Source organism: Janthinobacterium sp. GW822-FHT07A03, from assembly GCF_058798815.1.
Genome location: NZ_JBXAKW010000005.1, coordinates 169,602 through 225,388, shown reverse-complemented (window position 1 = coordinate 225,388; position 55,787 = coordinate 169,602). Strand labels below are relative to the sequence as shown.

Genomic DNA, 55,787 nt, shown 5'->3' with positions numbered 1-55,787 from the left:
TTACCGCGATGCCACCGGGGCCATCAAGCGCCAGGCGGCCGGCTTTCGCATCTACGGCCTGAATGCCGCCGGCGTGGCGGTGGCCGAATTGAACTCCGGCAATGCCGACATCGAATGGTCCGTCACCCTGGCCAACACCAAGGCGGCGTGGTACCAGTTCCAGATCGCGCTCGATATTCCGGAAGCAAATGTCACCCAGCCCTCGTTCCTGCGCAACATGGCCATCACCGACCGCGCGCAATTGTCCATCACGCCGGGCGAGCGCAAGATCAGCGGCAGCGAACAGCCGGCCGTCGCCTTCGACGGCGGCCGTTTCATGGGCACGCCCGTCTACCTGGGCGAGTTGCGCACGGATGCCATGGGACGGCTGATCGTGCTGGGCGGCCATGGCAAGTCGGCGTCGTGGAATGGCGCGCGCGCCATCACCTTCGCCAACAACGAAGGCTGGTACGACGACACGGCCGACGGCCCCGTCTGCGCCACGGTGCACTACCAGGGCCAGGCCTTGCCCGTCGACATGGCCTGGGTGGTCGTCGCGCCGCCCGACTATGCACCGCAGCAAAAGTCCGTGCGTACCATGTGGGACTTGATGCGCGACTTGTTTGTTTCCACAGGAAAACTGGCAGCGCCAGCCGTTCCCTCGTTCCAGGACGATATCCGCCCCATTTTCGAGCGCCTGTCCAACCTGCAATGGGTGAATGCGGGCTTCGCGGCCGCCTTCGGCTGGGACGGCAGCACGCCGTTCAGCCGCGACGAATGGATGGCGCGCCTGGCCAGCCCGTCCGAAAGCCGCAAGGAGTGGCGCAACGTCATCTACAACCAGTTCCGCCAGTTCGAGCGCGACGCCTGGGCGCCATCGCCGTGGCCGTGGCTGTATGGCGATGCGATGGCCATCCCGCCGGCAGACACGCCGCGCCAGAACTGCGCACTGAGCAACTTGCAATTGCGCTTCCTCAAGCAATGGGCCGCCGGCGAGTTCACGGCCGACTACGCGCCCGGCAAGACGCCGCCGCAAAGCCTGGCCGAGGTGGACGTGGCCCTGCAACCGGACACCCTGCTGCGCGCGGCCATGGAATTTTGCCTGGCAGACGCCTTCCACCCCGGCTGCGAAATGACCTGGCCCATGCGCCAGGCCAGCATGTACAGCGCGCCGTTCCGCCTGGCGCACCGGCCGCCGGGCTGGGTCGAGCCCGACTATGGCGCCGTCTTGACACCGGACAATATCAGCAGCCCCTGCTCGGCACAGATCGCGGGCGGCGTGACGCGCTGGATGGCCGTGCCCTGGCAAACGGACACGGCCAGCTGCCGCTCCGGCTACCAGTCCGACTACGATCCCTACGTGCCCACGTTCTGGCCCGCGCGCGTGCCGAACCAGGTGATGAGCAAGCTGGCCTACGATACGGTGATGAACCGCGAAGTTCCCGTCGACGACCGCCTGGCCGCTTTCGCCCGGCGTGCCGCGTGGATACGTCCGCTGGGCAACATCAGCTATGAAGAGCAGATCAACAACATGATCGCCGACCTGGCGCAAGTGGGCGTGGTCGAGGTGCGCCCCGGCCCCACGGACGTGAACGGCTTCCCCGCGTTCCTGCAGGTGGAAAACCTGCCGCCGCCCACGGCCGGCAAGCACCTGCTGCGCGCGGCGGCGGCCATACCGGACGAGTTCGTCGACGTCGACCTGGAAGGCACGGAAAAAGCGCGCCATCTGCAGCGCCACCGCTTGTGACCCGGCTGCAGGCCGACGTGCTGGTCGTCGGCGCCGGTCCGGCCGGCGCCACGGCCGCCCTGAACCTGGCGGGGCGGCACCGGGTCTTGCTGGTGGACCGGCTGGCCGCGCCGCTGGCGCGCATCGGCGAATCGCTGCCGCCGGCCGCCGCGCGCCTGCTGCGGGACATGGGCCTGCTTGACGCCTTCCTGCGCCAGGGCCACGCGCCCTACCACGGCAACCGCGCCTGGTGGAACGGCGCCTGGACGGAGCACCACTTCCTCAGCGACCCCGATGGCCACGGCTGGCACCTGGCGCGCGGCACCTTCGACCTGTGGCTGCGCGACGAGGCGCGCCGGCGCGGCGCCGCCTTGCTGGCCTCGGCCAAGGTCGCCGGCATCACGCCTGACGATGGCGGCTGGCGCGTGCGGCTGCAGACGCAGCACGGCCCTTGCGACGCGGCGGCGCGCATCGTCATCGACGCGACGGGACGGGGCGCCCGGCTGGCCCGCAGAATCGGGGCGCGGCGCCAGCGCGGCGATCGTTTAATATCAGTCTGGCAATATGGGCGCGACCTGGCGCCGTCACAGCGTGGCTTTGCCCACATCGAGGCTTGCGAAGACGGCTGGTGGTACAGCGCGCCCCTGCCAGGCCAGCGCCGCGTGCTGGCCCTGCATACGGATGCGGACTTGCTGGACAAGACAGGATTGCGCGATGCCGGCTGGCTGGAAGCGGCGGCGCGCCGGTTGCCGGCCACGCGGGAATTGCTGGAGCAGCAAGGCTATGCGGCCGATACGCCTGCCATGGCCACGCCCGCCCATACGGCCAGCCTGGACGCCGGTGCCGGTCCAGGCTGGTTCGCCGTCGGCGACGCTGCCCTGAGCTTCGATCCGCTGTCGTCGCAAGGCATCTTCAACGCCCTGTACACGGGCCTGGCCGCGGCCGAGGCCGCAGACCGCACGCTGCGGGGAGAACCGCAAGCCTGCCAACACTACAATGGGGAGCTGGCGGCCATCGGCGCGGCGTACGAACGCCACCTGGCGTACTGCTACGGCCAGGAAACGCGCTGGCCGTCGGCGCCGTTCTGGCGCCGGCGCGCGCCTTAGCTGGCGCTGAAGTCGAAACTCCACAGGCCCTGCTTGCGGTTCAGAGTGACGTCCACATCCTTGACCGTCTCCGGCATCACGTACTGCGTCATGTCGGAGAAGTTCTGCGCGATATAGGTTTGGCCCGCCAGCGGCGGCGAAGCCACCATGAAATAGAAGTTGGGCAGGTGCTCGAAGCTGGCCGTCATGTTCGTATCGACCTGCGGCATGGTCACGACCGGCCTGTCGTTGACATACCAGTTGCTGTCGAACTGGATGTAGGGATTGGTCTGGTTGATCACGCCGCACTGCTGAGGCGTCAGTCTGGTTTGCGCCAGGGACGCGGAGCCAGGCTGCAACAACGGCGGCGTCAGGCCGGCCGGGCTGACGGCCGCCAGCAGCTGCCCCGGCTGCACTGGCTTGCGCCCGGAGAAGATTTTATTATCGTTGACGTCCAGGCTGGTCACGTCGGTCGATATCTGCGGCGTGTAGTCGAACGATTCGGTAGTGCCGGGGGCGCCGGCCAGCACTTGCCAGGCGTGGATCTGGTAATTGCGCTGCGGGTTCTGCGGTTTCAAGAAGACCAGCACGCTCTTGCCCTGCAGCTCATCCGCCGACACGTTGTAGTTGACCTTGAATTGAGTAGTCATCGCTTGCCCTTTGCTCTGGATCTGCCCGGACTCAGGAAAGACAGCGCCGGGGGGACGAGTCCGTGATCTCCCCCCGGCGCCGGTCATTCAGTACAGCGGCACTTGCCTTGCCGATGCGGCAGGACGCTTACTGCGCCAGGTAGCGCTCCGAACGGGGGCCGTACAGCAAGCCGTTCGGCACGCCGGCCGACAGCATGCGCGCATTCGCCGTGCCAGCCAGCGGATGGCTGGCATCCGTGCTGGTGTTGATGATCTGCTTGACCGCCGCCGTCACCAGCATGCCGACCAGGCCGCCGCCACCGCTGTTATTGCCTTCATTGCTAGACGCGCTGGCCGCGCCCTGCCACAGCAAGGCGCCCGTCTTCAGGTCGACCAGCTTGGCATCGACCGCCACCACCGTCACGCTGTCGATCACGGCGTACGTGGTGCCGTACTTGGAGATCGTCACGTACAGGCCAGCATCGGCGCCAAAGATCTCGTTGAGCTTTTTCGCATCGACAGCGTGGATATCGGCGGCGTTCGTCATGCCGTTCTGCTTGAAGGTTTCGCCCACCACGGCCACCGGCAGCACGTAGTAGCCCGCTTCAGCCAGCGGATAGGTCACTTGCGCGTAGACGCTGTTGCCGGCATTGACTTCCGGCGAGTTGTTCAACGGCGGCAAGACCACGATGGAACGGGGCTTGGCCGCCTTGAAAGCCGTGTAGTCGTAGGCCGCCTGCTTGGTGGCGCAACCGACCATGAAGATGGCGGGACCCAGGCACAGGGCCATTTTCAACATGCGCGACATCATAATTTTTCGCCTTTTTTCATTTTACCCAACAGGAAGTCCATGTACGGCGCCGATTCCGGGAACAGCTTCTTCTCGTCCTCGAACTGCGCGGCGACCTGCTCCGGCTTGCCGGCGATCGAGTACAGCATGCCCAGGTGGGCATGGAAGCCCGGCGGCGCGTGATTGCCCTTCGCAGAGATCACTTGCAAGTCTTTTTCCATGGCGGCAACCTGCTGCTCCGGGCTTTCGCCCTTCAGGTATTCGTACACTTGCGGCTGGTAGCCTTCCCATTGATACAGGGACTTCGATTGCGTGGCGCAACCGGTCAGGGCGGCACAGGCGAGCATGGCCAGCAGGGCTGCGCCCTTGTTCATCATTGTTTTCATGGGAAACCTTATTGTTTGCGCAATGCGCCCGCTTCGACGCCAGCCACCAGGCGCTCGACCGCTTCGCGCATGGCCAGGTCCAGGACTTTGCCGTTAAGGGTGGCGTCATAGCTGGCGGTCCCGCCAAAGCCCAGCACTTCGCGGTTCGACAGGCTGTATTCGCCGGCGCCGCCGGCCGAGTACACGACTTCCGAGGTGGCGATATTGACGACGTTCAAGGTGACCTTGGCATACGCCACTTGCGTCTTGCCGCGGCCCATGATGCCGAACAATTGCTTGTCGCCAACTTCCTTGCGGCCGAATTCGGTCACGTCGCCCGTGACGACGAAGTCCGCGCCCTTGATGTTCTGGCCCTGCTTCTTGAATTCGGCTTCCTGCTTGAGTTCCGCCATGTTATCGCGGTCGAGGACATTGAAGCGGTTGGACGTTTGCAGATGCGCAATCAGAATCGTCTTCGACTGGCTGCCCAGGCGGTCGACGCCATCGGAAAAGATGCCGCGCATGAAGTTCGAGCGGTTGTCGAACTTGCCGACAGCGATCAGCGTGCGTGGACCCACGTAGGGTCGGGCCGCGCTGGCGACTGTGGGAACAGCCAGGGCTTGCGACGACTCGGAAGCGCAGCCAGCCAACGCCGCGCCAATCAGCGCTGCAATCAACAACGCGCCAGGTTTATTCTTGTTCATAGTGCCCTTAAGATATGGAGGATCAGGAGCAACCCGCAAAATTGAATTCTGGCAAGTTAATTTCCTAATTGCAATTATATGAGATTGCATGTCTCACAATTCTCTCCAAAAGTAACGATGACAAAGATTACATTGTTGCCAGCAATGACAGGCGCGGCGCGGCTTGACTTCCCGGGCCCGATTCGCTAACTTAGCAGTAAAAAAGCGTGCAGCCAGCGCCACTGTCCCGCCCAGACCTTGCCCGCCGGCCTGCCCCGCCCGGCGCCCACTCCACGCGTTTTACATAGACGGGTATCCAGGCCATGCCGACACATGATCATTCCCCGTCCCATCCGCTGGCCACGGCGCTGGCGCTGTCGCTGGGCGCCGCCATCGCCCTGGGCCTGTCGCGCTTTTCCTACGGTTTGCTGCTGCCGCCCATGCGCGCCGACCTGGGCTGGTCCTACCTGCTGGCCGGATCGATGAATACCTTCAATGCGCTTGGTTACTTTCTGGGCGCCCTGGCCACGCCGGCCCTGATGCGCCGCCTGGGCGTGTGGCGCCTGCTGATCGCCGGCTGCGTGCTGGCCAGCGTCTTCATGCTGATGTCGGGCCTGGTAAGCGACAAGGCTGCCCTGTTCCTGCAGCGCGTGTGCGCGGGCGTGGCCAGCGCCTTCATTTTCATCGCCGGCGGCGTGCTGGCGGCGCGGCTCGGTTCCATGCACAGCCAGCATGCCGGCTTCTACATCGGCCTGTATTACGGCGGCACGGGTTTCGGCATTGCGCTCTCGGCCCTGCTGGTGCCGGCCGCATTGGCCGCCGCACAGGAGCACGGCGCCGCGCATGCCTGGCAATGGCCATGGCTGGCACTGGGCATCGCCTGCCTGGCCGCCACGGCCATCATGGCCCTGCCGGCGAAGGCGATCGGCGAAGCGCCGCGCACCCTCGACACGCCAAGGCGCTTCGCCTGGCGCGACTTTTCTCCCAGCCTGGCCGGCTATTTCATGTTTGGCGTCGGCTACATCGGCTACATGACCTTCGTCATCGCCCTGCTCAAGCAGCAAGGCATGAGCGCCACCTCGATCACCGTGTTCTATACGGTATTGGGGCTGGCAGTGGTGGCGTCGTCGCGCATCTGGGCGCGCATGCTCGACCGCTACAGGGGCGGCGAATCGCTGGCGATATTAAATGGCGTGCTGGGCGTGGTCACCATCCTGCCCGCACTGACGAGCTTTGTGCCCGTCGTCTTTCTCTCCGGCCTGGTCTTCGGCGCCGTGTTCCTGTCGGTGGTGGCGTCGACCACGGCGCTGGTGCGGCATAACCTGCCGCAGCAATCGTGGACGGCCGGTATCAGCGCCTATACGACGGTGTTCGCGCTGGGCCAGATCGTCGGCCCCATCGTGGTCGGCTGGATCGCCGACGGCCCCGCAGGACTGGAGCGGGGATTGATCGCCTCGGCCATCGCCCTCTTCATCGGCGCGGCGCTGGCAGCGCGCCAAAAGGCGCTGGCGCCGGGCGCGTGAGCGGCTGTCTCGCGCATACCCTGGCCCCGCTTATTGCGGTTTGGCATACCTTGCGACGCCTGTGACATCGAACAGCACACAACGCTGGTTTCCAACGACCCAGGCATCGTGCCCGGGCGGCATATAGAAGACGTCACCCGGTCCATATTCCATCTCGGCGCCATCATTCATCCGTACCACCATCCGCCCCTCGAGGACCATGCCGGTATGAGCTGCCTGGCACGAATCGGTTCCTGCAATCGGTTTGACGTGCAGACTCCAGCGCCAGCCAGGCTCAAATTCGCCGCGGCCCATGGTGTGCTCGCCAAGCGTAAAGACAGCCATCCGGCCCGCTCCGTCCTTGAATGGGCGCACTTCGTCCGGCTTATCCAGGGATTTCTTTTCTAACATTGCACTCATGACCTGCCCCTCCTTTTGAATTTCTGGAAAGCATTAAATTTCCGAATCGGAATAGCCAATGAGATATAAAAATAACATCATTTTCCAATATAGTTCAATAATGGGAATTTACAAGCAGAGCACCTTGCCGCATTTACCTCAAATGAGAAGCCGGACTCATACCATTGAAACTTCCCGGCTTCAACATCAACTCAACCTGCGCCGCCGATTTCAGGTTCACGAAAAATAAACAGGCACCGCGCCGTGACGTTCGGCGCCACATAGTAGACTAAAGGCATAGCCCACCTTCGCGGAAAGAACACGATGAACACCGAAGCACGAAAACTCCCGGCAACGATGGATGCCGAAACACTGGAATTCATCCAGGGCCTGTTCGCCCTGGTACGCGAAGGCGATACGCAACAACTTGGCCCCATGCTTGCCCAGGGCGTGCCGGTTAACTTCCGCAACGAAAAAGGCGACAGCCTGATCATGCTGGCCAGCTACCATGGCCACCTGGAAACGTCGCGCCTGCTGCTCGCAGCGGGCGCCGACGCCAACGTCCCCAACGACCAGGGCCAGACGCCGCTGGCCGGCGTGGCCTATAAAGGCCACCTGGAGATCGCCGCACTGCTGCTCCAGCATGGCGCGAAGGTGGAAGGCGCCAGCCCCGACGGCAAGACACCGTTGATGATGGCCGCCATGTTCAACCGCCTGGCCATCTTGGACCTGCTGTTGCAGCACGGCGCCCGCATCGACGCCGTGGACAGCCGCGGCATGAGCGCCGTCACGCTGGCCAAGAGCATGAATGCGCAGGAGACGCTGGCCAGGCTGGCCAGCCTGGGGCAGACGGCGTAGCCGACGCCGACATCACAGGCCGTTTTGCAAGCGCTACCGACCAAAAAAAACCCTGAAAAATCAGGGGCTTGGCTGTTTCATTGACCCGGCGTTACCTTACGCTGCCGGACGGGAGATCACTCTCACTCGATTGTCAATGAGATGGCTAAGTAAGGACAAAGGGATTCAAGGCGCAACGCCTTGAAGATGGTTTTCCTGGATGGCAGGCCGCCGGTCTGCGTATCGATGCGATGCGACGCTGACCACGACTGGCAGGAGCATCACCAGAGAATCGAGAATTCGGACGATTAATGGTCTTTGGCAAACCCTTCAGAAATCCCGCTCAGAGCGAAGGCTGCAGGGTTTGGTCTTTGAGAGCCCTAGTATGGCCGAGTCTCATTGCAATCCATACGCCAAACCTCTACGACGGCCTGAATCTCCAAACCGGCGAACGTTTAGATATTTATCACGCGGCGATCCGTTGTACGTTTCGCTAAAGCAGTTATCCATCGGCTTTCCCGGTCGGCTGAAATCGATCTTAGTCTTGTGGTCGTAGGTCCATAGACCCTGCATTTTCCCCGACAATTCGTTGCTGTTATCGACAAGCAAGTATTTCGGTGCCGTGCGCTCTGCAACGATACCTTTAAATACCGTCACGATATCCTCACCGCGCAGACAATGTGGCACCCTCGCGCTTTAGCGCGCCCCTCGCCTTTTTTAACGATGTCCTGCAAGATGGCCTTTTCCAGGCTCAGCTTAGCCGCCATTTTCTTCAGCCGAACGTTCTCTTCGTGCAGAATCTTGAGCTCCCGCAAGCCTTCGCATCGCATACCGCCGTACTGCTTCTTCAGCGATAAAAATCTACACGATGCCGCAGCAGCAACGACTACCGGCGTTAGCAATACCAGCAACAGCGTTGGCATGGCTTGCGCACTTGCTGCCAAGATCACGAATTCATGGATGGCACGGCTGGCCGCTTACTGCATTGACATTAACATTGCACATCACTATCATTCAATCATTCAATTGAATGTAGTTTTTAAATATTGAAACCAAAAATCTATCTTTTCTGAGTTACCAATTCATTCTTTCTGAGCAGCAGTAAAACTAATGACTTACCCCTTTATGGCCCTAGCTCCATGGCCAAGAAGGTCACAGAAAGAGAGACTAAACAGATTTTTATCAAGAAGCAGCCAAGGGCCTCGCGTTTCCTTAACCATAAATGCGCATCCCATTGCATTCAAGTGCCTAGTCCTGCCCCGGCTGCCTGGATGATGTTTGAACGTAGGCAGGGAAACGACTGATTGTGTGGTCCGCGTCTTTTTTAAGGACAACACATTCTGAAATCAATCAACTTTAAGAAAGTAGACGCACTATGATCAGTTCATTAAATAACAACAACTTCGACCTTGCGGTGACCCACGTTCCTGGCTTGCATGTCGTTCGCTTTTGGGCCGAATGGTGTGGACCATGTCGCGTGATGGCGCCGGTATATGAGGAAGTGGCACAAGAGCTGCGGGACGACGCCCATTTTGCTGAAGTCAATATCGACAATGCTGACAGGTTGGCAAATATGTTCCGCGTGCAAAGCATTCCAGCAATTTTGCTGTTCAGAGATGGAAAGGTTGTCGATCATATGGTTGGGACCATTGGCAAGCGACACGTTATCGAATTTATTAAGCATAATTTATAAGGAATATGCCCACACGCCACGAACTCTTCATCCTGGGCTCCGGATCGGCCGGATGGACTGCAGCCGTTTATGCTGCCCGGGCAAACTTGAAGCCATGGTCATCGCTGGCTTTGAGCAGGGTGGCCAATTGATGAGACGACTACTGAAGTAGACAACTGGCCTGGTGACAGCCATGGCCTGCTAGGCCCTGATCTGATGGCACGCATGCGGCACATGCCGAACGATTTGATACAAAAGTGGTTTTTGAACATATTCGCCATGCTGAGCTGTCAATGCGCCCATTTAAACTCAACGGCAATACCGGAGAGCACACCTGCGACGCCTTGATTATCGCAACGGGTGCCACTGCAAAATACATAGGCCTTGAGTCAGCGCAGAAGTGCATGGTGCCGGCCTTGCTCAGCAGCGGCGCCGACACAAGCTTCCGTGCCCTCATGGCGGTGGCGGTGATCGGCGGCTTGATGACCTCCCCCCTGCTGAGTCTCGTTTTTTTCCCGTGCTCTTTACCTATGTGGATGACTTGAGGCCATGGCTCGCCCAAAAACTGACATGTCTGACATCGGTGACTGACCAAGATCGCAAGGACGCCGACGAGCACCGCCTTCCAGGGAGCAATGTTACGCAGTAAAACGGCCGCGCGCGAAGCTCCACTCATTTGATGAATCTGAGAGAGCTCAATGCGGCACTTGTTCGCCATTTATTCGCAGTTTAGACAGGAGAAGAGAATGAAGGTATTGATATTAGGTGGTGGCGGCGAAATGGGACGAATTGCCGCTCGCGAAGCGGCAAGCTATGACTTCGTCGAAACAGTGACTGTCGCAGACGTGAACCACAAGGCGGCCCTTGCCGTAGCAAATAGCTTGGGCAGCAAAGGTGCAGCCTTTCAATGTGATGCGACCGCCCCGAGTGAACTGCATCCTCTGCTTGCTGCGCACGACGTGGTTCTCAACACCATAGGCCCCTTCTATCGCTTTGGTGTCCCTATTCTCCATGCCGTTATCACTGCGGGTAAGCACTATGCAGACATTTGCGATGATTGGGAGCCCACACTGGAGATGCTCCAGCTTGATAGCTTAGCCAAAGCGAACAACGTTGTCGCCATCATCGGCATCGGCGCCAGTCCGGGCTTGACCAATTTACTTGCAATGGTTGCAGCGTCCAGCCTCGGCCAGACCGAGGAACTACTCACCGGCTGGTCTATCGTCGACGGAAACGATCAATCATCAACGTCTTCCCGGCGGGTCAAACCGCGGAAACCGAGCGCGGCTTCAGTGCATTGGTTGCAGCAACTCACAGGTACCATCAGACAGCAGGAAAGAGGTCAACTGCGGCAGGTGAAACCGCTGCAGCGGCACATCATTGCCTACCCTGGTTATGGGGAGCTGCCCGTCTGGACTGTCGGCCACCCAGAGGCTGTCACATTGCCTCGTGCGTTTCCATCGCTCACCACTTGCGCAAACGTCATGATCGGCCCAGACCAGGATTTCCGTGATCTGAAAATGATCGCCTCCCTCATTGACAAGGGGATCATGTCTGTTGAATGCGCTGCGCTTGAACTTGATAAAGCTCAAGGCACGGTTCTAAGTAAGGCACAGCGCAATGCAGATCCCTCGCCACCGGAGCTGTTTGCCTGGGCGCGGGGCAGACGCGACGGGCGAGCCATGGTCTCCAGCGCACACCTGAAGGTGGTCATTCCCGATGGCATGGCAGGCGCGACGAGCATCCCCCTCGCCATGACTCTGCCATTGTTCGCCAGCGGCTTTGGCGATCGTCGCGGCGTCTTTACGCCTGAGGATATTATTGATCCGCTAGCCTACTTCGACGGTCTCGCCACCCGTTGTCTCGGCCCTCTAGCTGATGCGGAATCACTGATCGTGCAAGCCTTCTTACCATAATGGCACCCCATTAGTTAGACAACATGGGACGCGTACCTACCGCCAACTAGTATGCAAGCAAAAAAAATACTCGTCCGGTTTTCGGTTGTAGCGCAAAGGGGCAAACAGACATACTGGCGCCACATTCTAAATAGGAGTTATTCATGAACTTTGTCCAGCTACATCAACAAGCCGAACCATTGTTGCTCGCCAACGTATGGGATGCCGCGAGTGCCCATGCGGCGACATCCGCAGGCTATGCCGTCATTGGTACTTCCAGCGCGGCCATCGCCGAGATGTTGGGCTATGCCGACGGCGAGGGTGTGAGTTTTGCTGATCTGAAAAAATTGGTCGCTCGCTTGCAAGCCGTAACTGACTTGCCACTAACCGTTGACGTAGAAGCCGGCTATGGCGAGACAGCAAATGAGGTGGTGGATAATCTACTCAAATTGACGGATATGGGGGTGGTCGGAGTCAATTTGGAAGATAGTGTGGTGCGCGACGGTGTGCGGGAATTGTTGAACGTTGACGCCTTCGTACAGCGTCTTGCTGATATCCGCACGGGGTTGAAGGAGGCCGGTGTGGAATTGTTCCTCAATGTACGCACCGATACCTTCCTACTGGGCATCGCGAATGCACTTACGGAAACAGTCAGCCGCGGCCGGTGTTATGCCGCCAACGGCGCCGATGGCCTGTTTGTACCCGGTGTAACCCACGAGACTGATATCGCGACCATCGTGGCGGGCGTATCTCTGCCGTTGAACGTGATGTGCATGCCGAATTTACCATCGTTTGAAAAGCTCACTACGCTAGGCGTCAAGCGCATCAGCATGGGTAATTTCTTGCATAGTCGCGTACAGCAAACCCTTCTGGAACTGTTTGTCGCCGTGCGCGAAGAGAAATCTTTTCAACGGGTATTCGACTATGCTGGTCACTGATGCCCAACAAATTGATGCCTACTACCATGCACTGCTCGATCGGGCGGCTGATCATGTCGGCATCTTCTACGTCGGAGTGAAGACAACAGGCGTGTTCTGCATCGCCACATGCCGGGCACGCAAACCCAAGCGCGAAAATGTGGTGTTCTACACCAACTTCAAGGAAGCCCTTGATGCCGGTTACAGGCCGTGTAAGGTATGCAAACCGACGGAGAACGCCCACACCGCGCCGCCCGATGTCGCCGAGGCCATTGCCTGGGTGCGCCAACACCCCAAAGACCGCTTGAGCGACTGCCAGCTCCGGCAGCGTGGTCTTAGCCCAGAGCGCATCCGGCGATGGTTCCAAGCACACCATGGTATGAGCTTTCAGTCTTTTCAGCGCTCGTTGAGAATCAATACGGCTCTCGAAGAGTTGAGAGCCGGTCGCCGCGCGACTGATACTGCGCTCGATAGCGGCTACGACTCACTCAGCGGTTTTGCTTACACCTGCAAGAAGCTGACTGGAGGAGCTCCGACGGAAGCGGCCCATGTCATTCTCATTCATCGTTTTACCACGCCCTTGGGGCCAATGTTCGCTTGCGCAACCGCACGTGGCATCTGTCTACTGGAATTCGTCGACCGGCGCATGCTGGAGACCGAGTTCAAGGATCTGCAAAGGCTCTTGCAGGCGCGCATCTTGACCGGCGAAAACCAGCACACCCGCCAGGCCGAGCTCGAAATCAGCGAATACTTTGCGGGTACCCGCCAACAGTTCGCATTAGCGCTCGACACGCCTGGCAGCAACTTCCAGCAGTCGGTGTGGCTAGCATTGCGAGCAATTCCCTATGGCAGCACCGCTAGCTATGACAAGCAGGCAGAGAAACTCGGACAGCCACAACTCGTTCAAGCAATGGCCAGTGCCAATGGTGCCAATCGTGTGGCTATCGTCATTCCCTGCCACCGGGTGATCGGTACAAATGGCGAGCTGACTGGCTACGGCGGAGGTCTTGCGCGCAAGCAGTGGCTGATAGAGCACGAGCGGAGCAATGTGGCGGCCGGGGGTATGCCGAATCGGGATAACACAAATCAGCTTGTACACATTGCCTCCCCAGTTACAGGTACGTAACATCGAACCAATAAACTGACAGGGAGCAGACATGGAATCAACGTCATCAAAACCAACGGCAACATCGTTAGTCAAGCAGAAAATGACGACATCCATGGTTTTACTCATGTCAATCGCTATAGGACTAACAGTCGCCAGCAATTACTATGCGCAGCCTCTGTTGTACAGCATGGGCGAACAATTCTCCCTGTCGGCCGCCGCCGCTGGCAGCATAGTCACTGTGGCGCAATTGAGCTACGCGGCCGGGCTTGTGCTGTTTGTGCCGTTGGGAGATGTGCTGGAACGCCGCAACATGATTGTCGCCATGAGTGTTATGGCAGCGATTGGTTTGATGATCACGGCCTCCGCCAGTAGCATCGCCGTTGTGCTTTTTGGGACGGCTCTTGCAGGATGCATGTCGGTAGCTGCACAGATTCTTATTCCATTTGCATCTACCCTGGCGACGAGGCATGAGCGGGGACGTGTGGTCGGAACACTCATGGCAGGATTGCTTCTTGGAATATTACTGGCCCGCGTGGCGGCAGGCATCGTCGCCGATCTGTATAACTGGAGAGCTATTTACTGGCTGGCCGCCATAATGATGCTGGCTACGTCAGTCATGCTCAGGTTCGTATTGCCAAAGTCTACGAGCGCAACGGATCTCAGCTACAAAGACTTGCTTGTGTCATTGTTTCATCTCTACATAGACGAATCTATATTGCGTTCGCGTGCATTGATAGGTGTGCTCCTGTTCGCATCGTTTGGTGTTTTCTGGACACCATTGGCATTTCTGCTTGCAGGGCCACCGCATGGTTACTCCAATACTGCTATTGGTCTGTTTGGTTTGGCTGGCGCCGCTGGCGCCATGGCTGCCAGACCATTTGGACACCTGGCCGATCGTGGTTTAGGCAATCGTGCGACCATTTCGGGCTTGATGTTGCTGCTGCTTTCATGGCTCCCAATCATGCTCGGCCAACAACATGTAATCGCACTGATTATCGGCGCCGTGCTGCTTGATATGGGCATACAGGGCGTTCATGTCGCCAGCATGAGTGCGGTATATCGCCTGGCTCCCGAGAAAAGAAGCCGTCTGACTGCAGCTATGATGGCAGGCAATTTTGCTGGGGCAGCTAGCGGCTCGCTCATCGGGGCATGGATCTTTCCGATCGCTGCCTGGACCGGCGTCAGTATTGCTGGAGCACTATTTGCGGCCGCAGCGCTGGCGTATGCTGTTGTTGGCACATATTCTCCTTCAACCTGCCAGTTGGATTCCAATTGATGTCACGTTCAACTTTTTCCATGCATCCTTGAGGTATGGCATGCTAAAAAATGGCTGGCACTTGTGCCTTCACCGTTATCCAGATTCAATCAGGCTGGCTATGGTTATGTAGGCATGCGTATTATTCGGAAATGCGAATGAGCCGGAGAATGAATCTTGCAGGATAAGGGAGGTGGCGGCATCGGTAATAATGCGAAGCCGGTCTGGATGGCGCCAGGTCTAGTAGACTCATGGCAATGCAGGAAGTATTGAATTTTTGATGACATGCATGTGCGCGATCTGGGTTGATGAAAACAATATGAAAAGAAACGCAATGTTCGACCAGCTGGATTTACGATTACTGAAAGTATTTATTGCCGTATTTCGCGAACGCCATATCGGACGCGCCGCAGATACTCTTGGCATGACTCAGCCAGCTGTATCGACAGTGCTCGCCCGGTTGCGAAAAACTACTGGTGACCCTCTTTTCATACGCAGTGCGGAAGGGATGCAAGCGACTGAAATGGCCCGGAAGTGGTACCTCCCGGTGGCGGAGGCTATGAAGGCGCTGGAAGCGGCGGTGAGCCTGCCTGCTACGTTTGACCCCACAACTTCACGGCGTACTTTCATTATCTATATGACAGATGTTGGGCAACTTCTTGTGCTGAATCGGCTGATGCAGCGGGTGGCGTTTAACGCTCCCGGCATCCATATCCGTGTCGTTGCACACTGGGAAGGTTCTCTTGCTGACAGATTGCATGATGGAAGTATCGACATGGCGTTTGGCTGGATTCCGCAGCTTAAATCGCGTAAATCCAGTATTTTGTTATTCAAGGATAGATATGTTGGCCTGCACGACACATCGGCGCCAGTCAATGCCAACAGCGAGTTTCTTCAATATGCAGTTGCTGATATACCAAGTTCAGCTCACCATGCTGTCCTTGACCGTTTGCAGGCACAGACTAGGGTGCCAGTCATTACGACTCCCAGTTTTTTCATACTGCCGGAAATACTTGTTGGCAGATCCTACATTGCGGTCGTTCCTGAGCGATTCGCCAAGCTCATCATTGACCAACGCAAGAAGCCACTCAGCATACTCAAACTTCCATTCATGCTCCCGGCTTTGTCTATTCGCCTTCATTGGTCGGCGAGCAGCTGGCATGATGGTGGTATCGACTGGCTACGCCAGCAAATTACGGCATGTCTTGCGGATCCGCCCGCACTCACCGATGATCATTAATTTGCAAATTTGCATTAATGATCTGATGTGACTGTCCGACCTGCGTAAATTCATGCTAGCCATTGTCAGCATTGGCGTATCTGTCCATGGTGATGAGGATGAAAAAAACCTCATCCCCCGACATTCCCACGCTCTCTCGTGCGCAGGAGGACAGCTCGATCCAGGTGTTTCGTCAGTGACTGGACGTGCTTGGGTCGAAAGTAAGCAAGGCTAGCCAAAGGGGCCGATACGAACAGTCCTTCACCTTCACTCGGCTACACCGCATGCGCCAATGCAACGATACCGTTCTCCTGTGCGTACGCTGTCTATCGCTACCGTTTACCAACAATGTTGCCGAACGCGCCATGTAAAAGGCCGGCAAATTCGGGCGCGAAGGCTTTCCGGCTCGTCGTCGAGTGTTTGAGCGCGTCCATAACTGAATCAACCGTTTTTATGCTCTGTTCATTCGTCCGTGGCAAAAAGCGGACAATTATTTGGGACCGCCTCACTTTGCTTTTGACCTCATGGCCTGGCGGGCAACAAGACTACCAGCAGATGCTTTAATAGCTGTCGTCCTGCTTTGCTTCAACTTTGCCGCCGCAGCAACCTTGAGTAAACGCTGGAAGTTGGGGCATTGCGCGTGGCTGGCAGCGGGGCATTTTGCAGCATGGCGCAAACCCTCGCTCATGGCTTGCAGGCGCTTGATAGTCGCGTCGATTTCGTCAGCTTTGGCCACTAGTACATTCCTGTCTACCTGCGGGGCACCAGTGGGAGAAAGCATCGTGCGGATTTCCTCCAGAGAGAGTTGCCCTGCCTGTCCAAGCGCAATCAACGCCAGTTGATTGAGTATGTCCGGTGCAAAGTGTCGCCGCTCCCCCGCGCTGCTGGTTGCTGAGATTAAACCCTTTTTTTCATAAAACCGCAGCGAAGAGGCCGGTATGCCTGTGCGCCGGGCGACTTCTGAAATATCCATGATGCCCCCCTTGACTTGAAGTTGACTTCAACTTTTATCATGCCTGCAAACGACATTTTCGGCAACGGAAAGGAACGAATATCTGTCTACCGCACTGCTCAAGCGGGTGTGGGGATGAACGGAACCGTTACTGGACACGCCGCATGGGGATGGCTTTGTGCCCACATGCCGGAAATCCGCCACGGCGGATTGATGGCAAACCTCGATTCTCAAATCAATCCATCGGAGAACTACAATGCAAGAAAACGTGAGCGTCGTCGCCCCCAGCGCCGGCGAAACCCCATTGCAGCCCCAAAAACGCAACACGGCCATTCCATCTGCCGTCTACCTTCTTGCCCTGAGTTTGTTTGCGATGGGCAGCGCCGAGTTCCTGATGGGAGGTATTCTCCCGATGATTGCGGCGGATCTGCACATTACGCTCCCCACGGCGGGAACCTTGATTTCCGCGTTCGCAGTAGGTGCGCTGATAGGCGGGCCGCCGTTCGCCATCTTGACGCTGCACTGGTCCAAGCGCAACACCTTGTTCGCCAGCCAGGCGGCTTTCATCGCCGCAACGGTGTTGAGCCTCCTTGCGCAAAGCTATTGGCCCATTCTTGCCGCCCGGTTCGTCATGGGCTTGGCGTATGCGTGCTTCTGGGCGGTTGCGGCAGCAAGCGCCGTGCAGCTCTCGCCTCCTGATCGCCGCGCCAAGGCACTCTCCATCGTTGTCAGTGGCTTGACTACCGCGATGGTACTGGGTGGCCCCGCAGGAACGTTCATCAGCGATTTAACCGGCTGGCGCGGCGGCTTCTGGGCCGTCATAGCGGTTACTGCTGTGGCGGCGGTCGCCGGCCTTCTCGCTTTGCCCAATAAGGCGCCTGGCGATGCGGGGGCACCTGACCTCAACACTGAGTTGCGCGCCATGAAGTCCCCGGATCTTTGGTTGGCCTATGCTACGACGGCGGCTACCACTGCCGCCTACATGGGCACGTTCGCTTATCTCGGAGCGCTGATGCTCGAGGTGAGCAGATTGCCCGACCAGTGGCTGCCCGCTGTGCTGACTCTGTTTGGCGTAGGTGCTTTCATCGGGCTGACGATTGGGGGACGTACTGCTGATCGCTATCCGTTCGCCACGCTTGTCGTGGGCATCGCGGGCCTGATCGTCATATCCGCTGCGATGGCGCTGCTGGCGTCCCATATGGTGGCGACCATTGTACTGGTGTTTCTGCTCGGCATTTCGGGCTTCCTATTGAATCCTGCAATTTGGGGCCGGGTCTATGCGATCGCTCCCGATGCGCCGATGCTTGCAGGGGCGACAAACTCATCAGCCTTTCAAGCCGGGTTGACGCTTGCGCCGCTGCTTGCCGGATTGCCTATCAGCTTCGGTCATGGACTGCCAGCTGTTGGTTGGGTAGGAGCCGCAATCGGCGTCACCTCGCTTGGATTCGCTTTTCTCGGCGCGCGATGGAGTCGCGCCTGCGCTAGCAGATAAGGGGGTGCATTTTGTGCATCGTTCCTGCGTAGCTGGCTGCATGGGAAGGTAGCTCTTGGCCTCTATGGTCAGGCCAAGCCTTCTGATTTTTAAGTAACTACGATGTTTAGCCTTTCTGCACGGGGAACCCATGCTTACGGGAAACCCGGGTTATCAAGAAAGCCGTGAGTAACAGCATGAGCAATACCCATGGAAAAATACCGACACCTGATGTTTCCAGCAAAATTCCGCCGATAAGGCCACCGGCTGCGATGGCAATATTCCATACTGTAACCAGAATCGATTGCGCCACATCTGCGCCTGACCCGGCGGCCTCGGCCGAGGCAGTTTGTAACAAGGCAGCGGAGCCGCCAAAAGTTAGGCCCCATGCAGTTACAGCGATATAGATAACCCACGGCTGAGTGCCGGCTAGGCCAAGGGCAAGCGATGCAAGCGCAAAACCCGCCAGGCTGAGTAGTACCAAAGACCGTAGCATACGGTCTATTAACATGGCACTGATCCAGATACCAGCCAGCGATGCCACACCAAAGAGCAGGAGCACCACCTCAATCCGATTGGACAAACCCGCTGGCTCCAGGAAGGGCATCAAGTAAGTGTAGAGAATGCTGTGCGCGAGTATCCAGAACGCCAGTACCGCCAAGACCGGCCGCACGCCGGGAGTGTTGAAAACTTGATATACAGGGGTTTGCTTCTTTGCCGCTTGACCTGGATAGTCTGGCACCTGCAGAGAGATCCAGGCCATCACTCCCAGCGTCAGCAGTGACATGGCTCCAAAGGTAGTGCGCCAGCCTAGGGTAGCGCCCAATAATGTGCCCAGCGGCACGCCCAGCGATAATGCTAACGGTGCACCAATTCCCGCCACGGCCAAGGCACGCCCCTTGAGATGATCTGGCACCAGGCGTCGCGCGTAGCCGGCCAGCATGCCCCAAATCAGGCCGCCTGCCATGCCGGCCAAAAATCGTGCTGACAAGGCGACGACATAGTTGGAGGTCAGTGCCGTGATCATATTAAAAAACAACATTGCCAACAATGCCGCAATCATCAATGGTCGACGTCGCCAGGCCAGCGTTGCTGCCGTCAACGGGATGGCTGCGACTAGCGATCCAATGGCGTAGAGCGTGACGAACTGTCCAGCAAGCGCTTGTGATACCCCCATTCCTTCGCTTAGCTGTGTAAGCATTCCGGCCGGAATGGTTTCAGTTAACAACGCCAGAAAACCTGTCATCGCCAAGGCCAGTAGCGCGATAAATGGCAGCCGATCCGTGCTTTGAGCCGAGGTGGCATTCGTGTTATTCATTTGTATCTTTCCTATGGTCTTCATCAGCAGCCAGGTGGCCCGCCAGTGGATGATCACAGTGTGGACGTCAATCGATAAATGAAAAATAGGCTACAGTTAAAAATACATATGACTTTGAAGTCACAAATAGGAATCAAAAATGGACAATCTTGGATCGCTGAATGTTTTCGTTCATGCAGGAGAAACCCGCAGTTTCACAGCTGCGGGTCAGCAACTTGGCATTTCGGCATCGGCCGTCAGCAAGGCCATTGTTCGTCTTGAAGAGCGACTTGGCGTGCGGCTATTTCACCGTTCCACGCGCACCGTCAGTCTTACGGCGGAAGGTGCGCAATTTCTGGAGCGTTGCCGCCGTATTCTGGGAGAGGTGAAGGAGGCTGAAGCTGAGCTATTACAAAATCGGGATACGCCTCGTGGCAAGTTGCGCATTAGTCTGCCGTCAGTCGGCACACTCTTCATGCCAAAACTGGCCGCCTTCAAGCGGCTTTACCCCGACATTCTGCTAGACATTGATTACTCGGACAGATTGGTAGAAGTGATTGAGGAAGGTTTCGATGCCGTGATTCGTACCGGCGAACCTGGCGACTCTCGGCTGACGGCCCGTCGCATTGGTTCCTGTCGTAAAGTCATGGTTGGCGCGCCTGAGTACTTTCGGGTAGCTGGCTTGCCGCTCACGCCGGAAGACCTGACCAAGCATTCCTGCTTGCTCTATCGATTCCCCAGCACTGGCAAGCTGGACGCCTGGCCATTGCAAGTTGCCGGCGCGTCCAGCTTTAACCTGCACGCCAGTATGGTGACAAACACCCTTGATCCACAGGTCTGCTTCGCTGAAGAGGGTTTGGGTATCGCTTGCGTGCCAGAAATAGCAGTTCGCCGGCAATTGCAAATAGGAAGTTTGACCAGCGTGTTAGATGATTACAATCATGAGAGTATGATTTTTCATGTACTTTGGCCGTCGAGTCCTCATCTATCACCCAAGATTCGAGTGTTTGTGGACTTCGTCGCTCTGCACTTGTTTCCTCTTTGATCGCCCCCTCCCCCTTCCATGGCGGGCGCGGTTGTAATCGCTGTCGGCCTTCGCTGTGGCTGCAGTGAAGATGCGGGTAGTTGCCTGCCTGGGGTGGTGAATCTCAAGCACCATCATGCGCCGGCATAGAAGATGCCGTTGCCCTTTGATTTTATTGGAAAACATTTTCCGTTGCTGACGTTTTTCTTTAGTTCTCTCATGAAGATATGCTTCGTCATGATCCGAAATGAGTAAAAGCCAATCGCTTTCATTTCATCGTTTTTTTGAAAATTGGTTACCAATGGGCTATTCGCCTACGCAGCAGAGATAAAATACAAGCACTGCTGAATTGTCGCTAAATAATCAACCACAGACAACATTATTACTGCCCTCCATTTAAATAATATTAATCATTGAAGACATTGATTCATTTCGGCTTGACAGCGAAAAAAACGTACTTTATATGCAGTCACTTCGGCAAAAGGTAGGCGACACCCAAATGATGGAGCCGTTTCCCTTTCACGGTCAACGCGGGCTGAACGATTGCATCTGGAAATCTTGCGGAAAGATACTGAGGCAGCGCGATGCCTTCCTCTTGCATATTCCACACAATGACAGCTCCTGCTTGTTTAAGGTCCTCGATTTTTACCCAAGGGCTTACACGGAGATCGGCATGAGAGAATATGACAGATGGCCGGTCCTTTGCATAAAATGCGACATTCCCTGCATCCCAAGTATTTCCAATCACATATTTCAATGATCGCTTCGTCGTTATGTACCACCTGTTATTGATTGCACTGCCAAAACTTTCGCCGGGAAAGTTGACGGCCTGCTCATTGCCGGTAATGTCAGTTCCATAAATTTTCTCCACAATAAAGAAAGAAGCAGGAAATATCAGTAGTACAATCCAGGAACGGATAAAGTAACGAAAACGTTTTTGCGTCAAGATGGGCTGAAAAAGAAGAACGATAAAAATCCCCGTAAAAAACCACAGCGGTGCACCCCACATGGCCCTCAATGGGCGCTGTGCTAGCAAAGATAGCAACAAGGAAAAAATTGCCGGTCCTAGAGCTAAAACAGCAATATAGCAAAAATTAAAGTCGTGCCATCGTGCCCTTAGCCAAACACGAGATGAGCGCCATCGCCACAAAAACGATGCCACTACCAGCATGGGTAACAGTGCTAAAAACTGCGCCCCGATGAATGAAAAGTACTCCTTTATAAAAGTAAATGCATGTGTAACTTCAGGCGCTCGGTCCCCGACATACCTTATTGAAATAAAATCACTTTTGATGATCCAGTATAAATGTGGGAGGAATACTAGTGTGGATGTCAGTATAAGAAGCCACGGCCCTTTTGAGTACAGGCGACGACGGGAGGCTGGGTGAATAATAACAAATAACGCGATGGGTACGATGTATGCTCCCATGGAATAGCGCGACAACAAACCTAAACTGGAAACCAATCCCGCAAGAATCCAGTACCCCAGCTTATCATCCTGGATCGCCTTATGTAGTAACCAACCAAACAGGGCGGAAAATGGCATCTGCAATACAATGTCATTCAATTCCAAAACCGGAAGATTGAGATAATAGACGCCTTCCAACAACAATGCACCGATCAGTGCCTGCATTTCAGTCGCAACCCGTCGTCCCAACTGCCACACGGCAAAGAAAACTGTGATAACGCACAGTTGTCCTGCGAGATAGCTTATCCATAGTCCTCTATTGGACAAAGATGTCAGGGTCTGTATGACCCATGGAAATAATGGTGGGTCTTTCTCATAGCCAAGCTGCCATTCTTTTCCCCAAGCTAAACCCTCGGCCATGTCCAGCGCAATATTGCTTTGAAATAATAAAGGCAATATTATCCAGATGACTACATGCGCCAGAACAGCAATTGAGAAAATTTTCTTTAGTGTATATGGGCTGATTTCGTGCGGTGATTCCGACGTGGTGATGGCTTCTAATTTCATATTTTCTATATTGTTCAAGTACTGTCCGGCGCGTCCCAAATGCATCACGCCTCTCTACGACTGTCATGGCTTGCATGTGGGACAAACACGCTGACGAGAAATGCATCTGCGATTGACTGTAGCGATGCTTCATGGAGAATCTATGGAATTCGGATGAATAGTTCTTAAAGCCGCCCTATTGGCGTACAGATATCGCTGCAGCAGATTCAGTACTGCAAAATGATCCAATCGGTGGCCAGGCACTCGTGTTGGTGCAGGATGCAGCGGAGTGAGCAGCCCATACGGTATCGGGCATATGGCTTCGGCAATGATCGTGGCATCTCGCGCGTCGGACCTGGCCACACCAGCATGTAAGTCCGAAATCCGGAGATTGGACAGCCTGGAGGAACAAGGAGCAGAAATGCCTTCTGCTCTGGCAACCGCGACCAGCTTTGCACCAGTCATCGCAGACCAGTCGACGATCAGGAGCAGCTATGCTTGCTCCTTCCGTCCGCAAATCATGATGCGAAGTGTGCAATCGCCTCCATGTGGCCTCCTCACAAAATAGGTTCGGATGGGCACCAATCAAAAGTGGAGGTCTTGATACTGACATGGAGAATACGTTGCGACTCCCCTTTTGAGACCAAACGGAAGGACTCTTGAGCATCAAAGAACCACGCCGCGAATGACATGAGCCAGACGGGCACCGACAATGCCAGAGTATGGTCTGCCTACTGCAGATAAATCTATCGGGCGTTGGTTCGTCTCAAGACAGCGTTACTAAAATTTTACCGTCTTAGATGATCTTATCCAGCCGAAGTGCCATCGCCGACGCCTGTTCGGGACTGGTGATATTCGTGAATCCAAGAATCAAGCCGTGTCTTGGCTTGGCCTCCAGGTACCACCGTGACAGAGGTTCTACGACTATGCCAACGGCCCGGGCACGCTGAGCGAGCTCGATATCATCACCTTGGCGAAGGCCGGCAACGAGATGCATGCCGCCCGCCTGAGGGGTAATCAGCAGCCGTTCGCCGAATTGCTGGCGCAGTGCATCGACCAGCCATTGACGGCGGCGCGCGTAGAGGTTCCGCATTTTGTTTAGATGTCGCGCAAAGTGCCCTTCGTTGAGAAAAGCGGCTACGGTTGCCTGCAGCACGTACGGGCAGTAGTTATGCAGACGATCAGCCAAACGGGCGAACGCATCGACCTGTTCGGCAGGCACAACCAGATAGGCCAAGCGCAGGCCTGGAAACAGCACCTTGCTGAAGGTACCGGTATAGAGCACGCGGCCCTGCTGGTCGAGGCTCTTGAGGGCCGGCAAGGGCTTACCTAGATAACGGTATTCGCTGTCATAATCATCCTCGATGATCCAGCTACCTCGTCGGTTGGCCCAGTCTAGCAGAGCCAGCCGACGTGGCAGCGACAGCGACATACCCAGCGGACTCTGGTGGGTCGGCGTGACCACTGCGAATCGGGCATCCGGAGCACGGGCGATGCCTTGCGCAACGTCCAGGCCCTGCTCATCTACTGGAACCGGCACCAATTGTGCACCGGCTTCCAGTAAAGCATTCCTGGCCATGAAGTAGCCGGGTTCCTCTAGCCAACACGTATCGCCTCGTTGCATCAGCGTGTGATGAATGAGGTCCAGACATGCGCGATAGCCGGCGCACACGAAAACCTGTTCCGGGTGGCAAGTGATACCCCGCGAAATCCCCAGATAGGTCGAAATGGCCGCGCGCAAGGGTGCATGGCCTCGTGCGTCCGGGTAGACGAGCCCCTCGACACCATCCTGCCGTAGCTGACGACCCGCCAGTCTTGTCCAGAGCTTACGGGGAAACGCGTCCAGCGCGGGCAGGCCCATCTGCAGTGCCAGCGGCAGCGTCCCGGAATGGGTGGCTTGGTACACCGTCGAAATAACTGAGCCGCGAAGTATGGACGAGGAAACTGGCGGCAGTTGCGTTGAGACTACTGTCCCGGCTGCCCCGCGCGTAATCAAATAACCTTCACCAATCAGCAACTGGTAGGCCGCTTCCACTGTACCGCGCGCCAAGTTCAGCTCCGCAGCCAATGAGCGAACTGCAGGTACCCGATCTCCCGGCCGCAGGCGGCCATCGGCAATGGAATCACGGAATCGCTGATAAAGTTGGCGATAGATCGGCGCTGGCTGGCTGCGGTCCGGCAGGAAGGGAAAAATCATGGCCTAGTCATTTAAGCATTTTTTGGCCCTGTAGTTTAAGCCATTGCAGCCCTAAGATGAGCTATATCTCTACAACGGACTACAGACATGAATTACACACTCCAACACCTCGAAGACAAGGAGGCCTTTCAGGCCAGTTTCGACCTGATGCGCGGCTTAAGGCCGCATGTCGCCGACCCGGCCGCTTACGTGGCACAACTGGTTCGGCAGAGCGAGCAGGGCTACCGTTTACTGGCGGCGTGGGCCGGCGAGCACATAGTCGGCCTGGCTGGTTATCGTGCGTTGGAAAACCTGCTCTACGGGCGTTTCATTTACGTCGATGATCTAGTGGTCAGCTCTGATCTTCAGCGCACCGGCTTGGGAGCACGGTTGTTGACTGCGGTTCGGGAGAAGGCCGTGCAGCTCCGTTGTGATCATTTCGTGCTGGATACAGGCCTGCATATGCCATTGGCACAACGTTTCTATTTTCGCCAGGGGCTGTTGGCCCGTGGCATGCATTTCACGCAGAGCCTTCGGCCAGAAAGTCTGGCATGAACAATGTCCTGTTGATCAATGCCAGCCCGAATGGGCAGTTTTCCCATGCAAACCAGTTAGCACTGGAACTAGTTTCATCTTTGCAGCACCGGCATCCGCGGCTCGAACTTGTCGAGCGAGACTTGGGCGCGCATCCACTGACACCGCTCGGTATGGACTATGCCCGTGCCCTGACCTCTGATACGCCGTTCGACTCGCCAGAACTTGAGGCCTCCGAAGTTCTGATCGGCGAATTGGAACGCAGCGATATGCTGCTCATTGCCACCCCCATGCACAACTTCACGATCCCTGCCGCGCTCAAGCTCTGGATCGACTATGTCCTGCGAATTCATAGGACATTCAATTCAAGACCCGATGGCAAAGTTGGCCTCCTGAGCGACCGTCCTGTCTACGTGTTGATCGGTTCCGGTGGTTTTCATCAGGGAGAACGGGCACGGCAACCAGATTTTCTCACTACTTACCTGCGCCACGTGCTTAACACCCTTGGCCTGTTTAACCTGCACTTCACCTATCTTCAAGGCTTAGTATTCGGAGAAGAGGCCGTCTGTGCCACGCTCGAACATGCGCGTGTCCGACTGGCACTGGAACCTCGGTTCAACAAACTTGTTTATGCCTGATCCCTTTTTTCTACGCAGGAGTTTCACCATGAGTCAACTTAGATTGCCATTTCGTTCCCTATCGCCTGCAGCCTATCAAGGTCTGCTCGCCTGCAATACGGCGCTGGCCGCGAGCTCGCTAGGTTTGCCGCTGCTTGAATTGATTTATTTGCGCATCTCGCAAATAAATGGCTGTGCTTACTGCCTGGGCGAACATTCGCAGGCCCTGCGCGAATGCAAGATGGCGCAAGAGAAGCTGGATTGCCTCGCAGGATGGCGAATCAGCGAATTATTTAATGACCGCGAGCGTACCGCCCTGGCATGGGCCGAGACGCTTACCTATATTAGCGAAAAGGGCGCGCCAGACGAGCTATATGAGCCTTTGAAAGCACATTTCTCCGATATCGAAATTTCCGATCTGACTTTGGCTGCGGCCTTGATGAATGCATTTAACCGGCTGGCGGTAGGTATGAAGCTCTAATAGGGAGATGATCGTCGGCTGTGTACTGGTTGTAGTGTTGGCACTCGCGAAACCTACGGCATATTGCAGGAATTCAGGCTCCAGATTTCAGTGGCCCATGGGACGAGGCAGTTCCAGAAGTTGCCTGTCTGGAGTAGGCACGAATCCTTTACCTCGATTTCGTGATCGAAGTAAATTACAACGCCGGTTGCTATCGCCGAGTGTACCCGGATGACGGCGTTGAGTACCCTGCCGACTATTTTGGTGCCAAAGAGTAATTGGAATGCATAGAAATCACCACTTGCGCAGTCGTCTTTAAAAGAACTTCCGCGCTTTGGCGCCCGATATCTGGTCGGCATCCAGTGTGAGGACAGGTCCATGAGTAAAACCGTTGAACAAGCTGAAGCCGCGCTGGCTGCAGCAAATACCGCCTACTTGAATGAGTTGGAGCGCGATTGCATTCAAAGAGAAAATTGTAGCACCCAAGAACGTCGTCATGAGTATTATCAGCAGTCGCTGCGCGATGCCATTTACCAGTGCAAACGCGAGCTTGAAGAGGCAAAACACCGCCAACTGGTCAGCACGGAGGTCGACAGCGTCTCGGTCTGATCAGAAACTGCACATTGTGCCGATCAACTGGCTGGCAGTTGGCACCTGCCGAGGGCAACTATGCATCGCGCACAAGAGTTAGTTGATGTTGTACTAGTTGAGTTTGTTAATCTGAATGCTGGTTCGGGAGGGGCCGTTCTGACCTAGACAATTTATCTTCGAGTGGGCAAAAAATTCTCAATTGGTAATGGATGGGGAACAGCGCCACCGACAAGCCGTTGACGATAGTAGTCAAGGCTTCGCGCGACGGCAATTCGCGTCCCCTGCCGTTATGACGGATCTTGTGTTTTTCCTGGCGCGAGGTGCGCAGCGCCTGGATCACGGGACCCAGGTTCCACTGGGCCGTGCCGTCGGCGGGCGCCGCGGGGTATCTCCGAACGGCACGCGAAGTCATTTCGGAGTTCCGCGCCCTGGACGTAACAAGAATTGCACCTGCGGCTCAGAAAAAAAGTCTAAGCGATGCTGCTTCCGGTAATTAGTTCAGGCTGAATCTCCACCCTTAGCCTAGATTCTCCTGATCCATAATTCCTAAAAAAGAAGAACCGATGATCATGCTGTATTGCCAAGCTACTGGGGTGAGATCTCGTAGCAGCCTGATCCACCGACGAGATCGGGTCTGGCCTGTCTATCTCCCCTGCCCTGCTGCGACTTCTACCGCACTCAAGTAAAAGCTGCTTGAGCTTCGTCGGGTTTCTGCAGGAATTCCCCCATGGCTAAACACCCCGCGACGTCGAAGCCAAGGTCGCGAATCGTCGACTCTGACTTGGCACGCCGCCGTGCCAGTGGTTTAGAGCTCGCCGTCACAGCCAGCCTGAACGGATGGCGAAGGATGACACATCCGACCGAGGAGGCAGCAGAACACCCGCTTCGGAGCTCCATTGCGGCACAGTTAGGTTCGACAGCCTAGTCCATCATCTGCTCGAGCACTGGATGATATCTGGGATGTCATACGCTGGCGGTGAACTGGGACTGGCGATCACGGGCGGCCCGACGTGGAACTTGGCGGCACTTGCCGCACTATCATGGCGATGCCAGGCGCCAAACGGAGCTAGCGTGGCAGCGCATAGGCGACGATATAGTCGCCCTTCTGCGTAGTCGCGGAGTTTCCACCTGCACTGATGGCGACGAACTGGCGACCGCTACGCGGTGACAGGTAGGTCATCGGCGTCGCCTCCGCGCCTACCGGTAATTGCGCGCTCCAGCGCTCCGCCCCTGTGCGCACGTCGAAAGCACGCAGCCGGAAATCCTGGCTTGCACCGATGAATACCAGACCTGACGCAGTCGTCAATGGTCCGCCGCGCGTGGGCATGCCGATCGGGATCGGTATGCGGGTGGCGATGCCCAAGGGGCCGGTTTCCTGCGTGGCGCCTAAGGGGACCGACCAGACGATCTGGCGCGTTGTCAGGTCGATCGCTGTGAGCGTGCCGTATGGCGGCGGCTGACAGGGAATGCCCAGCGGCGACAGGAACCGTCGCTGCTCGACGCCCCACGGCGTACCCGCCTGGGGCGCACTGCCCTCGTGCCCCCCATCGGCCTGCACCTTGCGATCATAGTCTTCACGCCGCACCAGCTTGTTGGTCACGGCCACGCGGGTATCGTTGACGATCAGGTAGCCTAGGTTTTCGGCGATGCTGACGGAACCCCAGTTCATGCCGCCCAGCCAGCTTGGATACTGGATGGTCTGGCGTTCGCCAGGCGGCGTGAAGATGCCTTCGTAGCGCGACTGGAGAAACGCCACGCGGCACGCCAGTTGGTCGACCAAGGTCAGTCCCCACATGCGCGCTTCGCTGAGCGGCTCGGTGCCGATGGACGGCATGCCCACCGAAAACGGCTGGGTGGGCGCAAGCCGGTCGTCGGCCATGCCGCCCTGCGGCACGGGGCGCTCCTCGACCGCTGCGACTGGCTTGCCGTTGCGGCGGTCAAGCATGAAAATTTCGCCGCGCTTGGTGGTCTGGATCAGGGCGGGGATGACGCCGCCGTGGCCGTCGGCGACATCGTACAGCGCCGGCTGTGATGGCACGTCATAGTCCCACAAGTCATGGTGTACCGTCTGAAATCTCCAGCGCTCCCGGCCCGTGGCGATGTCCAGCGCGACGACCGAGGACGAATAGCGGTCGCTGGCCGCGCTGCGATGGCCGCCCCAGAAATCGGGCGTCGAATTGCCGGTCGGCAGATAGATCAGACCCAGCTTTTCGTCAAACGAGGGGATCGACCAGACATTCGGCGTGCCCGGTGTGTACGAGCCGCCTTCCGGCGGCAGTCGGGTGATGACGGAGTTGCCCAGATCCCAGGCCCAGGACAGGGCGCCGCTGCGTACGTCGAACGCGCGCACCACGCCAGACGGCTCGCCCACCTTCTGGTTGTCCCACACCAGCCCGCCAACGACGATCAGATCACGCACCACGGTTGGCGCGGCAGTGGGAAAATACAGCTCGGGATTCGAATTTTGCATGCCCGGGCGCAGGCTGACCACGCCATGCTCGCCGAAATCCTCGCAAGGTTTGCCGCTCGCGGCGTCGACCGCGACCATGCGCGCATCGACCGTGGTGGCAATGATGCGGCGCGTGCATGCCGGCGCCGATGCGGCCGCAGGTGCCCTGCCATCGGCGCCGGCATCGTGATACGCCACGCCGCGGCAGCGCGGATAGACCTTATTCGGCGCGGCATGGGAATCGAAGCGCCAACGCTCTTTGCCCGTCTCCGCATCCAGGGCGAAGATTTTGCTCGACTGGGTGCAGCCATACAGGGTGCCGTCGATGTGCAGGGGTGTCACCACGTGCGCCGCGCTGCCGCTGGGAATCTCGCCCGTGCGGTAGGTCCAGGCGACTGTCAGGCTGGCGACGTTGGCGGGCGTGATCTGCTCAAGCGGCGCGTGCCGGGTGCCGGATGCCGTACGTCCGAAGTACGGCCAGCTTGCCGCCGCGACCGTGCCGACAGCCATGCCCGCCACCGGTGCCGGTGTCAACTGTGCCGTGGCAAGAGGACGCGGCTGCAAGCTGGCATAACAAGTCAGGCCCAGCGCAATTGCCAGGGCTGCGGCCAACAGCTGGGCCGGGCGGCGCCGGAACGCGTCACCGCCCCGACGGAATGCTGGCATGAGCAGCAATAGCAGCAGAGCCAGCACCGCCATGGCGAACAGGCGCGAAAACAGGGGCCAGAAAGTGAGGCCGGCTTCCCACAGCGACCAAGCGACCGTGACGGCGAACCCGGCAAGGTACAGCGCAGCTCCCAGCGGGCTCCGCCGAACAATGAGCCAGCCGGCCGACGCCATTGCAAGTCCCGCCGGGGCGAAGAACCAGGAACCGCCGAGCGCTATGAGATACACCCCGCCGGCCAGCATGGCGAGCCCGTACAGCAGGATCACCAGGCCCAGCAAAATCAACGCTGGCACGGCTGCTTTCATGGTTTTTTCAGTCGACATGCATATTCTCCGCTTCATTCATGGAATGGTTTTCCGGCCGCCCGCATGGGCCGCGCCACCTCACCGCTACTGCACTGGCGATGTAACCGCGTGCCGCTTCCCTGCCCGGCCAGGCAGAAACAGCCACGCGCACAGCATGCTGGCGACGCACATCCAGGCGAAGACGTTCAAGGTCGAGCGGGCGCCTGCGAACGTGCCCACCAGTACGGAGCCAAGCATGCCGGTGCCGTACTGCACGCTGCCAAGCAGCGCCGAGACGGCACCGGCGCCCTCGTCGAAATGGCTCAAGGCGCCGGCAATGGCATTGGCGCTAATGAAACCGTTCGCCGCCACCACAAAAACCAGGGGAATGGCGACGCCGCACAAGTGGCCCCAGCCTTCGAATGCGTCGAGCGCGGCAACGGCGCCTGCCAGGGCCGCCATGCCGGTCCCGAAACGTATCAGCGCGTCGACGGAAAAGCGTTTCAGGAGCCGTATGTTGATCTGGTTGGCCAGCATGATCCCCGACACGCCTGCCGTGAAGAGCATGCCGTACCATTGTGGCGATACATGGAAATAGGCAATGTAGAGGAACGGCGAACCTGCCACGTAGGCGAAGCAGGCGCCGAAATAGCATCCGGCAACGCCGGCATAGCCAAGCAAGGCGCGATGGCGCAGTAATTGTCCATAGGCGCCCAACGCTGCCGATAGCGGTGCGCAAGTGCGCCGCGCCGGGGGCAACGTTTCCGGCAACCATGACAGTGCCGCCAGAGTGGCGCCGCCGAGCGCCGCCAGCGTCCAGAAAATCGCCCGCCACGACGCCACGTGCAGGATCAGGCCGCCTACGCTGGGGCCGAGCAGCGGCGCCACCGCCATCACCGTCATCAGAGTCGACATCAGCCGCGCCGCGCGCGGGCCCCGGTACAAGTCGCGCACCATGGCCCGGGCGATGACCACGCTGGCGCTGGCACCGGCGGCCTGCACGGCGCGCCAGCAGACCAGCGCGCCCACCGAGCCCGACATGGCACAGCCCGCGCAGCCAAGGATAAACACCAGCAGACCACCAGCGACCGGCCGGCGCCGGCCATGGCGGTCGGACAGTGGCCCCCATGCCAGCTGCCCCAGGGTGAAGCCGGCCAGGTAGGCGGCAATGCTCCACTCCATGTGCCCGGCGTCGGTGCCCAGCGCCTCGGCCATGGACGGCATCGCGGGCAGATACAGGTCCGTCGAGATCGACGCAAACGCCATCAGGACGCCGAGTATCGCCACCGTGCGCAGCGACTGCGGGCCGCTCTCTACCCTCCAGTATTGCGTTGCCCCCTCCATGTCATTTCCCCTGACTGTCATCAGCGGACGATGTTAGCCAGATCCTGAACATTGATCAATTCGGGTAAAGCGCATGCACTTATGAAAATGGCTCATGAAATGAGCTGCCAGGCGGATCCAGGCCCTTACGTTTGCTCAGGACGGTAGCGCAAGGCCTCGACCACCAGTTGCATCGCCCGCGACGATTGCCGGCGGCTGGCGTAATACACGTGCAGGCCCGGCACGCGCGGATACCAGTCCTCCATGACGCGGCGCAGGCGGCCGGTCGCCACGTACGGCTCGGCGAGGTCCGTCGGCACGTAGGCAAGGCCCATGCCGGCCAGGGCCGCATCGAGGATCTCATAGGCGCCATTGAATGCGTACTGACCCTCGACCCGGACCTGGATGGCGCGTCCGTCTTTTTCCAGTTCCCAGACATAAAACGCATCGTGCGTCGGCAGGCGCAGATTGATGCAGTTGTGCATCATCAGGTCCTGTGGCGTCATCAGCGCTTGCCGTCCGTCCAGATAAGTGGGCGCACCGACGATCGCCATCTGCAGGTCAGGGCCGATGCGTGCCGCGATCATGTCCTTGGCCACCTGGTCGCCATGGCGCACGCCGATGTCATAGCGTTCGGCAACAATGTCAGCCAGGCCGTAGTCGTTAATGATCTCTACCCGGATTTGTGGATAGTCGCGCAGGACGGGTGCCAGGCGCGGCAGCAGGATGGTGCGGGTGGCGTAATCGGTCGAGGTGATGCGGATGCTGCCGGCCGCCTTGTCGCGAAACTCGGCCACCGCAGCCAGTTCTGCCTCGATGTCGTCGAAGTGCGACGGCACGCTTTGCAGCAAGCGCTCGCCTGCCTCGGTGGCCGAAACGCTGCGCGTGGTTCGCGTCAGCAGGCGCACGCCGAGCCGCGCCTCAAGGGCACGCACGCTGTGGCTCAGGGCAGACTGCGAGACGCCCAGCTGCGCCGCAGCGCGCGTAAAGCTGTGCTCGCGCGCCACCGCGATAAAGAAAAGCAGATCGTTGAAATTGTTTGTGCGTGCCATTTATGATTCATTTTCATAAGTATTTGCCGATTATAGCCACTAGTCGCATCAGCGCCTTGTCCCTATAGTAAATAAGACATAGCGGCGGTTTCGCCGACTCATTCATAGAGGACATTCCATGGAACTGAAACGTGCAGCAACGCTTCTCTCGGTCGCGGGTCCCGAGGCCTATTTTACTGGCCAGGTACGTGTACAAATGCTGAGTAACCCGGCGGCGCCCGCCCGCACCTCGTGCGGCAATGTGACATTCGAGCCTGGCGCCCGCTCGGCGTGGCACACCCATCCGCTGGGCCAGACACTGATCGTTACGGCCGGTTGCGGCTGGACCCAGTGCGAAGGCGGGCCGATCGTGCAGATCCAGGCGGGGGACGTGGTCTGGTGTCCGCCTGGCCACAAGCACTGGCATGGCGCAACGCCGACCACGCCCATGACGCATATCGCGGTGCAGGAAGCACTCGAAGGCGTAGCGGTGGTCTGGCTGGAGAAAGTCACGGACGCGGAATATGCCGTCGGCCTGCCTGTCGAGTGCGCCGACCATGCCTGCTAAGCGCGTGATGAAATCCTATGCAACACCTGCCATCGCGGCCTGCCTGAGCCTGGGTGCCTGCGCCCCCATGCCGCAGCACACAACGGCGTTTGACGCCCGGCACGCGTCCACGCTGGAGGACGTGCAGGCAGTGTCGCCTGGCCTTGCCCGCTACACCACGGACACCGTGCATGGTGGGCTATGGGCGCGCCCGCAGTTGTCGCCACGGGACCGCAGCGTCGTCACGCTGGCCGTGCTGATTGCCCGCAACCAGTCCGTCGACTTGCCCTATCAGCTGAACCTGGCGCTCGACAATGGTGTGACGCCAGGCGAAGTCTCCGAAATCATCACCCATCTGGCCTTTTACTGCGGCTGGGGCAATGCCACAGCCGCCGTGACGGCGGCCAAACAAGTATTTGCACAGCGCGGCGTCGGGCCGGCGCAACTGCCGCCGGCCCGGCCCGAACTACTGCCGCTCGACCTGGAAAGCGAGGCGCAGCGCTAGGCCGCCGTGATGCAGAGCGTCGGTGCCACGGCGCCGGGCGTGGTGGAATACACCACCGACGTGTTGTTTCACGACCTGTGGCTGCGTCCAGGCCTGGCGCCGCGCGACCGCAGCCTGGTGACGGTCAGCGCGCTGGTCGCCAACGGTCAGGTGGCGCAATTGAGCTACCACCTGAACCGCGCGTTGGACAACGGCTTAACGCAAGAGCAGGCGTCAGAGGCAATGACGCAGATGGCGTTCTACGCTGGCTGGCCCAGCGTCTTTTCGGCACTGCCCGCCGTCAAGCAAGTGTTCGCGCAGTATCCCCCGCAGTGTCCCCATTAACAGAAAGGAAAGCGCATGCCGTTTCACCTCCCCGCCAGTGTCGCCCTGCTTGCCTCCGCCTTGCTGTCCGCGCCTCTCGCCGCCAGCGCGCAAGCGCTGCAGCAGGAGATTTCACCAGCAGCAACGCGTCCGACCATCGACGCGCCGACACGCTTTTTTACGGGCCGGGTGCGCATCACGCCCCTGTTTGAGCCGACCCGAGAGGCACCGCTCACCGGCGGCTTCGTCACGTTCGAGCCGGGCGCGCGGTCGGCCTGGCATACCCACCCCACCGGCCAGCGCCTGGTGATCGTGGCCGGCACCGCCCGGACCCAAGCGTGGGGCGGACCGGTGATCGAACTGCAGCCCGGTGACGTGCTGTGGTGCGCTCCCGGCGTCAAGCACTGGCACGGCGCCACGCCATCGGCGCCCATGACCCATCTGGCGCTGACCGGCACTGCCGATGGCAACAACGTCACCTGGATGGAGCAGGTCAGCGACGCACAGTACGGCGCCAGCGTCCCTCCGGCAGGCCGGTATTAATTCTTACATGATATGTAAACTATGGAAAATCATCACAAGGCGCTGGTCTGGAAACTCAGTTTTGGTATTTTTGGCATCCTGACCACGGAACTGGGCGTCGTCGGCATCCTGCCGCTGATCGCGGACACCTTTCACGTCAGCGTGACGCGGGCGGGATGGCTGGTGAGTATCTTCGCGCTGGGCGTGGCGCTGGCGGGACCGGTCATGCCCTTGCTGTTCTCCGGCGTCAACCGGAAAACAGCCATGTTAGGGGTGCAAGGGATCTTTGTACTCAGCAACCTGGTCTGCATGGTGACAGACAATTTCACCGTGCTGCTGCTGGCGCGCCTGATCCCCGCGCTATGCCACCCCGTCTATTGCACCCTGGCCTTCACCATCGCTGCAAAAACGGCAGGCCCGCGCGACGCTTCCAAGGCTGTGGCCAGGATCATGATGGGTGTCTCGGCTGGCATGGTATTCGGGGTGCCGATAAGCAGCTTGATCGCAGGCGCGACCTCGTTTTCCGCCGTCATGCTATTCTTCGCCGCCGTCAATGCGGTCGCTTTCATGTTCACCCTGCTGGCCATGCCGTCGATGCCGGTGGGCTCCAGGGTTGCCTACGGCACGCAGCTGAGCCTGCTGCGTAGCGGCCTGATGTGGATTTCCCTGGCTACCGTGGCCTTGATCGCTGCCTCGATGGCCAGCGTGTACAGCTACGTGGCCGACTATCTGAAAAACGTCGCGCAGCTGGCGCCACACACGCTGAGCCTCACCCTGCTGCTGTTCGGCCTGGCCAGCATCTGCGGCAATCCTGTGGCGGGCCGGCTACTGAGCACGAACCCGCTGCGGGCCGTGTTTCTCTTCCCGTTCGTGCTGGGCGTCATCTATATCTCCCTGTATTTCGTCGGAGCCTCCACCTTGACGATGCTCGTGTTGGCCTGCCTCTGGGGCCTGGTCTACGGCGCCGGGAACAATTTCCAGCAATACTGGATCGCCTCGGCTCTACCCGACAGCCCCGAACTGGCGACGGGCCTGTTTCTGTCCTTCGGCAATATCGGGATCACTCTGGGTACCACGATCGGCGGCATGTTCATTGCTGGCATGGGTATCCGGTCGATCATCTTGGGTGGCCTGGTCTTCCTGGCGCTGACCTTCGTGTCCATCCTTATCCGCAACTTGATGCTGAGGCAGATCCCAGCGCCGGTGCTTGCCGCGAAATAAGCCACATCGTGCTCGTCACCAAAGGCCGCGTGCCAACTAGCCCCGATTCAGTGACTGCGGCCTGCCGCGCTGCCACTTGCAGCGAGCGCTCGATGCCTCGCGCTCTGCCGGCTGGGCCTCTGTTCGAGCTGTGCTGTATTTGGCGGCGCTGGTAGCGATGAGCTTGCCCCGGCATAACCGGTACAGCCTATCGAGTGTCATTCCCTTAGTGTTGACCACCCGCTGCCACATTTTTGGCACGTGCCAAGTCAACAGAGCGTCCCAGGCAGACTCCACCAAACAGGCAACAGGTGAACGCCTCGGAATTTTCCCGTGCTTCCTTAGCACTGTCGAAGAAACGATTACCTAGTTCTTTCCAAGCATGACTTTCAGTGGGCGCTGCAAGTGCATTGAGGGCATTAACACTTCTTCGAGCCCTCTTTGGGTGGCATTTGGAAATGTTGATGTTTCATAATGGCTCCAGCAAACAGAAATAGTACAATAACTATAATAAAAAATGTTCCCCAGTGCGAAAATACACCCGAAAATATTGTCTTTTTTGAATTATCGCGTGAATAACGAGGGGCTCCATGGCTACCCTGGATCCATATTTCTTAGAAATGAGAGCCCGATGGATGGTATTGAGCCCCTGGGCACCCTGCCAGACTTCTGGTGCACGATCTCGTAGCTGGCTGATCCAACCGTGAGATCGGGTTTGACCTGTCTATCTCCCTGCCCTGCAGAGACTCCTGCAGCGCTGCTGCATAAGCTACTTGAGCTTCGGCAGGTTCGTGCATTAACGTTCCCATGGCAAAATCCATTGCGACGTTAATCTCGGGTTTCGCGGGGCCCGGTGCAATCGATTCGAGTTCTCTTCCGCATCATCTCCGCTCTGCAACGATGCATTTAAGTTAAAGCGTTGCGTTGATCGATTGGATCTGCAGCCAAGAGGGGCCGTTAAATTAATCGAGAAAAACATGGACAATATTCTTCGCCACATGCACGGGGGGCATTTCCAGGTCATCGCAGAGCTCAATGCCCCATTCATTGTTCATGGCGCGTCAAGAAGTGATTTTTCTGACATTTTTCCGAAAGAAATTGAGGAAAGATATCTTGCAGGTTCGATTGACTTCGACATTGCTGATTGTGCGATGAATGCACTGTCCGCCTGGGCGCCACTTGAAGATTTTCCTTCATACTCTTGGGCGGTGTACCAGGCCTTCGATGAAGGAGAGTATATGCATCCAGGGCAAGTAATCGGTAACAATGAAGATGTAGATACTCGTCCTTTGTTGCGTAAAGCAATGTCGGATTTCCATCCTCTGGACTTCAGCTAGCGGCCAAAAGCAAACGTATCAATGTCATCAATCTAAAACCGAATTACCACACGTATGAGTTATTTTGTGCGCTGGCGGTGGCCTGGTCATCACGAGCCTCTCGGCTCGCTCAATTGCGAAAAGCAGTATTTAAAATCAATGACTTGACATAAAAAATACCCTCATTGATACCCTCGCGGTGAAAATGAACAGTAAGAACCAAATGCTAAATATTCCCCACGGCAAGTTGAGTCCCCTTAAAAATACCCACAAAAAAGCGTGCTTGGCTCTGCCATGGGTTGCTTGGGTTTGCCAGACAAAATAAAAAAAGCCCCTGAAAAATCAGGGGCTTAGCTGTTGCATTGACCCTGCGTTACCTTACGCTGCCGGACGGGAGATTATTCCCACTCGATGGTCGCAGGCGGCTTGCCCGAAATATCGTAGACAACGCGGTTGATGCCACGCACTTCATTGATGATGCGGTTCGATACCTTGCCCAGCAAGCTGTGCGGCAAGTGCGCCCAGTGGGCCGTCATGAAGTCCTGCGTTTGCACGGCGCGCAGGGCCACAACGTACTCGTAGGTGCGGCCATCGCCCATCACGCCCACCGACTTGACGGGCAGGAAGACGGCGAACGCCTGGCTCGTCGCTTCATACCAGTTCGCTGGCAGCGCGTCCGGGTCGACGGCCTGGCCGGCGACGAATTCGTACGGCGTGTTGCGCAGCTCTTCGATGAAGATGGCGTCGGCGCGGCGCAGCAGGTCGGCGTAGTCTTTCTTGACTTCGCCGAGGATGCGCACGCCCAGGCCCGGACCAGGGAATGGGTGACGGTAGACCATGTCATGCGGCAAGCCCAGGGCCACGCCCAGTTTGCGCACTTCATCCTTGAACAGTTCGCGCAGCGGTTCCAGCAATTTCAGCTTCATGGTGTCCGGCAAGCCGCCCACGTTGTGGTGGCTCTTGATGGTCTGGCCCTTCTTGCCTTTGCCGGCCGATTCGATCACGTCCGGGTAGATCGTGCCTTGCGCCAGCCATTTGGCGTTGACCAGCTTGCCAGACTCGACCTGGAACACTTCGACGAATTCGCGGCCGATGATCTTGCGCTTTTGCTCGGGGTCGGTGACGCCGGCCAGGTGGCCCATGAACTGGTCTTCCGCATCGACGCGGATGACTTTCACGCCCAGGTTCTTGGCGAACATGTCCATCACCATCTTGCCTTCGTCGAGGCGCAGCAGGCCGTGGTCGACGAAGACGCAGGTCAGCTGGTCGCCGATGGCGCGGTGGATCAGGGCAGCGGCCACGGACGAATCGACGCCGCCGGACAGGCCCAGGATGACGTCATCGGTGCCCACTTGCGCGCGGATTTTTTCCACCGCTTCGCTGATGTAGTCGGGCATGTTCCAGTCCGACTTGCAGCCGCAGATTTCATGCACGAAACGGCCGATCATGGCCTTGCCCTGCACCGTGTGCGTCACTTCCGGGTGGAATTGCACGCCGTAGAACTGGCGCTCTTCGTCGGCCATGGCGGCGATCGGGCAGCTCGGAGTGTTACCCATCAGCTTGAAGCCTGGCGGCATTTCCAGCACCTTGTCGCCATGGCTCATCCACACTTTCAACATGCCATGGCCTTCGTCGGTGACAAAGTCGGCAATACCGTTGAGCAACTTGGTGTGGCTGCGGGCACGCACTTCGGCGTAGCCGAATTCGCGCACCAGGCCGTTTTCCACCTTGCCGCCCAGCTGGGCCGCCATGGTTTGCATGCCGTAGCAGATGCCCAGCACGGGCACGCCCAGCTCGAACACGGCTTGCGGCGCGCGCGGCGAGTCGCCGTCCAGGGTGGAATTGTGGCTGCCCGACAGGATCACGCCGGCGGCGCCATAGTTGCGCACGAATTCGTCGCTGACGTCATACGGGAAGACTTCGGAAAACACGCCGGAATCGCGCACGCGGCGGGCGATCAGCTGGGTGACTTGGGAACCGAAATCGAGAATGAGGATTTTAGAGTGCATGGTCGGGGCTTTATTCAGGGTCAATTGCAAAACCGGCGCACTGGGCGCCGGTCTGGTCTGTCGCTATAGCGCAGCGGAAAAATTGTTCAGGGCAAGGCGCGGTGCCGAAGACAGTACGAATAGTACGGCGAGGCACTGTAACGCAGCCATGGGCAATTTTTCCTGTTGCGCTTACTCGGAGCGGTAGTTTGGCGCTTCTTTCGTGATTTGCACATCATGGACATGCGACTCGCGCATGCCGGCCGAGGTGATTTCCACGAATTCCGCCTTTTCGCGCAGTTCGTCGATGGTCGCGCAACCGCAGTAACCCATCGATTGACGCACGCCGCCCACCAGCTGGAAGATGATCGCCAGCACGCTGCCCTTGTAGGCCACGCGGCCTTCGATACCTTCCGGCACGAACTTGTCGGCCTTCATGGTGGCGTCCTGGAAATAACGGTCAGCCGAACCATCGGACATCGCGCCCAGCGAACCCATGCCGCGGTACGATTTGTAGCTGCGGCCCTGGTACAGGATCACTTCGCCTGGCGCTTCTTCCGTACCGGCAAACATCGACCCCATCATGACGGTCGAGGCGCCAGCGGCCAGCGCTTTCGAGATGTCGCCCGAGAAGCGGATACCGCCGTCGGCGATACATGGCACGCCCGTGCCTTCCAGTGCTTCGGCAACATTCGAGATGGCCGTGATTTGCGGCACGCCCACACCGGCGACGATACGCGTGGTGCAGATCGAGCCAGGACCGATGCCGACCTTGACCGCGTCGGCGCCGTATTCCACCAGCGCCTTGGCGGCGGCGGCGGTAGCGATGTTGCCGCCAATCACTTCCACTTGCGGGTACTTGGTCTTGATCCAGCGTACGCGGTCCAGAATGCCTTGCGAGTGACCGTGGGCCGTGTCGACCACCAGCACGTCGACGCCGGCGGCGACCAGCAGGTCGATGCGCTCTTCATCCTTGGCGCCCACGCCGACGGCCGCGCCGACCAGCAGTTTGCCCTGGCTGTCTTTCGACGCGAACGGGTGGGAAGTCGACTTCTGGATATCCTTGACGGTGATCAAACCGCGCAATTCGAATGCGTCGTTGACGACCAGCACGCGCTCCAGGCGGTGCTTGTTCATCAGGCGCTTGGCTTCGGCCGTATCGGCGTCTTCCTTGACGACGACGAGTTTTTCGCGCGGGGTCATCTTGGCGGAGGCTTCCGCGTCGAGTTCCTGTTCAAAGCGCAAGTCGCGGTTGGTGATGATGCCGACGACTTCCTTGCCCTTGACAACGGGGAAACCGCTGATGCCGTATTGTTCCGTCAGGGCGATCACGTCGCGGATTTTCATGTCCGGCGGAATCGTGATCGGATCGCGCAGCACGCCAGCTTCGAAACGTTTTACGCGGGCCACTTCACGTGCCTGGTCCTTCGGATTCAAATTCTTGTGGATGATGCCGATGCCGCCTTCCTGGGCCATCGCGATCGCCAGACGGGCTTCCGTCACCGTATCCATGGCTGCGGACAGCAAGGGAATATTCAAGGTGATATTGCGGGTCAGGCGAGTTTTGAGGGACGTATCGGCGGGAAGAACGTTGGAGTAGGCTGGGACGAGCAGCACGTCATCGAATGTGAGTGCTTTTTGAAGTAGACGCATAGCATTTCCTATTGGCGCAAAAGCAGATTATACAGAAATCCAGGAACTTTGTCTTGAACTTCGGCAAACTTCCACTGCTCCAGCGGCGTTGCCGCAGACACGAGCAGACAGGTAAGCGGATCCTCTGCTGTTTTATCCGCATGCCACCGCAGGCCGCAGCACCATGCTTGCCGTCTCACAACGGCGTTTTGCAAGGCTGCAAGCAGGATCCGGCGTGACCCCGCCGGATCGGATTTGTCATTGATGCGCCATGCAACACAGGGCCTGCAGTACCGCCCGGGCCGGTCGCCAGGCTCGGCTGCGGCCGCGGCGGCGATGTGGACTTATGCGCGCTGCAATTCGCCCTCAAGCTCGGCAACGGTCATGGGGACATAGTCCGCATCCAGCGGCATGCGATCCTTGCCATAGCGCCTGACCAAGTAGGATGAGTCCGCCGCTTCGTGGCTGGTTTTCACCTGCAGAAAGCCCGCTTCGGTCGCCACTTCCGCATACTGGCAGGCGTCGCCGCAGCAATAGCTGCGCCATTCGATGTCATGGATGTTCATTATTGTCCCGTCCCGTAATAAAAGCCCGTAAAACCATCACAAAAACGCAAGCTGCCAGCCAGTTGCAACTGACGAATGTACTCGCACGATTTTTCAAATGCCGACTTGGTCAACAGCAAGTTGTCGCCGGTGGCATCCTCGCCGCTGCCCGTATCGCCCAGTGCGGTGACGCCATGCCAGAAGGGAAACCAGGTATCACCATAGGCAACGATCACATCGGCCATGCGCTTGATCTGCGATGCTTTTTGCCAGCCGGGGATATGCCCGGTGACACCGCCGGTCACCTTGGCAATCCCGCTGGCCGTCGCGCTTCCCCAATCACATGCGCCAACGTGATGCGGGTTATCGATGCCAAACGGCGTCACGCTCACATTGATCTTGCGCGCGTGGCGCTGCATCTTGATGCCCGTTCCCTTGATGATCTTTTCTGACAGGCGGCTGCTGGACGATTGCGGCGAGGCATAGAATTCCAGGCCACGCGTCATGCCGGAGTTCAGGTACAAAGCCGTCACCGGAAGCACTTCATACAGCAATGCACCGGGCGACGTAATCGTACTCATGGCATCGGCGCCGCCCAGGTGATTGGTAGTGTGGTTGATGCACTCCCAGCCGGCGTCATAGGCGACTTGCAAGAACGGATTGACGCCGCTCCAGTCGCTCACCACCTTGTCGCCATTCAGCCAAATGCGCTTTGGCACCGCGACATAGCCCTTCCATTTGTAGGAATCGAAAATGGGCAGATAATAGCTGGCCATGTCAGCGCCGACGGAATCGGTGCCGAGCACGATCTGCGCTTGCGTGTCGAAATCCGTCCAGATGGAATCAAAGTACACATCCGCCCCGGCCATGTTCGACATGTCGATTTTCATGCCGGTAATGGCCGCATCCTTGATGTTTGCCGCCGCGCCTGTGCGATAGGAACCGCCAAGCACACCGAAGGGATGATATTCGGTGACACCGGAACCGCTGACATAAGCGTTCGGATCGCGCATGACGAATTTGAGGAAGTTCCAGCCCTCGCGCACCTGGTTCGAATTGAACCCCACCGTCAGCGCATTCGCATTCGAGCCGGCGGCATCCGTCGTCAATGTGAAACCGATGGAACCGGCCGGGGTTCCGCCGGGCTCATAACCGGGCAGGTTGTCAACATAAACCCACAGGCCGATTTTGCCTTTCAGCTCCTTGACGCGTGCGGAAGCGGCAAAGTTTGCCAATTTGATTTCATGCGTCACATTGACCGTCGGAGACCAGCGCAGCAGCTCCGTCTGGCCGGTACGGCTGGTGATGCCTACAGCATTGCCAGTCGCATCATAACCGGTGTAGCCCTGGGTCAGCACGGGAATGCCGCCGGCGACGGTCCACACGCCACTGGTAAAATTGGCGACCATGCGGCCGGAATTCCTGAGGCCGCGCAAGATGCCCGTAGGCTGGCCGCAGGCGAGCGTCCGTCCCTCCCCCGCCTGAAAAAGCGGCGCAAGCCTTTCGGGCATGAGACGCGACGGCATCGCGCTGATAGTATTATTGCTCATGGCGTATAGCCTTTCATGTCAGTTTTATCAAAGTGAAATACAGACGGGCCATCCAGCCCATGACACCAGCACCCATCCGGGCACCCTCGCTCCCATAACCTTCATAAAAACCGCACGAGACGGGCCAAACACGCCGCCCCGCGTCAAGCCGGTACGGCGCCGCCAGCCTCCCTCAAGCGCCGCTGCGCAGCCTCTTTCGCTTCACGCTGCCCTTGGGCTTCACGATTGAGCCTGCCGATGGCGGCGACGGCCGCATCGGCATCAAAGGCGGCTTCGCGGCCATCGGGATAGATAAAGATCGGGCGCTTACCACGCCCCTCGCCCGTCGTTGCAATACTCCCGTCTGCGTTGAATTTGAACGGCATGGTCTCTCTTTCCGGGCATTCCGCCCAATGGCTGGCCTTCCGGCCTTGCACCGCTTATCGTTGCGGCAATAAAAAAGCCCGCCGAAGCGGGCCCTGCTCAAATGAAGACGGAGAAAACAAAATATAAAATAAATAAAGCAAACAGCGAGCGATCGCTCAGCCATTTGTGCACTCCGCACTGCACGCAAGAGCAACTGACACGCGTGGGGTGAGCAGCTCCTGTGCCGCCCGCTTACGCTCCTCTGTTCCAGCTATCGGCGCTGCATGTGCGGCGCGGGGTACCGGAAGAACTTTTACTGAAATGCAATATGCGGATCCTAACACAAAAACACTGTATATAAACACAGTTTTCGGGATTTATATGCCCATTTCTGCCGGCGCCATGCAGCGCCGCTAGCGCAAACGACGCCTGGAGCGCTCCGCATGGCGGGCGACCGTGGCGGCAAGCTCGCTGACCATATCCTTGATACGCTCGCGCTCAAAACCGCCGGCACACTCCACCTCGGCCTTGCCCGTGCCCGTGCATGCCGTGCAATCGCGCAAACTTGTGGGCGACATGCCGGTGCCCTTGCATGGCTTGCACCTGTCATCGAGCCAATATGCCAGCGACGCATGGGCAACCCGCTTATACAGGGCCTGCGCCGTGCAGATATCTCGTTCGGAATTGATCCTGACCCAGCGGCGCGCCTGGCCCTTTTCCGTCACCGCAGCCGTCCATATCCGCAGCAATTGCACCAGGTTACCGCTGTTGCCATCGGATTGGCTGTCGACGAGGACATCCGCGTATTTCACGCGACAAAGCAAAGCACCGAGGTCGCCCGCCAGCGCAGCAGCCGCGATCACGTCCAATCCGTGATGAAACGCGTCATCCCTCAAGTTTGACGAACGCAACGACGCTACAAATTTATTGGCGAATCCCATACATCCTCCTTGGCGATTCGACTATCGTAGCATCCAATATTTGCTATTTGGCAAAACTTTGGCGTCATAATGCAACCATCCGGGTCAGCTGCGGATGTGCGGCACGGCATCGATCTACGAAAGAATGAGCTACTGAAGAGGGGAAGCCGGAGGCTTCCTGGCCGCTTTGAATGGAGGCATCGAGGCAAGCCGCACTTGATGATCACCGCCGCTTCCAGGGCAATGTGTTAAGGCGCGGCGCCAGGCAGCGATACGCCCTTCATCTGGCTGCCCGGCCCCGCACCTGAAGATGCGCTGCCAGGTCAGGCCTTGGCAGGTTTGCTGCCGGCGCGGCGCCGGCGCGCTTCTTTCGGGTCGGCTTGCAAGGGCCGGTAGACCTCCACCCGGTCATGCTCGTGCAATACGGTATCCAAAGGCTTCTTCTTGCCATAGATGCCCACCATATTGATGGCCAGGTCAATGCCGGGGATGGCCTGCAACAAGCCGCTCCGCGTCACCGCCTGCTCGATGGTGGTGCCGGCAGGCACCGTCAGGGCACGCAGGAAGCTGCTATCCGGCAAGGCGTGACAGACTTGCACGTGAATGCTGGCCTCAGCCATATACCGTCTCCGCGCGCTTGCAGAAGGAATCGACCATGCTGTTGGCGATCATGCCGAAGACGGGGCCGATGATCTGTTCCAGTACGCGGCTGGAAAACTCGTAATGCAGGTCCAGTTCGATCTTACAGGCATCTTCGCGCAGGACCTTGAAGGTCCATACGCCGTCGAGGGTCTTGAAAGGACCGTCCACCAGCTTCATCTTGATGGAAGTCGGAGGCACGTTCTCGTTGGACGTGGTGAAGCTTTGGCGCACGCCGTGGTAATGTATGCCCACGCTGGCGACAACCGTGTTCTCGCCCCGCTCGCGAATCTCGACCGCACCGCACCAGGGCAGGAATTTGGGATAATCCTCCACCGCCGCCACCAGCGCGAACATTTGTTCGGCGCTATAGCCGAGAAAAACTGATTTATGTACTACTGCCATTGAAGAACCATTTGCTATGATGTTGGATACATTTGATTTTATCGCGCTTGCGCGAGACAGTAGTTTAACCGACCCGCGCACATTTACCATCTCATGACCATAGCAGACAACAGAAAAGCCTTCCACGACTACTTTATCGAGGATCGCTACGAAGCGGGCATCGTACTGGAGGGCTGGGAAGTCAAAGCCATCCGCGACGCCCGCGTACAAATCAAGGAAGCCTACGTCGTCGTCCGCGGCGATGAACTCTTCCTGTTCGGCGCGCATATCAGCGCCCTGCCGACCGCCTCCACCCATATCCACCCGGAAGCCGTACGCACGCGCAAGCTGCTGCTGCACCGCGCGGAAATGGATAAACTGATCGGCAAGGTGGAACGCTCCGGCTATACCCTGGTGCCGCTCAACCTGCACTACAAGGGCGGCCGCGTGAAATGCGAAATCGGTCTGGCCAAAGGCAAAAAACAGCACGACAAGCGGGCGGCGGAACGCGACCGCGATGGCGCGCGCGAAGTACAGGCGGCAATGAAGTCGCACCGCCGCTGATCCGGCACTGCGCACAGCATGCTGCGCCGATACCAGCAAGCCCGGCTATATGCCGGGTTTTATTTTGCCGATTACCTGCGGCCAGCGGAAAAACTCAGCGCGACGGGAGTAAAACAGGGAAAGGAAAGAGATAAGGCAGGAAAAAGACGGGGAGCGGCGAAAATGCCATGGAGATACGGCGATATACATCAGCTTGGCCTGCCTGGCCCAAGACAACAGTAAAGTTCCGGATGCTTGCGTGCTGCCTGGTATTACCCCTGCACGACTCCACAGGACAAGCATCCGAATGAACGGTTTTTTAAGCCTTCAGAATCAAACCTTCAGCAGATCACGCGACTTGCCCGAATCGGTCCATTCCTTGACCCATTTCGGTTGACGGCCACGGCCAGTCCATTGCTGCGTCGCATCATCCGGATTGCGATAGCGCACCGCAACCGTGCCGGTTTTAGCGCGGATGCCCGTACCAACGAGGTCTTTTACGGAAACGCCGACGCTCTGGGCAATCGCCAGGATTTGTTCGCGCGCTTTGGACAGATCGTCCTGTTCGCGTTTCTTCATTTGCTTCTTGATGTCGTCCTGCAAGGTGCGCAGTTCGGACAGGGATAAGCTGGACAGATCCATGATATTTCCTTGTGTGAGTTGAAAAATATAACTGAACAGTTAAATTCTATCCAATTGTAACGCGACTGCGGTGATTTTTCTAAAGATTTGATTGTTTTTTACAATTCTTTTACCAAAAAACCGACTGCCCCCGGCTTTCAAACGATGCAAATCATCAATCAAGGGGGGCCATCGCACATGGACCGTCTGCGCAAGCACCTCGACCTCTGCCTTGTGCGGCAGCGATGCAATACAGCGCCATCGCCCGCATTTATTCTGCAGTACTTTTTGTTTCATTGCAATTTATAGTAATTCTAAATTGCAATTCAAAAATAGACATGAGTCAATACTATCGCCAATCGCGCATCGCCTTTAAACCCCGCCCCGACATCCGCTGCGGACATCGGTGCAATCGTCGCCAGGCATGCGCGGCACATTTTACGCCAATCAAAGAAATCAGCGCCGCACGACAGTACATAATCCAGAAAGTGCGCACAGCATAGCATGAAGAAAATATTATCAGCGTTACGCATTCACCCGCAGATACTCCTCCCCCTGCTGCCGCCAGATAATCATGGCGGCGCAAATGCAAACTGCCCGCTATACAGCGGGCAGTATTAACAACAAACTTGCTACGGATTTGCTATTCACCCAAGCTGCAGGCAATCACGGAATAGCCACGCCGCTTTTCGGCTTCTGCGTTTTTACCACCTGCATCGCCGTGGCGATCAAACCGCTCATATCGCCCAGATTGGCCGGCACGATAATCGAGTTATTCGTTTTCGCCAATTGTGCGAAGGCGCCCACATACTGCTCGGCTACTTTCAGGTTGACGGCATCTTCACCACCCGGCTCGCGGATGGCGGCGCCCACCTGGCGCAACGCTTCGGCGCTGGCCTGCGCCAGCGCAACGATGGCCGTGGCCTGGCCTTCGGCGCGGTTGATCGATGCCTGCTTCTCGCCTTCCGAACGGGCAATATTCGCTTCACGCTCGCCGCTGGCGATATTGATCTGCTCCTGCTTGCGCCCTTCCGAGGCGGCAATCAGCGCACGCTTCTCGCGCTCGGCGGTAATCTGCGCCTGCATCGCATGCAAGATTTCCTTGGGCGGCGTCAAATCCTTGATTTCATAGCGCAATACCTTGACGCCCCAATTCGCCGCCGATTCATCGATGGCATTCACGATGGCCGTATTGATATGGTCGCGTTCTTCAAATGTCTTGTCGAGTTCCATTTTACCGATCACCGAACGCAAGGTCGTTTGCGCCAGTTGCGTAATGGCGGCAATATAATTCGACGAACCATAAGAAGCACGCATGGCATCGGTAATCTGGAAATACAAAATGCCATCAACCTGCAATTGCGTATTGTCACGCGTAATGCACACCTGCGGCGGCACGTCGAGTGGGATTTCCTTGAGCACATGCTTGTAAGCGATGCGGTCGACAAAAGGCACGACGATATTCAGGCCAGGACCCAATACCGCATGGAACTTGCCCAAGCGCTCCACCACCCAGGCATGCTGCTGCGGCACCACATTGACCGTCTTGAAAACAAATACCAACGCCAGCAATAACAAGATCAGCGACATGCTTCCGATACTTACTTCCATAATCTATTCTCCAGGTTATCCAACAATCAAACGGCTGCCACGCACGGCACGTATGGTGTAATGACCGGCCTGCGTATCGCTGCCGGGTATCAGTTCCACATCCCACAAGGCGCCGCGATACATGACGCGCGCCGCGCCATCGACCCAATGCGCGACCGACACGCTTTGGCCGATATCCAGATTCACATTCGGATCCTGCGCCGCATCGCGCCGCCCCGCCCTGCCAAAACGGCTGCGCCGCAATAACAGCGTGGCGACCACGCCGACCACGGCGGCCGTCAGGGCCTGCCAGCTGCCATTTCCGCCCGCCAGCGCCACCAATCCGCCGGCACCGATACCGATGGCGATCATCAGCAGATAAAACGTGCCCGTAAACAGCTCCAGGATCAATACCGCGCCAGCCGCCACAAACCAGCCTCCCCATTCAGCCATGATGCCTCCATCTTTGTGAATCCAAAATAAAAAACCCCGCAGCCTATATAAGCGACGGGGTTTAATGCGCAGTACTGCCTGATATTATTCTTGCCAAACACCTATATACAAGCAGTCTAACGCAATTCCGGATGACGTCAATAGCCAAGGGCGAATTAGCGCCGCCAGGCCAGCCAATTACTCCTCCAGCAGGCTGCGCAACATCCACGCCGTCTTCTCATGCAAATCGAGGCGCTGCGTAATCAGGTCGGCCGTCGGCTGGTCATTGGCTTTTTCCAGCAGCGGGAACAAGCGGCGCGCCGTGCGCGCGGTCGCTTCCTGCGCCGATACCAGGTGGCTGACCATGTCCAGCGCCGGCGGCACGCCGTCGATTTCCTTGATCGACGCGAGCTTGACGAATTCCTTGTAGGTGCCCGGTGCCGGATAGCCAAGGGCGCGAATGCGCTCGGCGATCAGGTCCAGCGCGGCCCACTGCTCCGTGTATTGCGTCATGAACATCAGGTGCAGGGTGTTGAACATCGGCCCCTTGACGTTCCAGTGAAAATTGTGGGTCATCAGGTACAAGGTGTAGCTGTCGGCCAGCAGGCCGGACAGGCCTTCCGCAATTTTCGCGCGGTCCGCTTCGGAAATGCCGATGTCGATCTTTGCCACTTTGCTCGGTTTCTTGCTTGCCATGTGAACTCCCGTTTCAATGTATTGGTGGAATCATTTTAGCTGATCTGGCGCAAGCCCATCGAATACTGCCGTGCGCCGCATGGCAGGCATAAAAAAACCCGCTGCCGGGTGAGCGGCAGCGGGTTTTCAGAGGGCAATAAAGACGCTTACGCTTTCAGCGCAGCGAGCTTTTGCCAGGTGTCGATCACCGAGTCCGGATTCAGGGACATCGATTCGATGCCCTGCTCCATCAGCCAGACGGCGAAGTCCGGATGGTCGGAAGGACCCTGGCCGCAGATGCCGATGTACTTGCCGCGTGCCAGGCAAGCCTTGATGGCCAGGGCCAGCAGCGCTTTCACGGCAGGATCGCGCTCGTCGAAGTCAGCGGCCAGCAATTCCATGCCGGAATCGCGGTCCAGGCCCAGGGTCAGCTGGGTCAGGTCGTTCGAACCGATCGAGAAGCCGTCGAAATGGTCGAGGAACTGGTCGGCCAGGATGGCGTTCGACGGCACTTCGCACATCATGATGACGCGCAAGTCGTTCTCGCCGCGCTTCAGGCCATTTTTCGCCAGCAAGTCGATGACTTTCTCGGCCTGGCCCAGGGTGCGCACGAACGGCACCATGATTTCCACGTTCGTCAGGCCCATGTCATTGCGCACGCGCTTCATCGCTTCGCATTCCATGTTGAACGCTTCGGAGAAGTCGGCCGACAGGTAGCGCGCCGCGCCGCGGAAGCCCAGCATCGGGTTTTCCTCGTCCGGCTCGTAGCGCGAACCGCCGATCAGCTTCTTGTACTCGTTCGACTTGAAGTCGGACAGGCGCACGATGACTTTTTTCGGCCAGAACGCGGCGGCGATGGTGGCGATGCCTTCGGCCAGCTTGTCGATATAGAACGCTTTCGGCGAAGCGTGGCCGCGCGCCACCGATTCCACGGCCTTCTTCAGGTCGGCGTCGATGTTCGGGTATTCCAGGATCGCGCGCGGATGCACACCAATATTGTTATTGATGATGAATTCCAGGCGCGCCAGGCCCACGCCCGCGTTCGGCACGGACTGGAAGTCGAACGCCAGCTGCGGATTGCCCACGTTGAGCATGATCTTGGTGTCGAGCTTCGGCAATTCGCCGCGCGACACTTCCGACACTTCCGTTTCCAGCAAGCCGTCGTAGATCTTGCCTTCGTCGCCTTCCGAGCAGACCACGGTGACAAAGGTGCCGTCTTTCAGCACGTCGGTCGCGTCGCCGCAGCCGACCACGGCAGGCACGCCGAGTTCACGGGCAATAATTGCTGCGTGGCAAGTACGGCCGCCACGGTTGGTGACGATGGCCGACGCGCGTTTCATGACCGGTTCCCAGTTCGGGTCCGTCATGTCGGCAACGAGCACGTCGCCTGGCTGCACGCGCTCCATGTCGGCCGGGTCGTGAATCACGCGCACGGGGCCGGCGCCGATCTTCTGGCCGATGGCGCGGCCGGACGTCAGCACGGTGCCGGTGCTTTTCAGCTTGAAGCGTTCCTGCACGTCGGTCGCCTTTTGCTGCGACTTGACGGTTTCAGGACGCGCCTGCAGGATGTACAGCTTGCCGTCGCGGCCATCCTTGCCCCACTCGATGTCCATCGGACGGCCGTAGTGGTTCTCGATGATGACGGCGTATTTTGCCAGTTCCACCACTTCGCTGTCGTTCAGCGAGTAGCGGTTGCGCATTTCGACAGGCACGTCGACGGTTTTCACGGAACGGCCAGCTTTCGCTTCGTTCGTAAATTCCATTTTCAGCAGCTTCGAGCCGATATTGCGGCGGATTACAGGCGACTTGCCTTTTTCCAGCATCGGCTTGTGCACATAGAATTCGTCGGGATTGACGGCGCCCTGCACCACGGTCTCGCCCAGGCCATAGCTGGAAGTGACGAAGACCACGTCCTTGAAGCCCGACTCGGTATCGATGGTGAACATCACGCCGGCCGCGCCCAGGTCGGAACGCACCATGCGCTGCACGCCGGCCGACAAGGCCACTTCGGCGTGTGTAAAGCCCTTGTGCACGCGATACGAGATGGCGCGGTCGTTGTACAGCGACGCGAACACCTGTTTCATGGCCTCGAGCACGTTGTCGATGCCGACCACGTTCAGGAAGGTCTCTTGCTGACCGGCAAAAGAGGCGTCCGGCAAGTCTTCCGCCGTGGCCGAGGAACGCACGGCAAACGACATTTCGGTATCGGAATCGGCCACCAGCTTGGCATAGAACTGGTCGATTTCGGCAGCCAGGCGTGGCTGGAATGGCGTTTCGACGATCCATTGACGGATCTCGGCACCGGCTTGCGCCAGCGAACGCACGTCATCGATGTCCAGTCCTTCCAGGCGCTGGGCGATGCGTTCGGCCAGCGGCAAGCCGCCGTTGGCGCTATACGAGAGGAAATCGCGGAATGCCTGCGCCGTGGTGGCAAAGCCACCGGGCACGCGCACGCCGGCTTCCGCCAGCTGGCTGATCATTTCGCCCAGGGAGGCGTTCTTGCCGCCGACGGATTCGACATCCGTCATGCGCAAATGCTCGAACGAGGCAACATACACCGCGTCCTTGTCTTCCTGCTGTTGCGATACTGCGTTGGTCATAATGACACCCTTACTGATGATAGAAATCTTTACGCGCGGCGCACAGACAGTCTTCTTGTTATTCTTGGCGTCGTGCAGCACAATCATACCGTTGCAGCCATTTTACCTTGTGCGGCGCAAATTGACGACGCACAATCTCGATCCGAAGACCCATGACACAAGAACCACGCCCTCCCCTGCCCCCTGCGGCCCGCACCGTCTTCTTCGTTTCCGACGGCACCGGCATCACCGCCGAGACCTTCGGCCACTCAGTGCTGACGCAGTTCGATCTGCGCTTCCGCCAGATCCGCCTGCCCTTCATCGATACCATGGACAAGGCCTACGATGCGGCGCGCAAGATCAACGAAGCCTTCGCCGCCGATGGCCAGCGCCCGATCATTTTCTCCACCCTGGTGAAGAACGACCTGTCGGCCGTGATCCGCAAGTCCAGCGGCATGCACATGGACCTGATCCAGACCTTTGTCGCCCCGCTGGAGCAGGAACTGGGCGTGATGTCGACCCACACCATCGGGCGTTCGCACAACATCGTCGACAGCGAGGAATACAAGAACCGCATCGAGGCGATCAACTATTCGCTGGCGCACGACGATGGCCAGTCGCACAAGAACCTGTCCTCGGCCGATGTCATTCTGGTGGGTGTTTCGCGCTCTGGCAAGACCCCGACCAGCCTGTATCTGGCCATGCAATACGGTATCAAGGCAGCCAATTATCCGCTGATTCCCGACGATTTCGAGCGCGACAAGCTGCCATCGGCGCTGCTGGAATTTAAGAATAAAATTTTCGGATTGAGCATTACGCCCGAACGTTTGTCGGAAATACGCAACGAAAGACGCGCTGGAAGCAAGTATGCGGCCATCGAAAACTGCCGTTACGAGGTCAACGAGGCGGAAAAGATGATGAAACGCGAAGGCATCCGCTGGCTCTCCTCGACCACCAAGTCGATCGAGGAGATCTCCACGACGATCCTGCAAGAGATCAAGCCGAACCGCCGCGAGTACTAGAACGCCTGACCAAACCTGCTGCGCGTGCGCTCGCTACGGTTTGGTCAGGTGTTCGTTTCTCTCGAAAGCACCGTCAGCGCCGCCACCAATTGGTCCAGTTCAGCGGTTGTGGTCGTGACGGCTACCGTCGCGCGCACGATGTCGGCATCGCCGATATTGCGCTGCACGGTGAATATGCCAAAGCGCTGCAGCAAGGCTTGCTGTAGCGTGCGCGCCTCCATGCCGTCGACGGCAAAGGCGACGAGCGCCGTGCCGCGTTTTACATCGAGCGGCGACAGGATGCGCACGCCGGGCAACTGCGCCACCCGTTCGACCCAGTAATTGCGCAGCCAGGCCAGACGTTCCGTCTTGGCCGGCGTACCGCCCAGGCGCGCATGGAAGTCCAATGCGGCGGGCGCGGCCAGGATGGCGCCGATCGGCGGCATGCCCATGTGCAGGCGGCTGCGGATATCGTCAAGCGGATAATCGTCGTCGCCACAATGCGGCTCGATCTTGTGCAGCTGCGATGCGCGGATATACACGACACCGAGTCCCGCCGGCGCCCCCAGCCATTTGTGCAGATTGAAACCGGCGAAATCGACACCCATGGCTTGCACGTCGACGTCGACCTGCCCCAGCGCATGGGCGCTGTCGAGCAGCACGTCGATGCCGTGTTCGCGCGCCAGCGCCATGATGGCCTTCAGCGGCAGTTGCTGCCCATTGGCCGGCGTCACCTGCGACAGCAGCAGCAATTTGGGCTTGACGGCCTGGCGCATGGCTTGCGCATAACGGGCGATGATCTCGTCATCGCCGATGGGCAAGCGCAAGGTGACTTGCGTGCTGGTGACGCCACGGCGCTGCGCCAGCCAGCGCATGGCCGTGCGCATGGCCGGATAGTCGAGATTACTCCACAGCACCGTATCGCCGGGCGCCAGGCCGTGGTATTGCGTGATCAGCACCTGCATGGACTCGGTGCCGCTGCGGGTCAGCAGGATCTCGTGCGGCTGCGCATGGATCAGCGCGGCGACGCGCTGGCGCAGAATATCCACATGCGTGCGCGTAAACTCGCCGCGCACGAAGGGACTCAGTTGCTCGTTGGTGTAGCGCACGGCCTGCTCGAAGGCCGCTTGCACGGGCGCGGCCATGGCGCCGAAATAGCCGTGTTCCAGATTGACGATGGCGTCCGGCGGTGCGGGATAGAACGCGGCAACCTGGCGCCACCAGGCCTCGTCGCGTGCGGCTCCGTCGGCGAGCAAAGGAAAAACCGGATAATCAGGCATGGCGGGCCTCGGTGTGAAAGTGTCAGGACTGGCCCTGGCGCAGCTGTTCGAAGAAGCACACGGCGGCGCAGGCGGCCACGTTCAGGGATTCGATCTGCCCCAGATGCGGAATGACCACCTGGTGCGTGGCCATCGACAGCAGGTCGTCGGCCACGCCCTGCCCTTCATGGCCGAACAGCCAGGCGACGGGCTGGCACAGGTCGACATCGTACAGGCGCTGCGTGGCGTAGCCGCTGGTGGCCAGCGTCGCCACCTTGGCGCCGGAAACCAACGCCGCCAGGTCGACGTTTTCAAAGATGTCGAGCACGAAGTGCGCGCCCATCGCCGCGCGCAGCACCTTGGGCGACCAGCAGAAGGCCGTACCGGCGCTGCAGTACACCTGCGTGATGCCGGCGGCGGCCGCGCTGCGCAGGATGGAGCCCACGTTGCCCGGGTCTTGCAGGTTATCGAGCAGCACGGCCGACACGCTCAGGGGCTGCGTGACGGCCCGTTCCGGCGTCTCGATGAGGAACATCACGCCCACGCCGTGCTCGACCTGGCTCACCGCGTTATACAGCGCATCGGGCAAGCCCAGTACGTGCGCGCGCTGGCTTTCCAGCTGGCCGACGATGTCCGCCACTTCGGGGTTCTGCAAGGCACTTTCGCTGACGATGCACTGCTCCGGCATGCCGCGCAGCTGCAGGTAGGATTGGCACAGGTGCACGCCGTCGAGCAAAGTGCGGCCCGACTTGCGGCGCGCCTGCGAACTGCCCGCCAGCTTCAATAAATCCTTGTATTGCGCATTGTCGCGCGAGGTAATCGTCTTCATGCGACCACCTCCTGCCCGCCGAACAGGGCGATCACGTTGCGCACGGGCGCGAACGAGCGGCGGTGCACGGGCGAGGCGCCGTGCAGGTGCAGGCGCTCCAGGTGCAATTTTGTGCCATAGCCCTTGTGCTGGTCGAAGCAGTACTCGGGATAGGCCGCATGCAGGTGCACCAGCGCCGCGTCGCGCGCCGTCTTGGCCAGGATCGAGGCGGCGGAAATCGAATCAACCTTGTCGTCGCCGCCGATGATGGCCATGCCGCGTATCGGCATCACGGGGCAGCGGTTGCCGTCGATCAGGGCCAGGGTCGGCACGGTCGTCAAAGCCTCGACGGCGCGGCGCATGGCCAGCATCGACGCCTGCAGGATGTTCAGGCGGTCGATTTCCTCTTCCGACGCTTCGGCGATGGCCCAGGCCAGAGCCTTGGCCTTGATCTGCGGCGCCAGCAAGTCGCGCCTGGCTTCGGTGAGTTTCTTCGAGTCTCGCAAGCCGTCGATCGGCTGGTTCGGGTCGAGGATCACGGCGGCGGCAAACACGGGGCCGGCCAGCGGACCGCGCCCTGCCTCGTCGACGCCGCAGATGATTTCATCGAGCGAGAATGGCAAGTCGTCAAACAAGCCGGGATAGATATTTTTCACGTTGAATCTTTAGTTGGTACTGCGGTTGAAGCGGTGATCAGGAACTACTTGCGGTTGGCGGCAATGACCTGCATGACGGCGTTGGCGCTTTCGCGCGCGCTGTCGCGCAACAGGCTGTGGTGCATGTCCGTAAAGCGCTGCACCAGGCGCAGACGGCCGGGAATGTCGCTCAACTGCTGCCACATGGCCTCGGCCAGCGCTTCCGGGCTGGCCGCGTTCTGCAGCAGCTCGGGCACCAGGTAATCGCGCGCCAGGATGTTCGGCAAGCCGATCCATGGCTGGTAGCCCATGTGGCGCATGATTTCCCACGAGGCGCGCATCATCTTGTAGGCGATG

Annotated in this window: 58 protein-coding genes and 1 pseudogene (2 of these 59 cut by a window edge); 26 read left to right on the top strand and 33 right to left on the bottom strand. The window is 58.6% G+C overall.

The window, feature by feature from the left end; translation table 11 throughout:
- Nucleotides 1-1,726 carry the 3' portion of a LodA/GoxA family CTQ-dependent oxidase gene (locus AC1RJW_RS15905; protein WP_493045756.1) on the top strand. The gene continues 140 nt to the left of window position 1, outside the view, so only the last 1,726 of its 1,866 coding nucleotides appear in the window; its start codon lies beyond the left edge, outside the window; it ends in the stop codon at nt 1,724-1,726.
- A complete protein-coding gene (locus AC1RJW_RS15900) occupies nt 1,723-2,811 on the top strand; it encodes a tryptophan 7-halogenase (RefSeq protein WP_493045755.1) in 1,089 nt (362 codons plus the stop codon). The genes AC1RJW_RS15905 and AC1RJW_RS15900 overlap by 4 nt, the downstream gene beginning before the upstream one ends.
- Here the strand turns inward: AC1RJW_RS15900 and AC1RJW_RS15895 are convergent.
- The 4 genes from AC1RJW_RS15895 to AC1RJW_RS15880 all read right to left on the bottom strand — a co-directional run bounded on the left by AC1RJW_RS15895 (nt 2,808) and on the right by AC1RJW_RS15880 (nt 5,278).
- Complete coding sequence (locus AC1RJW_RS15895; protein ID WP_493045754.1) at nt 2,808-3,440, bottom strand: hypothetical protein; 633 nt, start codon at nt 3,438-3,440, stop codon at nt 2,808-2,810. The genes AC1RJW_RS15900 and AC1RJW_RS15895 overlap by 4 nt on opposite strands.
- A gap of 127 nt (nt 3,441-3,567) precedes the next feature.
- Complete coding sequence (locus tag AC1RJW_RS15890) at nt 3,568-4,230, bottom strand: DUF799 domain-containing protein (RefSeq protein WP_493045753.1); 663 nt, start codon at nt 4,228-4,230, stop codon at nt 3,568-3,570.
- Nucleotides 4,227-4,595, bottom strand: a complete 369-nt coding sequence (locus tag AC1RJW_RS15885; RefSeq protein WP_493045752.1) for a DUF4810 domain-containing protein — start codon at nt 4,593-4,595, stop codon at nt 4,227-4,229. The genes AC1RJW_RS15890 and AC1RJW_RS15885 overlap by 4 nt, the downstream gene beginning before the upstream one ends.
- Nucleotides 4,596-4,603: 8 nt before the next feature.
- Nucleotides 4,604-5,278 carry a CsgG/HfaB family protein gene (locus AC1RJW_RS15880; RefSeq protein WP_071077629.1) on the bottom strand — a complete coding sequence of 225 codons (675 nt, stop codon included), beginning with the start codon at nt 5,276-5,278 and terminating at the stop codon, nt 4,604-4,606.
- Between the two features lie 302 nt (nt 5,279-5,580).
- Here AC1RJW_RS15880 and AC1RJW_RS15875 point away from each other — a divergent pair, with 302 nt between their 5' ends.
- Nucleotides 5,581-6,780, top strand: coding sequence for a YbfB/YjiJ family MFS transporter (locus tag AC1RJW_RS15875; RefSeq protein WP_493045750.1), 1,200 nt, complete (start codon nt 5,581-5,583; stop codon nt 6,778-6,780).
- A gap of 30 nt (nt 6,781-6,810) precedes the next feature.
- On the opposite strand, the gene AC1RJW_RS15870 is transcribed toward AC1RJW_RS15875, so the two are convergent.
- Nucleotides 6,811-7,170, bottom strand: a complete 360-nt coding sequence (locus tag AC1RJW_RS15870; protein ID WP_493045749.1) for a cupin domain-containing protein — start codon at nt 7,168-7,170, stop codon at nt 6,811-6,813.
- 312 nt (nt 7,171-7,482) lie between these two features.
- Here AC1RJW_RS15870 and AC1RJW_RS15865 point away from each other — a divergent pair, with 312 nt between their 5' ends.
- Nucleotides 7,483-8,016: an ankyrin repeat domain-containing protein gene (locus AC1RJW_RS15865; RefSeq protein WP_493045748.1), complete on the top strand. Its 534-nt coding sequence runs from the start codon at nt 7,483-7,485 to the stop codon at nt 8,014-8,016.
- Nucleotides 8,017-8,391: 375 nt separating this feature from the next.
- Here AC1RJW_RS15865 and AC1RJW_RS15860 read toward each other — a convergent pair whose 3' ends face one another.
- Complete coding sequence (locus tag AC1RJW_RS15860; protein ID WP_493045747.1) at nt 8,392-8,652, bottom strand: integrase core domain-containing protein; 261 nt, start codon at nt 8,650-8,652, stop codon at nt 8,392-8,394.
- Nucleotides 8,649-8,918, bottom strand: coding sequence for a hypothetical protein (locus tag AC1RJW_RS15855; protein ID WP_493045746.1), 270 nt, complete (start codon nt 8,916-8,918; stop codon nt 8,649-8,651). The genes AC1RJW_RS15860 and AC1RJW_RS15855 overlap by 4 nt, the downstream gene beginning before the upstream one ends.
- A 452-nt stretch (nt 8,919-9,370) precedes the next feature.
- On the opposite strand from AC1RJW_RS15855, the gene trxA reads away from it, so the two are divergent.
- The 7 genes from trxA (at nt 9,371) to AC1RJW_RS15820 (ending at nt 16,082) form a co-directional block, all read left to right on the top strand.
- Nucleotides 9,371-9,688, top strand: a complete 318-nt coding sequence (gene trxA, locus AC1RJW_RS15850) for a thioredoxin (RefSeq protein ID WP_493045745.1) — start codon at nt 9,371-9,373, stop codon at nt 9,686-9,688.
- 236 nt (nt 9,689-9,924) lie between these two features.
- On the top strand, nt 9,925-10,212 hold the full coding sequence (locus tag AC1RJW_RS15845) for a hypothetical protein (protein ID WP_493045744.1): 288 nt from the start codon (nt 9,925-9,927) through the stop codon (nt 10,210-10,212).
- 201 nt (nt 10,213-10,413) lie between these two features.
- Entirely contained in the window at nt 10,414-11,583 is a 1,170-nt protein-coding gene (locus AC1RJW_RS15840; RefSeq protein WP_493045743.1) for a saccharopine dehydrogenase family protein, read from the top strand.
- Nucleotides 11,584-11,726: 143 nt separating this feature from the next.
- On the top strand, nt 11,727-12,500 hold the full coding sequence (locus AC1RJW_RS15835; RefSeq protein ID WP_493045742.1) for an isocitrate lyase/PEP mutase family protein: 774 nt from the start codon (nt 11,727-11,729) through the stop codon (nt 12,498-12,500).
- Entirely contained in the window at nt 12,487-13,605 is a 1,119-nt protein-coding gene (locus AC1RJW_RS15830; protein WP_493045741.1) for a bifunctional transcriptional activator/DNA repair enzyme AdaA, read from the top strand. The genes AC1RJW_RS15835 and AC1RJW_RS15830 overlap by 14 nt, the downstream gene beginning before the upstream one ends.
- A gap of 31 nt (nt 13,606-13,636) precedes the next feature.
- Nucleotides 13,637-14,863: an MFS transporter gene (locus AC1RJW_RS15825; protein ID WP_493045740.1), complete on the top strand. Its 1,227-nt coding sequence runs from the start codon at nt 13,637-13,639 to the stop codon at nt 14,861-14,863.
- Nucleotides 14,864-15,176: 313 nt separating this feature from the next.
- Nucleotides 15,177-16,082 carry a LysR family transcriptional regulator gene (locus AC1RJW_RS15820; protein WP_493045739.1) on the top strand — a complete coding sequence of 302 codons (906 nt, stop codon included), beginning with the start codon at nt 15,177-15,179 and terminating at the stop codon, nt 16,080-16,082.
- 484 nt (nt 16,083-16,566) lie between these two features.
- On the opposite strand, the gene AC1RJW_RS15815 is transcribed toward AC1RJW_RS15820, so the two are convergent.
- On the bottom strand, nt 16,567-17,034 hold the full coding sequence (locus tag AC1RJW_RS15815) for a helix-turn-helix domain-containing protein (RefSeq protein WP_493045738.1): 468 nt from the start codon (nt 17,032-17,034) through the stop codon (nt 16,567-16,569).
- A 235-nt stretch (nt 17,035-17,269) separates the two neighbouring features.
- On the opposite strand from AC1RJW_RS15815, the gene AC1RJW_RS15810 reads away from it, so the two are divergent.
- Nucleotides 17,270-18,505, top strand: coding sequence for an MFS transporter (locus tag AC1RJW_RS15810; RefSeq protein ID WP_493045737.1), 1,236 nt, complete (start codon nt 17,270-17,272; stop codon nt 18,503-18,505).
- 106 nt (nt 18,506-18,611) lie between these two features.
- Here AC1RJW_RS15810 and AC1RJW_RS15805 read toward each other — a convergent pair whose 3' ends face one another.
- Nucleotides 18,612-19,802, bottom strand: a complete 1,191-nt coding sequence (locus AC1RJW_RS15805) for an MFS transporter (protein ID WP_493045736.1) — start codon at nt 19,800-19,802, stop codon at nt 18,612-18,614.
- Nucleotides 19,803-19,941: 139 nt separating this feature from the next.
- Between AC1RJW_RS15805 and AC1RJW_RS15800 the strand changes: the two genes are divergently transcribed.
- The gene (locus tag AC1RJW_RS15800) at nt 19,942-20,826 is read left to right on the top strand and encodes a LysR family transcriptional regulator (RefSeq protein ID WP_493045735.1); all 885 of its coding nucleotides are present in this window, start codon (nt 19,942-19,944) and stop codon (nt 20,824-20,826) included.
- A gap of 448 nt (nt 20,827-21,274) precedes the next feature.
- Here AC1RJW_RS15800 and AC1RJW_RS15795 read toward each other — a convergent pair whose 3' ends face one another.
- Together AC1RJW_RS15795 and pdxR are read right to left on the bottom strand one after the other, a co-directional pair.
- Nucleotides 21,275-22,798, bottom strand: a complete 1,524-nt coding sequence (locus AC1RJW_RS15795) for a glycosyltransferase family 39 protein (RefSeq protein ID WP_493045734.1) — start codon at nt 22,796-22,798, stop codon at nt 21,275-21,277.
- Between the two features lie 757 nt (nt 22,799-23,555).
- A complete protein-coding gene (gene pdxR, locus AC1RJW_RS15790) occupies nt 23,556-24,956 on the bottom strand; it encodes a MocR-like pyridoxine biosynthesis transcription factor PdxR (protein ID WP_493045733.1) in 1,401 nt (466 codons plus the stop codon).
- 87 nt (nt 24,957-25,043) lie between these two features.
- On the opposite strand from pdxR, the gene AC1RJW_RS15785 reads away from it, so the two are divergent.
- The 4 genes from AC1RJW_RS15785 to AC1RJW_RS15770 all read left to right on the top strand — a co-directional run bounded on the left by AC1RJW_RS15785 (nt 25,044) and on the right by AC1RJW_RS15770 (nt 27,155).
- On the top strand, nt 25,044-25,490 hold the full coding sequence (locus tag AC1RJW_RS15785) for a GNAT family N-acetyltransferase (protein ID WP_493045732.1): 447 nt from the start codon (nt 25,044-25,046) through the stop codon (nt 25,488-25,490).
- A complete protein-coding gene (locus tag AC1RJW_RS15780) occupies nt 25,487-26,107 on the top strand; it encodes an FMN-dependent NADH-azoreductase (protein ID WP_493045731.1) in 621 nt (206 codons plus the stop codon). The genes AC1RJW_RS15785 and AC1RJW_RS15780 overlap by 4 nt, the downstream gene beginning before the upstream one ends.
- Before the next feature lie 28 nt (nt 26,108-26,135).
- Nucleotides 26,136-26,567 (top strand): carboxymuconolactone decarboxylase family protein, encoded by a 432-nt coding sequence (locus AC1RJW_RS15775; protein ID WP_493045730.1) that lies wholly within the window; start codon nt 26,136-26,138, stop codon nt 26,565-26,567.
- A 357-nt stretch (nt 26,568-26,924) separates the two neighbouring features.
- Nucleotides 26,925-27,155 carry a hypothetical protein gene (locus AC1RJW_RS15770; RefSeq protein WP_493045729.1) on the top strand — a complete coding sequence of 77 codons (231 nt, stop codon included), beginning with the start codon at nt 26,925-26,927 and terminating at the stop codon, nt 27,153-27,155.
- Between the two features lie 184 nt (nt 27,156-27,339).
- On the opposite strand, the pseudogene AC1RJW_RS15765 reads toward AC1RJW_RS15770, so the two are convergent.
- Nucleotides 27,340-27,549 (bottom strand): annotated as a pseudogene (locus AC1RJW_RS15765) (hypothetical protein); the annotation flags it as partial.
- Between AC1RJW_RS15765 and AC1RJW_RS15760 the strand changes: the two are divergent.
- Nucleotides 27,493-27,630, top strand: coding sequence for an SEC-C metal-binding domain-containing protein (locus AC1RJW_RS15760; RefSeq protein ID WP_493046049.1), 138 nt, complete (start codon nt 27,493-27,495; stop codon nt 27,628-27,630). The pseudogene AC1RJW_RS15765 and the gene AC1RJW_RS15760 overlap by 57 nt on opposite strands.
- 573 nt (nt 27,631-28,203) lie before the next feature.
- Here AC1RJW_RS15760 and AC1RJW_RS15755 read toward each other — a convergent pair.
- From AC1RJW_RS15755 to AC1RJW_RS15745, 3 genes are all read right to left on the bottom strand, one after another.
- Nucleotides 28,204-30,576 carry a membrane-bound PQQ-dependent dehydrogenase, glucose/quinate/shikimate family gene (locus AC1RJW_RS15755; protein ID WP_493045728.1) on the bottom strand — a complete coding sequence of 791 codons (2,373 nt, stop codon included), beginning with the start codon at nt 30,574-30,576 and terminating at the stop codon, nt 28,204-28,206.
- 66 nt (nt 30,577-30,642) lie between these two features.
- Nucleotides 30,643-31,881 carry a multidrug effflux MFS transporter gene (locus tag AC1RJW_RS15750; RefSeq protein WP_493045727.1) on the bottom strand — a complete coding sequence of 413 codons (1,239 nt, stop codon included), beginning with the start codon at nt 31,879-31,881 and terminating at the stop codon, nt 30,643-30,645.
- A 125-nt stretch (nt 31,882-32,006) separates the two neighbouring features.
- Nucleotides 32,007-32,912 (bottom strand): LysR family transcriptional regulator, encoded by a 906-nt coding sequence (locus AC1RJW_RS15745; protein ID WP_493045726.1) that lies wholly within the window; start codon nt 32,910-32,912, stop codon nt 32,007-32,009.
- 118 nt (nt 32,913-33,030) lie between these two features.
- On the opposite strand from AC1RJW_RS15745, the gene AC1RJW_RS15740 reads away from it, so the two are divergent.
- From AC1RJW_RS15740 to AC1RJW_RS15715, 6 genes are all read left to right on the top strand, one after another.
- Entirely contained in the window at nt 33,031-33,459 is a 429-nt protein-coding gene (locus AC1RJW_RS15740; RefSeq protein ID WP_493045725.1) for a (R)-mandelonitrile lyase, read from the top strand.
- A gap of 7 nt (nt 33,460-33,466) precedes the next feature.
- Nucleotides 33,467-33,943: a carboxymuconolactone decarboxylase family protein gene (locus tag AC1RJW_RS15735; RefSeq protein WP_493045724.1), complete on the top strand. Its 477-nt coding sequence runs from the start codon at nt 33,467-33,469 to the stop codon at nt 33,941-33,943.
- A gap of 9 nt (nt 33,944-33,952) precedes the next feature.
- The gene (locus AC1RJW_RS15730) at nt 33,953-34,267 is read left to right on the top strand and encodes a carboxymuconolactone decarboxylase family protein (protein ID WP_493045723.1); all 315 of its coding nucleotides are present in this window, start codon (nt 33,953-33,955) and stop codon (nt 34,265-34,267) included.
- A 15-nt stretch (nt 34,268-34,282) separates the two neighbouring features.
- Entirely contained in the window at nt 34,283-34,789 is a 507-nt protein-coding gene (locus AC1RJW_RS15725; protein ID WP_493045722.1) for a (R)-mandelonitrile lyase, read from the top strand.
- Nucleotides 34,790-34,810: 21 nt separating this feature from the next.
- Nucleotides 34,811-35,989 (top strand): MFS transporter, encoded by a 1,179-nt coding sequence (locus AC1RJW_RS15720; RefSeq protein ID WP_493045721.1) that lies wholly within the window; start codon nt 34,811-34,813, stop codon nt 35,987-35,989.
- Between the two features lie 956 nt (nt 35,990-36,945).
- The gene (locus AC1RJW_RS15715; protein WP_493045720.1) at nt 36,946-37,305 is read left to right on the top strand and encodes a hypothetical protein; all 360 of its coding nucleotides are present in this window, start codon (nt 36,946-36,948) and stop codon (nt 37,303-37,305) included.
- 377 nt (nt 37,306-37,682) lie between these two features.
- Here the strand turns inward: AC1RJW_RS15715 and guaA are convergent, their stop codons facing one another.
- The 8 genes from guaA to AC1RJW_RS15675 form a co-directional block, all read right to left on the bottom strand.
- Complete coding sequence (gene guaA / locus AC1RJW_RS15710) at nt 37,683-39,293, bottom strand: glutamine-hydrolyzing GMP synthase (RefSeq protein WP_101480991.1); 1,611 nt, start codon at nt 39,291-39,293, stop codon at nt 37,683-37,685.
- A 171-nt stretch (nt 39,294-39,464) separates the two neighbouring features.
- Nucleotides 39,465-40,925 (bottom strand): IMP dehydrogenase, encoded by a 1,461-nt coding sequence (guaB, locus tag AC1RJW_RS15705; RefSeq protein ID WP_326458636.1) that lies wholly within the window; start codon nt 40,923-40,925, stop codon nt 39,465-39,467.
- A gap of 323 nt (nt 40,926-41,248) precedes the next feature.
- A complete protein-coding gene (locus tag AC1RJW_RS15700) occupies nt 41,249-41,470 on the bottom strand; it encodes a hypothetical protein (protein WP_493045718.1) in 222 nt (73 codons plus the stop codon).
- On the bottom strand, nt 41,470-42,999 hold the full coding sequence (locus AC1RJW_RS15695) for a hypothetical protein (protein WP_493045717.1): 1,530 nt from the start codon (nt 42,997-42,999) through the stop codon (nt 41,470-41,472). Before AC1RJW_RS15695 ends, AC1RJW_RS15700 begins: the two co-directional genes overlap by 1 nt.
- 143 nt (nt 43,000-43,142) lie before the next feature.
- On the bottom strand, nt 43,143-43,364 hold the full coding sequence (locus AC1RJW_RS15690; protein WP_493045716.1) for a hypothetical protein: 222 nt from the start codon (nt 43,362-43,364) through the stop codon (nt 43,143-43,145).
- Between the two features lie 393 nt (nt 43,365-43,757).
- Nucleotides 43,758-44,285 carry a hypothetical protein gene (locus AC1RJW_RS15685; RefSeq protein WP_493045715.1) on the bottom strand — a complete coding sequence of 176 codons (528 nt, stop codon included), beginning with the start codon at nt 44,283-44,285 and terminating at the stop codon, nt 43,758-43,760.
- A gap of 302 nt (nt 44,286-44,587) precedes the next feature.
- Nucleotides 44,588-44,884 carry an RnfH family protein gene (locus AC1RJW_RS15680; protein ID WP_493045714.1) on the bottom strand — a complete coding sequence of 99 codons (297 nt, stop codon included), beginning with the start codon at nt 44,882-44,884 and terminating at the stop codon, nt 44,588-44,590.
- Nucleotides 44,877-45,308 carry a type II toxin-antitoxin system RatA family toxin gene (locus AC1RJW_RS15675; protein ID WP_493045713.1) on the bottom strand — a complete coding sequence of 144 codons (432 nt, stop codon included), beginning with the start codon at nt 45,306-45,308 and terminating at the stop codon, nt 44,877-44,879. Before AC1RJW_RS15675 ends, AC1RJW_RS15680 begins: the two co-directional genes overlap by 8 nt.
- A 93-nt stretch (nt 45,309-45,401) precedes the next feature.
- On the opposite strand from AC1RJW_RS15675, the gene smpB reads away from it, so the two are divergent.
- Nucleotides 45,402-45,851, top strand: coding sequence for an SsrA-binding protein SmpB (gene smpB, locus AC1RJW_RS15670; RefSeq protein WP_034784131.1), 450 nt, complete (start codon nt 45,402-45,404; stop codon nt 45,849-45,851).
- Between the two features lie 312 nt (nt 45,852-46,163).
- On the opposite strand, the gene AC1RJW_RS15665 is transcribed toward smpB, so the two are convergent.
- The 6 genes from AC1RJW_RS15665 to ppsA form a co-directional block, all read right to left on the bottom strand.
- Entirely contained in the window at nt 46,164-46,472 is a 309-nt protein-coding gene (locus tag AC1RJW_RS15665; protein WP_010397665.1) for an H-NS histone family protein, read from the bottom strand.
- 39 nt (nt 46,473-46,511) lie between these two features.
- Entirely contained in the window at nt 46,512-46,748 is a 237-nt protein-coding gene (locus AC1RJW_RS15660; protein WP_493045712.1) for a hypothetical protein, read from the bottom strand.
- Between the two features lie 369 nt (nt 46,749-47,117).
- Entirely contained in the window at nt 47,118-48,062 is a 945-nt protein-coding gene (locus AC1RJW_RS15655; RefSeq protein WP_326458630.1) for an SPFH domain-containing protein, read from the bottom strand.
- A 15-nt stretch (nt 48,063-48,077) separates the two neighbouring features.
- Nucleotides 48,078-48,494 carry an NfeD family protein gene (locus AC1RJW_RS15650; RefSeq protein WP_493045711.1) on the bottom strand — a complete coding sequence of 139 codons (417 nt, stop codon included), beginning with the start codon at nt 48,492-48,494 and terminating at the stop codon, nt 48,078-48,080.
- Between the two features lie 177 nt (nt 48,495-48,671).
- Nucleotides 48,672-49,169, bottom strand: coding sequence for a Dps family protein (locus tag AC1RJW_RS15645; RefSeq protein ID WP_034752224.1), 498 nt, complete (start codon nt 49,167-49,169; stop codon nt 48,672-48,674).
- A 146-nt stretch (nt 49,170-49,315) separates the two neighbouring features.
- Nucleotides 49,316-51,748, bottom strand: a complete 2,433-nt coding sequence (gene ppsA / locus AC1RJW_RS15640; protein WP_493045710.1) for a phosphoenolpyruvate synthase — start codon at nt 51,746-51,748, stop codon at nt 49,316-49,318.
- A gap of 152 nt (nt 51,749-51,900) precedes the next feature.
- Between ppsA and ppsR the strand changes: the two genes are divergently transcribed.
- Nucleotides 51,901-52,749 (top strand): posphoenolpyruvate synthetase regulatory kinase/phosphorylase PpsR, encoded by an 849-nt coding sequence (gene ppsR, locus AC1RJW_RS15635; protein WP_326458628.1) that lies wholly within the window; start codon nt 51,901-51,903, stop codon nt 52,747-52,749.
- A 44-nt stretch (nt 52,750-52,793) separates the two neighbouring features.
- On the opposite strand, the gene AC1RJW_RS15630 is transcribed toward ppsR, so the two are convergent.
- The 4 genes in view from AC1RJW_RS15630 to lpxB are tightly spaced (at most 44 nt apart) and all read right to left on the bottom strand, a layout consistent with a single transcriptional unit that may run on beyond the window.
- Complete coding sequence (locus AC1RJW_RS15630) at nt 52,794-54,008, bottom strand: aminotransferase class V-fold PLP-dependent enzyme (RefSeq protein WP_493045709.1); 1,215 nt, start codon at nt 54,006-54,008, stop codon at nt 52,794-52,796.
- Between the two features lie 22 nt (nt 54,009-54,030).
- Nucleotides 54,031-54,816, bottom strand: a complete 786-nt coding sequence (locus tag AC1RJW_RS15625; RefSeq protein ID WP_493045708.1) for a TrmH family RNA methyltransferase — start codon at nt 54,814-54,816, stop codon at nt 54,031-54,033.
- The gene (gene rnhB, locus AC1RJW_RS15620; RefSeq protein WP_305051659.1) at nt 54,813-55,451 is read right to left on the bottom strand and encodes a ribonuclease HII; all 639 of its coding nucleotides are present in this window, start codon (nt 55,449-55,451) and stop codon (nt 54,813-54,815) included. The genes AC1RJW_RS15625 and rnhB overlap by 4 nt, the downstream gene beginning before the upstream one ends.
- 44 nt (nt 55,452-55,495) lie before the next feature.
- A protein-coding gene (lpxB, locus tag AC1RJW_RS15615) for a lipid-A-disaccharide synthase (RefSeq protein WP_493045707.1) crosses the window boundary here: on the bottom strand, nt 55,496-55,787 show its 3' end. It continues 884 nt past the right edge of the window; only the last 292 of its 1,176 coding nucleotides appear in the window; the start codon falls outside the window, past its right edge; it ends in the stop codon at nt 55,496-55,498.

Coding starts and splice junctions, on each gene's coding strand:
- AC1RJW_RS15895 (WP_493045754.1), bottom strand. CDS start 3,440: ATGACTACTCAATTCAAGGTCAACTACAACGTGTCGGCGGATGAGCTG.
- AC1RJW_RS15890 (WP_493045753.1), bottom strand. CDS start 4,230: ATGATGTCGCGCATGTTGAAAATGGCCCTGTGCCTGGGTCCCGCCATC.
- AC1RJW_RS15885 (WP_493045752.1), bottom strand. CDS start 4,595: ATGAAAACAATGATGAACAAGGGCGCAGCCCTGCTGGCCATGCTCGCC.
- AC1RJW_RS15880 (WP_071077629.1), bottom strand. CDS start 5,278: ATGAACAAGAATAAACCTGGCGCGTTGTTGATTGCAGCGCTGATTGGC.
- AC1RJW_RS15875 (WP_493045750.1), top strand. CDS start 5,581: ATGCCGACACATGATCATTCCCCGTCCCATCCGCTGGCCACGGCGCTG.
- AC1RJW_RS15870 (WP_493045749.1), bottom strand. CDS start 7,170: ATGTTAGAAAAGAAATCCCTGGATAAGCCGGACGAAGTGCGCCCATTC.
- AC1RJW_RS15865 (WP_493045748.1), top strand. CDS start 7,483: ATGAACACCGAAGCACGAAAACTCCCGGCAACGATGGATGCCGAAACA.
- AC1RJW_RS15855 (WP_493045746.1), bottom strand. CDS start 8,918: ATGCCAACGCTGTTGCTGGTATTGCTAACGCCGGTAGTCGTTGCTGCT.
- trxA (WP_493045745.1), top strand. CDS start 9,371: ATGATCAGTTCATTAAATAACAACAACTTCGACCTTGCGGTGACCCAC.
- AC1RJW_RS15840 (WP_493045743.1), top strand. CDS start 10,414: ATGAAGGTATTGATATTAGGTGGTGGCGGCGAAATGGGACGAATTGCC.
- AC1RJW_RS15835 (WP_493045742.1), top strand. CDS start 11,727: ATGAACTTTGTCCAGCTACATCAACAAGCCGAACCATTGTTGCTCGCC.
- AC1RJW_RS15830 (WP_493045741.1), top strand. CDS start 12,487: ATGCTGGTCACTGATGCCCAACAAATTGATGCCTACTACCATGCACTG.
- AC1RJW_RS15825 (WP_493045740.1), top strand. CDS start 13,637: ATGGAATCAACGTCATCAAAACCAACGGCAACATCGTTAGTCAAGCAG.
- AC1RJW_RS15820 (WP_493045739.1), top strand. CDS start 15,177: ATGTTCGACCAGCTGGATTTACGATTACTGAAAGTATTTATTGCCGTA.
- AC1RJW_RS15815 (WP_493045738.1), bottom strand. CDS start 17,034: ATGGATATTTCAGAAGTCGCCCGGCGCACAGGCATACCGGCCTCTTCG.
- AC1RJW_RS15810 (WP_493045737.1), top strand. CDS start 17,270: ATGCAAGAAAACGTGAGCGTCGTCGCCCCCAGCGCCGGCGAAACCCCA.
- AC1RJW_RS15805 (WP_493045736.1), bottom strand. CDS start 19,802: ATGAATAACACGAATGCCACCTCGGCTCAAAGCACGGATCGGCTGCCA.
- AC1RJW_RS15800 (WP_493045735.1), top strand. CDS start 19,942: ATGGACAATCTTGGATCGCTGAATGTTTTCGTTCATGCAGGAGAAACC.
- pdxR (WP_493045733.1), bottom strand. CDS start 24,956: ATGATTTTTCCCTTCCTGCCGGACCGCAGCCAGCCAGCGCCGATCTAT.
- AC1RJW_RS15785 (WP_493045732.1), top strand. CDS start 25,044: ATGAATTACACACTCCAACACCTCGAAGACAAGGAGGCCTTTCAGGCC.
- AC1RJW_RS15780 (WP_493045731.1), top strand. CDS start 25,487: ATGAACAATGTCCTGTTGATCAATGCCAGCCCGAATGGGCAGTTTTCC.
- AC1RJW_RS15775 (WP_493045730.1), top strand. CDS start 26,136: ATGAGTCAACTTAGATTGCCATTTCGTTCCCTATCGCCTGCAGCCTAT.
- AC1RJW_RS15770 (WP_493045729.1), top strand. CDS start 26,925: ATGAGTAAAACCGTTGAACAAGCTGAAGCCGCGCTGGCTGCAGCAAAT.
- AC1RJW_RS15755 (WP_493045728.1), bottom strand. CDS start 30,576: ATGTCGACTGAAAAAACCATGAAAGCAGCCGTGCCAGCGTTGATTTTG.
- AC1RJW_RS15750 (WP_493045727.1), bottom strand. CDS start 31,881: ATGGAGGGGGCAACGCAATACTGGAGGGTAGAGAGCGGCCCGCAGTCG.
- AC1RJW_RS15745 (WP_493045726.1), bottom strand. CDS start 32,912: ATGGCACGCACAAACAATTTCAACGATCTGCTTTTCTTTATCGCGGTG.
- AC1RJW_RS15740 (WP_493045725.1), top strand. CDS start 33,031: ATGGAACTGAAACGTGCAGCAACGCTTCTCTCGGTCGCGGGTCCCGAG.
- AC1RJW_RS15735 (WP_493045724.1), top strand. CDS start 33,467: ATGAAATCCTATGCAACACCTGCCATCGCGGCCTGCCTGAGCCTGGGT.
- AC1RJW_RS15730 (WP_493045723.1), top strand. CDS start 33,953: ATGCAGAGCGTCGGTGCCACGGCGCCGGGCGTGGTGGAATACACCACC.
- AC1RJW_RS15725 (WP_493045722.1), top strand. CDS start 34,283: ATGCCGTTTCACCTCCCCGCCAGTGTCGCCCTGCTTGCCTCCGCCTTG.
- AC1RJW_RS15720 (WP_493045721.1), top strand. CDS start 34,811: ATGGAAAATCATCACAAGGCGCTGGTCTGGAAACTCAGTTTTGGTATT.
- AC1RJW_RS15715 (WP_493045720.1), top strand. CDS start 36,946: ATGGACAATATTCTTCGCCACATGCACGGGGGGCATTTCCAGGTCATC.
- guaA (WP_101480991.1), bottom strand. CDS start 39,293: ATGCACTCTAAAATCCTCATTCTCGATTTCGGTTCCCAAGTCACCCAG.
- guaB (WP_326458636.1), bottom strand. CDS start 40,925: ATGCGTCTACTTCAAAAAGCACTCACATTCGATGACGTGCTGCTCGTC.
- AC1RJW_RS15700 (WP_493045718.1), bottom strand. CDS start 41,470: ATGAACATCCATGACATCGAATGGCGCAGCTATTGCTGCGGCGACGCC.
- AC1RJW_RS15695 (WP_493045717.1), bottom strand. CDS start 42,999: ATGAGCAATAATACTATCAGCGCGATGCCGTCGCGTCTCATGCCCGAA.
- AC1RJW_RS15690 (WP_493045716.1), bottom strand. CDS start 43,364: ATGCCGTTCAAATTCAACGCAGACGGGAGTATTGCAACGACGGGCGAG.
- AC1RJW_RS15685 (WP_493045715.1), bottom strand. CDS start 44,285: ATGGGATTCGCCAATAAATTTGTAGCGTCGTTGCGTTCGTCAAACTTG.
- AC1RJW_RS15680 (WP_493045714.1), bottom strand. CDS start 44,884: ATGGCTGAGGCCAGCATTCACGTGCAAGTCTGTCACGCCTTGCCGGAT.
- AC1RJW_RS15675 (WP_493045713.1), bottom strand. CDS start 45,308: ATGGCAGTAGTACATAAATCAGTTTTTCTCGGCTATAGCGCCGAACAA.
- smpB (WP_034784131.1), top strand. CDS start 45,402: ATGACCATAGCAGACAACAGAAAAGCCTTCCACGACTACTTTATCGAG.
- AC1RJW_RS15665 (WP_010397665.1), bottom strand. CDS start 46,472: ATGGATCTGTCCAGCTTATCCCTGTCCGAACTGCGCACCTTGCAGGAC.
- AC1RJW_RS15660 (WP_493045712.1), bottom strand. CDS start 46,748: ATGAAACAAAAAGTACTGCAGAATAAATGCGGGCGATGGCGCTGTATT.
- AC1RJW_RS15655 (WP_326458630.1), bottom strand. CDS start 48,062: ATGGAAGTAAGTATCGGAAGCATGTCGCTGATCTTGTTATTGCTGGCG.
- AC1RJW_RS15650 (WP_493045711.1), bottom strand. CDS start 48,494: ATGGCTGAATGGGGAGGCTGGTTTGTGGCGGCTGGCGCGGTATTGATC.
- AC1RJW_RS15645 (WP_034752224.1), bottom strand. CDS start 49,169: ATGGCAAGCAAGAAACCGAGCAAAGTGGCAAAGATCGACATCGGCATT.
- ppsA (WP_493045710.1), bottom strand. CDS start 51,748: ATGACCAACGCAGTATCGCAACAGCAGGAAGACAAGGACGCGGTGTAT.
- ppsR (WP_326458628.1), top strand. CDS start 51,901: ATGACACAAGAACCACGCCCTCCCCTGCCCCCTGCGGCCCGCACCGTC.
- AC1RJW_RS15630 (WP_493045709.1), bottom strand. CDS start 54,008: ATGCCTGATTATCCGGTTTTTCCTTTGCTCGCCGACGGAGCCGCACGC.
- AC1RJW_RS15625 (WP_493045708.1), bottom strand. CDS start 54,816: ATGAAGACGATTACCTCGCGCGACAATGCGCAATACAAGGATTTATTG.